56 protein-coding genes and 1 riboswitch (1 of these 57 only partly in view) are annotated in these 55572 nt (G+C 74.0%); of the genes, 37 read left to right on the forward strand and 19 right to left on the reverse strand.

All coding sequences use genetic code 11. The features are described from left to right. Positions 1-188 precede the first annotated feature (188 nt). The 10 genes from ACWGSR_RS27810 to ACWGSR_RS27855 all read left to right on the forward strand — a co-directional run bounded on the left by ACWGSR_RS27810 (position 189) and on the right by ACWGSR_RS27855 (position 10675). Positions 189-797, forward strand: coding sequence for a CDP-alcohol phosphatidyltransferase family protein (locus tag ACWGSR_RS27810; RefSeq protein WP_125667251.1), 609 nt, complete (start codon positions 189-191; stop codon positions 795-797). A gap of 116 nt (positions 798-913) precedes the next feature. After that, positions 914-3409: a sugar phosphate nucleotidyltransferase gene (locus tag ACWGSR_RS27815; RefSeq protein ID WP_376235592.1), complete on the forward strand. Its 2496-nt coding sequence runs from the start codon at positions 914-916 to the stop codon at positions 3407-3409. A gap of 102 nt (positions 3410-3511) precedes the next feature. Beyond that, the gene (locus ACWGSR_RS27820; RefSeq protein ID WP_376235594.1) at positions 3512-4438 is read left to right on the forward strand and encodes a DUF881 domain-containing protein; all 927 of its coding nucleotides are present in this window, start codon (positions 3512-3514) and stop codon (positions 4436-4438) included. Beyond that, positions 4435-4767, forward strand: coding sequence for a small basic family protein (locus ACWGSR_RS27825; protein ID WP_015032176.1), 333 nt, complete (start codon positions 4435-4437; stop codon positions 4765-4767). The genes ACWGSR_RS27820 and ACWGSR_RS27825 overlap by 4 nt, the downstream gene beginning before the upstream one ends. A 428-nt stretch (positions 4768-5195) precedes the next feature. Continuing rightward, positions 5196-6014 (forward strand): DUF881 domain-containing protein, encoded by an 819-nt coding sequence (locus ACWGSR_RS27830; protein ID WP_453570212.1) that lies wholly within the window; start codon positions 5196-5198, stop codon positions 6012-6014. An 82-nt stretch (positions 6015-6096) separates the two neighbouring features. After that, the gene (locus tag ACWGSR_RS27835; protein WP_376235792.1) at positions 6097-7038 is read left to right on the forward strand and encodes an FHA domain-containing protein; all 942 of its coding nucleotides are present in this window, start codon (positions 6097-6099) and stop codon (positions 7036-7038) included. A 31-nt stretch (positions 7039-7069) separates the two neighbouring features. Next, positions 7070-7810: a transcriptional regulator FtsR gene (gene ftsR / locus ACWGSR_RS27840; protein ID WP_453570068.1), complete on the forward strand. Its 741-nt coding sequence runs from the start codon at positions 7070-7072 to the stop codon at positions 7808-7810. A gap of 65 nt (positions 7811-7875) precedes the next feature. After that, positions 7876-8349, forward strand: coding sequence for a bifunctional nuclease family protein (locus ACWGSR_RS27845; RefSeq protein ID WP_017238433.1), 474 nt, complete (start codon positions 7876-7878; stop codon positions 8347-8349). 192 nt (positions 8350-8541) lie between these two features. Continuing rightward, positions 8542-9159 carry a MerR family transcriptional regulator gene (locus ACWGSR_RS27850; RefSeq protein ID WP_376235602.1) on the forward strand — a complete coding sequence of 206 codons (618 nt, stop codon included), beginning with the start codon at positions 8542-8544 and terminating at the stop codon, positions 9157-9159. A gap of 55 nt (positions 9160-9214) precedes the next feature. Further along, positions 9215-10675 carry a DNA polymerase IV gene (locus ACWGSR_RS27855; protein WP_453570070.1) on the forward strand — a complete coding sequence of 487 codons (1461 nt, stop codon included), beginning with the start codon at positions 9215-9217 and terminating at the stop codon, positions 10673-10675. A gap of 109 nt (positions 10676-10784) precedes the next feature. Here the strand turns inward: ACWGSR_RS27855 and ACWGSR_RS27860 are convergent, their stop codons facing one another. Continuing rightward, positions 10785-11159 (reverse strand): PRC-barrel domain-containing protein, encoded by a 375-nt coding sequence (locus ACWGSR_RS27860; RefSeq protein WP_376235606.1) that lies wholly within the window; start codon positions 11157-11159, stop codon positions 10785-10787. 112 nt (positions 11160-11271) lie between these two features. Next, positions 11272-11371: riboswitch (glycine riboswitch) on the forward strand. Between the two features lie 178 nt (positions 11372-11549). Here ACWGSR_RS27860 and gcvP point away from each other — a divergent pair. Then, entirely contained in the window at positions 11550-14435 is a 2886-nt protein-coding gene (gcvP, locus tag ACWGSR_RS27865; protein WP_453570072.1) for an aminomethyl-transferring glycine dehydrogenase, read from the forward strand. 89 nt (positions 14436-14524) lie between these two features. Here gcvP and ACWGSR_RS27870 read toward each other — a convergent pair whose 3' ends face one another. Together ACWGSR_RS27870 and ACWGSR_RS27875 are read right to left on the reverse strand one after the other, a co-directional pair. Further along, positions 14525-14731 carry a DUF5999 family protein gene (locus ACWGSR_RS27870; RefSeq protein WP_053648929.1) on the reverse strand — a complete coding sequence of 69 codons (207 nt, stop codon included), beginning with the start codon at positions 14729-14731 and terminating at the stop codon, positions 14525-14527. Between the two features lie 332 nt (positions 14732-15063). Then, on the reverse strand, positions 15064-15654 hold the full coding sequence (locus ACWGSR_RS27875; RefSeq protein ID WP_366372371.1) for a polysaccharide deacetylase family protein: 591 nt from the start codon (positions 15652-15654) through the stop codon (positions 15064-15066). A 480-nt stretch (positions 15655-16134) separates the two neighbouring features. Here ACWGSR_RS27875 and ACWGSR_RS27880 point away from each other — a divergent pair, with 480 nt between their 5' ends. Continuing rightward, positions 16135-17634, forward strand: coding sequence for a glutamate--cysteine ligase (locus tag ACWGSR_RS27880; RefSeq protein ID WP_376235612.1), 1500 nt, complete (start codon positions 16135-16137; stop codon positions 17632-17634). A 70-nt stretch (positions 17635-17704) separates the two neighbouring features. Further along, the gene (locus tag ACWGSR_RS27885; protein WP_453570076.1) at positions 17705-18571 is read left to right on the forward strand and encodes a CPBP family intramembrane glutamic endopeptidase; all 867 of its coding nucleotides are present in this window, start codon (positions 17705-17707) and stop codon (positions 18569-18571) included. Between the two features lie 72 nt (positions 18572-18643). Here the strand turns inward: ACWGSR_RS27885 and ACWGSR_RS27890 are convergent, their stop codons facing one another. Then, complete coding sequence (locus tag ACWGSR_RS27890) at positions 18644-19453, reverse strand: PhzF family phenazine biosynthesis protein (RefSeq protein ID WP_376235615.1); 810 nt, start codon at positions 19451-19453, stop codon at positions 18644-18646. Positions 19454-19599: 146 nt separating this feature from the next. On the opposite strand from ACWGSR_RS27890, the gene ACWGSR_RS27895 reads away from it, so the two are divergent. After that, on the forward strand, positions 19600-19947 hold the full coding sequence (locus tag ACWGSR_RS27895; protein ID WP_453570079.1) for a hypothetical protein: 348 nt from the start codon (positions 19600-19602) through the stop codon (positions 19945-19947). A 42-nt stretch (positions 19948-19989) separates the two neighbouring features. Here the strand turns inward: ACWGSR_RS27895 and ACWGSR_RS27900 are convergent, their stop codons facing one another. From ACWGSR_RS27900 to ACWGSR_RS27910, 3 genes are all read right to left on the reverse strand, one after another. Further along, the gene (locus ACWGSR_RS27900) at positions 19990-20517 is read right to left on the reverse strand and encodes an SMI1/KNR4 family protein (RefSeq protein WP_376235620.1); all 528 of its coding nucleotides are present in this window, start codon (positions 20515-20517) and stop codon (positions 19990-19992) included. Positions 20518-20607: 90 nt separating this feature from the next. Next, a complete protein-coding gene (locus tag ACWGSR_RS27905) occupies positions 20608-21630 on the reverse strand; it encodes a MerR family transcriptional regulator (RefSeq protein WP_453570082.1) in 1023 nt (340 codons plus the stop codon). 5 nt (positions 21631-21635) lie between these two features. Then, on the reverse strand, positions 21636-22328 hold the full coding sequence (locus ACWGSR_RS27910; RefSeq protein ID WP_376235625.1) for a HEAT repeat domain-containing protein: 693 nt from the start codon (positions 22326-22328) through the stop codon (positions 21636-21638). Positions 22329-22422: 94 nt separating this feature from the next. On the opposite strand from ACWGSR_RS27910, the gene ACWGSR_RS27915 reads away from it, so the two are divergent. Both ACWGSR_RS27915 and ACWGSR_RS27920 read left to right on the forward strand, forming a co-directional pair. Further along, positions 22423-22857 (forward strand): VOC family protein, encoded by a 435-nt coding sequence (locus ACWGSR_RS27915; RefSeq protein ID WP_376235628.1) that lies wholly within the window; start codon positions 22423-22425, stop codon positions 22855-22857. A 194-nt stretch (positions 22858-23051) separates the two neighbouring features. Continuing rightward, entirely contained in the window at positions 23052-23675 is a 624-nt protein-coding gene (locus ACWGSR_RS27920) for a PadR family transcriptional regulator (RefSeq protein ID WP_376235631.1), read from the forward strand. Between the two features lie 88 nt (positions 23676-23763). Here ACWGSR_RS27920 and ACWGSR_RS27925 read toward each other — a convergent pair whose 3' ends face one another. Next, on the reverse strand, positions 23764-23988 hold the full coding sequence (locus ACWGSR_RS27925) for a hypothetical protein (protein WP_376235633.1): 225 nt from the start codon (positions 23986-23988) through the stop codon (positions 23764-23766). A gap of 197 nt (positions 23989-24185) precedes the next feature. On the opposite strand from ACWGSR_RS27925, the gene ACWGSR_RS27930 reads away from it, so the two are divergent. The 3 genes from ACWGSR_RS27930 to ACWGSR_RS27940 all read left to right on the forward strand — a co-directional run bounded on the left by ACWGSR_RS27930 (position 24186) and on the right by ACWGSR_RS27940 (position 27124). Beyond that, positions 24186-24827 carry a Clp protease N-terminal domain-containing protein gene (locus ACWGSR_RS27930; RefSeq protein WP_453570088.1) on the forward strand — a complete coding sequence of 214 codons (642 nt, stop codon included), beginning with the start codon at positions 24186-24188 and terminating at the stop codon, positions 24825-24827. Positions 24828-24868: 41 nt separating this feature from the next. Beyond that, on the forward strand, positions 24869-25987 hold the full coding sequence (locus ACWGSR_RS27935; protein ID WP_453570091.1) for an EamA family transporter: 1119 nt from the start codon (positions 24869-24871) through the stop codon (positions 25985-25987). 174 nt (positions 25988-26161) lie between these two features. Next, positions 26162-27124: a DMT family transporter gene (locus ACWGSR_RS27940; protein WP_453570094.1), complete on the forward strand. Its 963-nt coding sequence runs from the start codon at positions 26162-26164 to the stop codon at positions 27122-27124. 27 nt (positions 27125-27151) lie between these two features. Here the strand turns inward: ACWGSR_RS27940 and ACWGSR_RS27945 are convergent, their stop codons facing one another. Together ACWGSR_RS27945 and ACWGSR_RS27950 are read right to left on the reverse strand one after the other, a co-directional pair. Beyond that, the gene (locus ACWGSR_RS27945) at positions 27152-27796 is read right to left on the reverse strand and encodes an FMN-binding negative transcriptional regulator (protein ID WP_453570097.1); all 645 of its coding nucleotides are present in this window, start codon (positions 27794-27796) and stop codon (positions 27152-27154) included. 25 nt (positions 27797-27821) lie between these two features. Continuing rightward, positions 27822-28541, reverse strand: a complete 720-nt coding sequence (locus ACWGSR_RS27950) for a pyridoxamine 5'-phosphate oxidase family protein (RefSeq protein WP_453570100.1) — start codon at positions 28539-28541, stop codon at positions 27822-27824. 37 nt (positions 28542-28578) lie between these two features. Here ACWGSR_RS27950 and ACWGSR_RS27955 point away from each other — a divergent pair, with 37 nt between their 5' ends. Continuing rightward, positions 28579-29913, forward strand: a complete 1335-nt coding sequence (locus ACWGSR_RS27955; RefSeq protein WP_453570103.1) for an aminotransferase class I/II-fold pyridoxal phosphate-dependent enzyme — start codon at positions 28579-28581, stop codon at positions 29911-29913. Positions 29914-29959: 46 nt separating this feature from the next. Here ACWGSR_RS27955 and ACWGSR_RS27960 read toward each other — a convergent pair whose 3' ends face one another. Then, positions 29960-31099 (reverse strand): DMT family transporter, encoded by a 1140-nt coding sequence (locus ACWGSR_RS27960; RefSeq protein ID WP_453570106.1) that lies wholly within the window; start codon positions 31097-31099, stop codon positions 29960-29962. Positions 31100-31174: 75 nt separating this feature from the next. Here ACWGSR_RS27960 and ACWGSR_RS27965 point away from each other — a divergent pair, with 75 nt between their 5' ends. From ACWGSR_RS27965 to lepB, 3 genes are all read left to right on the forward strand, one after another. After that, positions 31175-32077 (forward strand): LysR family transcriptional regulator, encoded by a 903-nt coding sequence (locus tag ACWGSR_RS27965; RefSeq protein WP_366372387.1) that lies wholly within the window; start codon positions 31175-31177, stop codon positions 32075-32077. 207 nt (positions 32078-32284) lie between these two features. Next, complete coding sequence (locus ACWGSR_RS27970) at positions 32285-33367, forward strand: AraC family transcriptional regulator (protein ID WP_453570108.1); 1083 nt, start codon at positions 32285-32287, stop codon at positions 33365-33367. A 195-nt stretch (positions 33368-33562) separates the two neighbouring features. Beyond that, complete coding sequence (lepB, locus tag ACWGSR_RS27975; RefSeq protein ID WP_376235659.1) at positions 33563-34171, forward strand: signal peptidase I; 609 nt, start codon at positions 33563-33565, stop codon at positions 34169-34171. Between the two features lie 7 nt (positions 34172-34178). Here the strand turns inward: lepB and ACWGSR_RS27980 are convergent, their stop codons facing one another. Next, positions 34179-34790: a TetR/AcrR family transcriptional regulator gene (locus ACWGSR_RS27980; protein ID WP_376235662.1), complete on the reverse strand. Its 612-nt coding sequence runs from the start codon at positions 34788-34790 to the stop codon at positions 34179-34181. A gap of 188 nt (positions 34791-34978) precedes the next feature. Here ACWGSR_RS27980 and ACWGSR_RS27985 point away from each other — a divergent pair, with 188 nt between their 5' ends. From ACWGSR_RS27985 to ACWGSR_RS28010, 6 genes are all read left to right on the forward strand, one after another. After that, entirely contained in the window at positions 34979-35659 is a 681-nt protein-coding gene (locus ACWGSR_RS27985; RefSeq protein ID WP_366372391.1) for a cholesterol esterase, read from the forward strand. Positions 35660-35831: 172 nt separating this feature from the next. Then, positions 35832-36353 carry a DUF6114 domain-containing protein gene (locus ACWGSR_RS27990; protein ID WP_453570112.1) on the forward strand — a complete coding sequence of 174 codons (522 nt, stop codon included), beginning with the start codon at positions 35832-35834 and terminating at the stop codon, positions 36351-36353. Continuing rightward, a complete protein-coding gene (locus ACWGSR_RS27995) occupies positions 36350-37135 on the forward strand; it encodes a DUF6230 family protein (RefSeq protein WP_453570115.1) in 786 nt (261 codons plus the stop codon). Before ACWGSR_RS27990 ends, ACWGSR_RS27995 begins: the two co-directional genes overlap by 4 nt. Continuing rightward, entirely contained in the window at positions 37129-37515 is a 387-nt protein-coding gene (locus ACWGSR_RS28000; RefSeq protein ID WP_376235670.1) for a DUF6114 domain-containing protein, read from the forward strand. The genes ACWGSR_RS27995 and ACWGSR_RS28000 overlap by 7 nt, the downstream gene beginning before the upstream one ends. A gap of 47 nt (positions 37516-37562) precedes the next feature. After that, positions 37563-38144 (forward strand): hypothetical protein, encoded by a 582-nt coding sequence (locus ACWGSR_RS28005; protein ID WP_376235672.1) that lies wholly within the window; start codon positions 37563-37565, stop codon positions 38142-38144. Continuing rightward, complete coding sequence (locus ACWGSR_RS28010) at positions 38141-38881, forward strand: DUF6230 family protein (protein ID WP_376235675.1); 741 nt, start codon at positions 38141-38143, stop codon at positions 38879-38881. The genes ACWGSR_RS28005 and ACWGSR_RS28010 overlap by 4 nt, the downstream gene beginning before the upstream one ends. Positions 38882-38930: 49 nt before the next feature. On the opposite strand, the gene ACWGSR_RS28015 is transcribed toward ACWGSR_RS28010, so the two are convergent. The 4 genes from ACWGSR_RS28015 to ACWGSR_RS28030 all read right to left on the reverse strand — a co-directional run bounded on the left by ACWGSR_RS28015 (position 38931) and on the right by ACWGSR_RS28030 (position 43317). Next, positions 38931-39689, reverse strand: coding sequence for an anti-sigma factor (locus ACWGSR_RS28015; protein ID WP_453570120.1), 759 nt, complete (start codon positions 39687-39689; stop codon positions 38931-38933). Then, positions 39689-40279, reverse strand: coding sequence for a sigma-70 family RNA polymerase sigma factor (locus ACWGSR_RS28020; protein WP_366372398.1), 591 nt, complete (start codon positions 40277-40279; stop codon positions 39689-39691). The genes ACWGSR_RS28015 and ACWGSR_RS28020 overlap by 1 nt, the downstream gene beginning before the upstream one ends. 75 nt (positions 40280-40354) lie before the next feature. Next, positions 40355-42493 (reverse strand): MMPL family transporter, encoded by a 2139-nt coding sequence (locus ACWGSR_RS28025; RefSeq protein ID WP_453570123.1) that lies wholly within the window; start codon positions 42491-42493, stop codon positions 40355-40357. A gap of 332 nt (positions 42494-42825) precedes the next feature. Further along, positions 42826-43317: a MarR family winged helix-turn-helix transcriptional regulator gene (locus ACWGSR_RS28030; RefSeq protein WP_376235685.1), complete on the reverse strand. Its 492-nt coding sequence runs from the start codon at positions 43315-43317 to the stop codon at positions 42826-42828. A 139-nt stretch (positions 43318-43456) separates the two neighbouring features. Between ACWGSR_RS28030 and ACWGSR_RS28035 the strand changes: the two genes are divergently transcribed. From ACWGSR_RS28035 to ACWGSR_RS28050, 4 genes are all read left to right on the forward strand, one after another. Continuing rightward, positions 43457-45097 carry an SDR family oxidoreductase gene (locus ACWGSR_RS28035; protein WP_453570126.1) on the forward strand — a complete coding sequence of 547 codons (1641 nt, stop codon included), beginning with the start codon at positions 43457-43459 and terminating at the stop codon, positions 45095-45097. A gap of 260 nt (positions 45098-45357) precedes the next feature. Next, positions 45358-46731, forward strand: coding sequence for a cryptochrome/photolyase family protein (locus ACWGSR_RS28040; protein WP_376235691.1), 1374 nt, complete (start codon positions 45358-45360; stop codon positions 46729-46731). Between the two features lie 182 nt (positions 46732-46913). Then, on the forward strand, positions 46914-47606 hold the full coding sequence (locus ACWGSR_RS28045; protein ID WP_453570129.1) for a sigma-70 family RNA polymerase sigma factor: 693 nt from the start codon (positions 46914-46916) through the stop codon (positions 47604-47606). Between the two features lie 377 nt (positions 47607-47983). Then, complete coding sequence (locus ACWGSR_RS28050; RefSeq protein WP_453570132.1) at positions 47984-48640, forward strand: alpha/beta fold hydrolase; 657 nt, start codon at positions 47984-47986, stop codon at positions 48638-48640. A gap of 27 nt (positions 48641-48667) precedes the next feature. Here ACWGSR_RS28050 and ACWGSR_RS28055 read toward each other — a convergent pair whose 3' ends face one another. Beyond that, a complete protein-coding gene (locus ACWGSR_RS28055) occupies positions 48668-49729 on the reverse strand; it encodes a MerR family transcriptional regulator (RefSeq protein ID WP_453570135.1) in 1062 nt (353 codons plus the stop codon). 38 nt (positions 49730-49767) lie between these two features. Continuing rightward, entirely contained in the window at positions 49768-50481 is a 714-nt protein-coding gene (locus tag ACWGSR_RS28060) for an adenosylcobinamide amidohydrolase (RefSeq protein WP_453570138.1), read from the reverse strand. 225 nt (positions 50482-50706) lie between these two features. Here ACWGSR_RS28060 and ACWGSR_RS28065 point away from each other — a divergent pair, with 225 nt between their 5' ends. Both ACWGSR_RS28065 and ACWGSR_RS28070 read left to right on the forward strand, forming a co-directional pair. Then, on the forward strand, positions 50707-51360 hold the full coding sequence (locus tag ACWGSR_RS28065) for a fasciclin domain-containing protein (protein WP_453570140.1): 654 nt from the start codon (positions 50707-50709) through the stop codon (positions 51358-51360). Between the two features lie 345 nt (positions 51361-51705). After that, entirely contained in the window at positions 51706-53808 is a 2103-nt protein-coding gene (locus ACWGSR_RS28070; protein WP_453570143.1) for a hypothetical protein, read from the forward strand. Positions 53809-53828: 20 nt separating this feature from the next. On the opposite strand, the gene ACWGSR_RS28075 is transcribed toward ACWGSR_RS28070, so the two are convergent. After that, positions 53829-54425, reverse strand: coding sequence for a helix-turn-helix domain-containing protein (locus ACWGSR_RS28075; protein WP_453570146.1), 597 nt, complete (start codon positions 54423-54425; stop codon positions 53829-53831). Positions 54426-54638: 213 nt separating this feature from the next. On the opposite strand from ACWGSR_RS28075, the gene ACWGSR_RS28080 reads away from it, so the two are divergent. Beyond that, entirely contained in the window at positions 54639-55229 is a 591-nt protein-coding gene (locus ACWGSR_RS28080) for a hypothetical protein (RefSeq protein ID WP_453570149.1), read from the forward strand. Then, positions 55124-55572, forward strand: the 5' portion of a protein-coding gene (locus ACWGSR_RS28085; RefSeq protein WP_453570215.1) for an aryl-sulfate sulfotransferase. 190 nt of this gene lie beyond the right edge of the window; the window shows 449 of its 639 coding nt (coding positions 1-449); its start codon is at positions 55124-55126; its stop codon lies off the right edge, out of view. Before ACWGSR_RS28080 ends, ACWGSR_RS28085 begins: the two co-directional genes overlap by 106 nt.

The raw sequence follows: 55572 nt of genomic DNA on the forward strand, positions 1-55572 counted from the left end.
GTACTGCAGGGGGGACCCTGTGGGAGAGTAGGACACCGCCGAACAATCATTGTGGGAAAGCCCCGCACCATCTGGTGCGGGGCTTTTCTGCGTTCCAGGGGGCCGGCGCGACCCCGTGCGCGGTGGTCCATCGGCTGACGGTAGGGTCAGGGGGCAACGTCGGCACCATCCCAGCAGGAGGCCCCCGGGTGGAGGTCCAGGAGACTCGCGTTCAGACCGACCGGGTCCTCACCATCCCCAACATTCTCAGCATGGCGCGCCTCGTCGGCGTACCGCTGTTTCTGTGGCTGATTCTCCGCCCCGAGTTCGGCGGCCCCAAGAGTGACGGATGGGCGCTTCTCGTCCTGGCGCTCAGTGGCGTCAGCGACTATCTCGACGGGAAACTCGCCCGACGCTGGAACCAGATCAGCAGCCTCGGCCGGCTGCTCGATCCCGCCGCCGACCGCCTGTACATCCTGTCCACCCTCGTCGGCCTCACCTGGCGGGAGATCCTTCCGCTGTGGCTGACCGCCGCCCTCCTGGCGCGCGAGGCCATGCTCCTCGTCATGGTGGGAATCCTCCGCCGGCACGGCTACCCGCCACCGCAGGTCAACTTCCTCGGGAAAGCTGCGACTTTCAACCTCATGTACGCGTTCCCGTTGCTGCTTCTCAGTGACGGAACGGGCTGGCTTTCGTCACTCGCTGAAGTTTTCGGGTGGGCCTTCGCCGGATGGGGTACAACTCTGTATTGGTGGGCAGGGATCCTCTACGTGGTCCAGGTCCGTCGACTCGTGAAGACGGATACCGAGGCCGATTGAGCCCGTTCCTTCTGTGTCGAGCAGCGTCGCCGGCAACAACGAGGACGTCCGCGGGCTACTGAGCGGACAGGCGAAGTCGGCAGGACCGTCATCTCTTGAAGGAGGACGCTTCCGACATGAAGGCCGTCGTGATGGCCGGTGGCGAGGGAACCCGTCTTCGCCCCATGACCTCGAGCATGCCCAAGCCTCTTCTGCCGGTGGTGAACCGGCCGATCATGGAGCACGTCCTGCGACTGCTCAAGAGGCACGGTCTCAACGAGACCGTCGTCACCGTGCAGTTTCTCGCCTCTCTGGTCCGAAATTACTTCGGTGACGGCGAAGAGCTCGGGATGGAGCTCACCTATGCCAACGAGGAGAAGCCGCTCGGTACAGCGGGAAGCGTGAAGAACGCCGAGGAAGCGCTGAAGGACGACGCCTTCCTCGTCATCTCGGGGGACGCGCTCACCGATTTCGATCTCACCGATCTCATCGCCTTCCACAAGGAGAAGGGCGCACTCGTCACGGTCTGCCTCACGCGGGTGCCGAACCCGCTGGAGTTCGGCATCACGATCGTCGACGAGGAGGGCAAGGTCGAACGCTTCCTGGAGAAGCCGACCTGGGGCCAGGTCTTCTCGGACACCGTGAACACGGGCATCTACGTGATGGAGCCCGAGGTGTTCGACTACGTCGAGGCCGACACCTCGGTCGACTGGTCGGGGGACGTCTTCCCGCAGCTCATGAAGGAGGGCAAGCCGATCTACGGCTATGTCGCCGAGGGCTACTGGGAGGACGTCGGCACGCACGAGAGCTATGTGAAGGCCCAGGCGGACGTCCTGGAGGGCAAGGTCCAGGTCGACATCGACGGCTTCGAGATCTCGCCCGGAGTCTGGGTCTCGGAAGGTGCCGAGGTGCATCCCGACGCCGTGCTGCGGGGCCCGCTCTACATCGGCGACTACGCCAAGGTGGAGGCCGGTGCCGAGATCCGCGAGCACACCGTCGTCGGCTCGAACGTCGTCGTCAAGAGCGGTGCCTTCCTGCACAAGGCCGTCGTCCACGACAACGTCTACATCGGCCAGCAGAGCAATCTGCGCGGCTGTGTGATCGGCAAGAACACCGACGTCATGCGGGCCGCCCGGATCGAGGACGGAGCCGTCATCGGGGACGAGTGCCTGGTCGGTGAGGAATCGATCGTGCAGGGCAACGTCCGGGTGTACCCGTTCAAGACGATCGAGGCCGGCGCGTTCGTCAACACCTCGGTCATCTGGGAGTCCCGGGGACAGGCCCACCTCTTCGGAGCGCGCGGGGTCTCCGGCATCCTCAACGTGGAGATCACCCCCGAGCTGGCCGTCCGCCTCGCGGGCGCGTACGCCACGACCCTGAAGAAGGGCTCGACCGTCACCACGGCCCGTGACCACTCCCGGGGCGCTCGCGCGCTGAAACGGGCGGTGATCTCGGCGCTCCAGGCCAGCGCCATCGACGTGCGGGACCTGGAGAACGTGCCCCTGCCGGTGGCGAGACAGCAGACCGCGCGCGGAAGCGCCGGCGGCATCATGATCCGGACCTCGCCCGGCGTGCCCGACTCCGTCGACATCATGTTCTTCGACGAGCGCGGCGCCGACCTCTCGCAGGGCGGCCAGCGCAAGCTCGACCGGGTGTTCGCGCGCCAGGAGTACCGGAGGGCCTTCCCCGGTGAGATCGGGGACCTCTCCTTCCCGGCGAGCGTCTTCGACTCGTACACCGGGTCGCTGCTGCGGAACGTCGACACCTCCGGGATCGCGGAGGCCGGGCTGAAGGTCGTCGTGGACGCCTCGAACGGCAGCGCCGGGCTCGTACTGCCCAGTCTGCTCGGGCGGCTCCAGGTCGACTCGCTGACGATCAACCCCGGTCTCGACGAGTCCAGGCCCACGGAGTCGGCCGAGAGCCGGCGGGCCGGGCTCGTACGGCTCGGGGAGATCGTGGCCTCGGCGCGGGCCGCGTTCGGCGTGCGGTTCGACCCCGTCGGCGAGCGGCTGTCGCTCGTGGACGAGCGGGGCCGGATCATCGAGGACGACCGGGCGCTCCTGGTCATGCTGGACCTGGTGGCGGCCGAGCGGCGCTCCGGACGGGTCGCGCTGCCGGTGACCACCACGCGGATCGCCGAGCAGGTCGCCGCGTACCACGGCACCCAGGTCGAGTGGACGACCACCTCGCCCGACGACCTCACCCGGGTCGGCCGGGAGGAGTCGACGATCTTCGGCGGCGACGGGCGCGGCGGGTTCATCGTGCCCGAGTTCAGCAGCGTCTTCGACGGGACTGCCGCCTTCGTGCGGCTGCTCGGTCTCGTGGCGCGGACGCAGCTCACGCTGAGCCAGATCGACGCCCGCATCCCGCGGGCCCACGTCCTCAAGCGGGACATCGCGACCCCGTGGGCCGTGAAGGGGCTCGTGATGCGCAAGGTGGTCGAGGCGGCGGGCAACCGCTCCGTCGACACCACCGACGGCGTCCGGGTGGTCGAGGCCGACGGGCGCTGGGTGATGGTGCTGCCCGACCCCGCCGAGGCCGTCACCCATCTGTGGGCGGAGGGCCCCGACGACACCTCCGCGCAGGCCCTGCTCGACGAGTGGGCCGCGGTGGTCGACAGCGCAGGTCGCTGACGTAGTCGCCCCGTCCGGTGGGGAGGTGCCCTCTGGGGTGCCTCCCCACCGGAGGGAGGGGCCATTCGGCGGTACGCCGTACGACGTGCGACGATGTGCGGCATGTCGCAGCAGCCCCCCGTTCGGAGCACCGGTTCACCACCGCCGCGACCGGACGCGTCCATGTCGCTGCTGAACAACGTGATCGACCACGCCCTCGACGACGGGTACGCCGAGGCGACCGCCCGGCGGGCCGCCGAGGGCGGTGGACTGCCCCGCAGCCTGCGGGCGAAGCTCGGCGTCGCCGCCGGCCTCCTGCTCGCGGCCGCCGTGGTCACCGTCGGCGCGGCCGAGGCGCGGGTCTCCGCGCCGGTCGTCGCCAAGGAGCGGCAGGAGCTGATCGACCGGATCGAGACGGAGTCCTCGGAGGCCGACGGCCTGGAGCAGGACGTCGAGCGGATCCGGGCCGAGGTCGGGGAGCGCCAGAGGCAGGCGCTCCAGGAGCACGGGGGCGACCAGGCCGAGCTGGTGGCGCTGCTCTCGGGGGCGACGCCGGTGCACGGCCCCGGGGTGAAGCTGGTCGTCGACGACGCCAAGGACACCGACACCGGTGGTGGCGGACCGAGGGAGAGCAGCGGTTTCTCCGACACGGGCCGGGTCCGCGACCGGGACATGCAGCGCGTGGTCAACGGGTTGTGGGAGTCGGGTGCCGAAGCGGTCGCGATCAACGGGCAGCGGCTGACGTCGCTGTCCGCGATCCGGGCCGCCGGCGACGCCATACTGGTCGACAACAAGCCGCTGGTGCCGCCGTACACCGTCCTCGCGATCGGGAACGGGCAGAAGCTGAGCACCGCGTTCCAGGACAGCGCCGACGGGCAGTACCTGCACGCGCTGGTGGAGAACTTCGGGATCAGGAGCAGCATCTCCGCCGAGGGCGACGTGCGCCTGCCGGCCGCGCCGAGCCTGACCGTACGTACCGCAGAGCCGAGGGGGGCCGGGGCGACGCCCTCCGGTCGGGCCACGGCCGACACAGGGAAGGGCACATCGTGATCGCCGTACTGGGCCTGATCGTCGGAGTGGTGGTCGGACTGTTGGTCCGCCCCGAGGTTCCGGCGGTGGTCGAGCCCTATCTTCCGATCGCCGTGGTCGCCGCCCTCGACGCGGTCTTCGGCGGGCTGCGGGCCATGCTCGACGGGATCTTCGTCGACAAGGTCTTCGTGGTCTCCTTCCTGTCCAACGTGGTCGTGGCCGCGCTGATCGTCTTCCTCGGCGACAAGCTGGGCGTGGGCGCGCAGCTGTCGACCGGTGTGGTCGTCGTCCTCGGCATCCGGATCTTCTCCAACGCGGCCGCCATCCGGCGCCACGTCTTCCGGGCGTGAGGCCGATGAGCGAGAACCCGCAGGACCCGCGGAGCCCCCAGGACCCCCAGAGCCCGCAGAAGCCTCGGAGCCCTCGGGCTCCGCAGAGCCCGCAGGGCCCCCGGAGGCCCCGGGGGCCGGAGGAGCGGCGGCTTCCCGGGGACCCCGACGTGCCCGAGGGGGCCCGGGCTCCGGAAGGACCCGCGGCGCCCCGGGGGCCCGGTGTGCCCGACGTGCCCGAGGACGTGGACACCCAGGTCTTCCGGAAGGTGGAGAAGCATCCGCCCGCCGCCCACCCCCACCAGCACCGGAAGCCCACGGGCGGGGGCGCGCCCGGCGCGGTTCCCGACCTGCCCGCGGCGTCCGGGAGGCCTGACGTCCCCGGGAGGCCCGTCGCGCCCGGAAACCCCGCCGCGTCCGGAAGCGCGGACCGGGGCGTACGGAAGCCCGTGACGCCTCCTCCCGCGGCCGAGGCGCCTCCGGTGGCCGGAACGCCCGCCGAGGCACCTCCCGTCGCCGAGCCGCCGGCCCCGTCCGCCCGGGACGAGCGGGGCGGGCGGCGCAGGCTGGTCTCCGCGCTGTGGCCGCCCCGGGTGACCCGGGCCCAACTCGTCGTCGCACTGCTCCTGTTCGGCCTCGGGCTCGGCCTGGCCATCCAGGTCTCCTCGACCAGTGACAACAGCGCCCTCCGGGGCGCGCGCCAGGAGGACCTGGTGCGGATCCTCGACGAGCTCGACGACCGCACACAGCGCCTGGAGGACGAGAAGGCCCGTCTGGAGAAGCAGCGTTCCGAGCTGGAGTCCAGCTCGGACCAGGCCGAGGAGGCGCGCAAGCAGACCCAGGAGAAGGAGCGGCAGCTCGGCATCCTGGCCGGCACGGTCGCCGCCGAGGGCCCCGGCATCACGCTGTCCGTCGGCGACCCCACCGGCGCCGTCGAGTCGGACATGCTGCTCGACGCCATCCAGGAGCTGCGGGCGGCGGGCGCCGAGGCGATCCAGGTCAACGGTGTCCGGGTGGTGGCGGACAGCTACTTCACCGGCAGCGGTGACGACATGCGGATCGATGGAACGCAGGTGGCCGCTCCGTACGTCTTCAAGGTCATCGGCAAGCCGGAGGATCTCGAGCCCGCGCTCAACATCCCCGGCGGTGTCGTGCAGACCCTCGAGAAGGAGCAGGCCACGGTCACGGTGGAACGGTCGCCGAAGATCGTCGTCGACGCCTTGCGACCTGCGAAGCGGCCTGACTACGCTCAGTCGTCCTCGCAGTGAGGAGGCGTACGAGGGGGGTCCCGCGACAAGGGCAGGGCCTTGCGGGGGGTCGGCGCATCACAACGGTGGTGCGTGGTGGAAACTGTCCGGAGGATACGGACGTTGTGAAGGTGTCCGGGTCGGCAGGTGTGATGGATCTCGGTTCGTCCTGCCCCACGGGCGGGTCTGTTTCGGTCAAGGGGAATCGCCCGTGAAGTTGTTTGCGAAGTTGTTCGGCAAGAGCGCACGCGAGGACGGCGGCAACGCCAGGCACCGCGCGCCGCGCCACGCCCAGAGTGAGGAGCAGGGCGGCGAGCGCCCGCTCTTCCGTGACGAGGTCGGGGGACAGGGCGGTGACATTCCGGGCACACCGGGCGCGTCTTCTGTTGACCCCGCCGGGGCCGCCCGCATAGGTTTCGGAGAACCATCGACCTCGAGTACGGGTGGAGGGTTTTCCCCCGACCCGTATGCGACACAGACCTCGGCGGGGCAGCCGCGGCAGGAGGATGCGTCCATGCCGGTGTGTACGAGGTGCGGCCACCGCAACGCGGCCGACAGCCGTTTCTGCTCCCACTGCGGCACGCCGCTGCGCGGCGGGATCGCTCCCGAGCGCGCGTCGGAGACGACGTCCACGATCTCCATCTCGGGCCTGGAGGCCTACGATGCCGAGGTCACCGGCCAGACCGCGCTGCCCTCGCTCTCTCCGGAGGCGCTGGCGGCCGTGGAGGCGCTGCCGCCGGGCTCCGCGCTGCTCGTGGTGCGCCGGGGTCCGAACTCCGGCAGCCGGTTCCTCCTCGACGGGGAGCTGACGACGGCCGGCCGTCACCCGCAGAGCGACATCTTCCTGGACGACGTCACGGTCTCCCGGCGGCACGTCGAGTTCCGGCGGGGTCAGGACGGCAGTTTCACCGTCTCGGACGTCGGCAGCCTCAACGGCACGTACGTCAACCGCGAGCCGATCGACTCGGTCGTCCTGTCCAACGGTGACGAGGTGCAGATCGGCAAGTACCGGCTGGTCTTCCATTCGAGCCAGCGGGGCGTGTGACGCCTCGGGGAACCCCCTTCAGGGAAGGTCCATGCTGCGAACACCGACGGGCGGTGCCGGATCCGGCACCGCCATCGCGGGCGACACGGTCAGCATCGGCACGGTGCTGAACCTGCTTCGCGACGAGTTTCCCGAAGTGACCATCTCCAAGATCCGGTTCCTGGAGGCCGAGGGGCTCGTCGAGCCCCGGCGGACGGCCTCCGGATACCGGAAGTTCGGCCCGCAGGACGTGGAGCGGCTCGCCCGGATCCTGCGGATGCAGCGGGACCACTACCTTCCGCTGAAGGTCATCCGCGAGCACCTCGACGCCCTCGCCCGGGGCGAGGAGATCAGCCTCCCGGCCCCGGGGCGCCGGCGGGACCTCCTGGAGGGCCCCTGGGAGCAGGAGGCGGAGCCGCCGGCCGCCGCGCGGCTCGGACGGGCCGAGCTGCTCGCCGCCGCCGAGGTCACCGAGACCGAGCTCGCCGAGTGGGAGTCGTACGGTCTGATCGCCGAGACGGAGGGCGGGGGCTACGACCCCGAGGCCGTCACCGTCGCCCGGCTCGTGGCGGATCTGGGGAGATTCGGCCTGGAGCCCCGCCACCTGCGGGCCGTGAAGGCGGCCGCCGAACGGGAGGCCGGGCTGATCGAACAGGTGGTCGCGCCGCTGCGCCGGCACCGCAATCCGCAGACCAGGGCCCATGCGGAGGCCACCGCCAAGGAGCTGGCCGCGCAGTCGGTGCGGCTGCACGCGGCCCTGATGCAGATCGCCCTGGGCATCCGCTCGCAGTGACCTCGTGAGCGGCCTCGGAGGGGCCCGACTATCCAAACCGGTCGGGCACGTCCTAGGGTTGCTGTGTGAACGAGCTCGACGTTGTGGGTGTCCGAGTGGAAATGCCCTCCAATCAGCCGATCGTGCTCCTACGTGAAGTGGGAGGCGATCGTTACCTCCCCATCTGGATCGGACCGGGGGAGGCGACCGCGATCGCCTTCGCGCAGCAGGGGATGGCCCCTCCGCGACCGCTGACGCACGACCTGTTCAAGGACGTGCTGGAGGCCGTGGGGCAGGAGCTCACCGAAGTCCGCATCACGGATCTGCGTGACGGGGTCTTCTACGCCGAACTGGTCTTCGCCAGCGGCGTCGAGGTGAGCGCCCGGCCGTCCGACGCGATAGCGCTGGCCCTCCGGACCGGGACGCCGATCTTCGGCAGCGACGGTGTCCTGGACGACGCCGGCATCGCGATTCCGGACGAGCAGGAGGACGAGGTGGAGAAGTTCCGCGAATTCCTCGACCAGATCTCACCGGAGGATTTCGGGACCAACAGTCAGTGAGAACGAGCGGTGCGGCCATGGGCCGTTCGCGGGGTGCTGTCAGAGCATTCGAGTAGCCTTTCCCCGAAGAGAGACACGGGAAACCACTCTCAGGGTGATTATCACTCGGCGTGCCGAGTGTGGCGATCGTTGACGCACCCCGAGTGACTGCCTACCTTCGTGTGGGCAGGTCAAGGACGGAGGGTCGGCGTGATGAGCAGCGCGGACGGTACGGCGGGCAGCTCCCTCGGACGCACGTCCGGGGAGAACGGTCCGTATCCGCTTCACGGCAGAGTGGGCGACTTCGGTACGGAGGCCGGTACGGGCGCGGCGGACGAGGTGATCGGTTACCGCGGCCCCACGGCGTGCGCGGCCGCCGGGATCACCTATCGCCAGTTGGACTACTGGGCGCGCACCGGACTCGTGGAACCGAGCGTGCGGCCCGCGTACGGGTCGGGGACGCAGCGGCTCTACAGCTTCCGTGACGTCGTCGTCCTGAAGATCGTCAAGCGTTTTCTCGACACCGGGGTGGCCCTGCAGAACATCCGGGCCGCGGTGCAGCACCTGCGGGCCCGGGGCTTCCGGGACCTGGAGCGGATGACGCTCATGAGCGACGGGGCCACGGTCTACGAGTGTTCCTCGCCGGACGAGGTCGTCGACCTGCTCCAGGGCGGTCAGGGCGTCTTCGGCATCGCCGTCGGAGTGGTCTGGCGGGACGTGGAGGCGGCGCTCTCGCAGCTCCACGGGGAGCGGGTGGACACCGGCGAGACGCTGGTGGGGCACAACCCCGGTGACGAGCTGGCCCGGCGGCGCCGGGACCGGGCGGTCTGAGCCGGCCCGGGGCCGTCGCGGGGCGTTGTCAGTGGGATGAGGGAGCATCGGGGGCGTGAGAACCGCGCCGACGATCCTGCATCTCGACATGGATGCGTTCTTCGCCGCCGCCGAGCAGGCGGCGAAGCCCAGCCTGCGCGGAAAACCCGTGGTCGTGGGTGGGCTCGGGCCCCGGGGCGTGGTCGCCACCGCGTCGTACGAGGCGCGCCGCTTCGGGGTCCACTCGGCGATGCCGATGGGCCAGGCGCGGCGGCTCGCGCCGAACGCGGCCTATCTCGTGCCGCGCTTCGCCTTCTACCGGTCGATCAGCGAGCAGGTCATGCGGCTGCTCGGGCTGCTGTCCCCGCTCGTGGAGCCCCTCAGCCTCGACGAGGCCTTCGTGGACCTGGAGGCGGGGGGCGTCGCCCACGACACGGCGGGCGCGCGGGCGGCGGGGGAGCGGCTGCGGGCCGACATCCTCGCGACGACCGGGCTCACCGGCTCCGTGGGGCTCGCGGGATCGAAGATGCTCGCGAAGATCGCCTCCGAGCGGGCGAAGCCGGACGGACTCGCCCTCATAGAGCCGGGCACCGAGCGGGAGCTCCTCGGACCGGAGTCCGTGCGGATCCTGCCCGGGGTCGGACCGGCGACCGGGGAGCACCTGAGGCGGGCCGGTATGACGACCGTGTCCGACCTCGCGGAAGCGGGCGAGGACGAGCTCGTACGGCTCCTCGGGCGGGCGCACGGGGCCTCGCTGTACCGGATGGCCCAGGGGCACGACGACCGGCCCGTGGTGGCCGAGCGGGACGCCAAGTCCGTCTCCGTCGAGGACACCTTCGCCGTGGACCTGCACGACCGGGTGCGGATCCGGGGCGAGGTCGAGCGGCTCGCGGAGCGGTGCGTGGAGCGGCTGCGGGCGTCGGGGCACTCGGGGCGGACGATCGTCCTGAAGGTGCGGAGGTTCGACTTCTCGACGCTGACCCGCTCCGAGACGCTGCGGGGGCCGACGGACGCGCTCGGGGTCGTGCGGGAGGCGGCGGGACGGCTGCTCGACTCCGTGGACACCACCGGGGGCGTGCGGCTGCTCGGGGTGGGGGTGAGCGGGCTCGCGGACTACACGCAGGAGGACCTGTTCGCCCAGGCGGAGCCGGCGGGGGAGCGGGGCGAGGAGGGTGCCGCCCCTGCGGTGCCGGCGGCCGAGGCTGCCGAGCCGGCCGGACCCGTCGCGGCCGCCGAGCGGCACTGGGCGCCCGGGCACGACGTGCGGCACGCGGTCCACGGGGCCGGGTGGGTGCAGGGGAGCGGGCTCGGCCGGGTCACGGTGCGGTTCGAGGAGCCGGGATCGGCGCCGGGGCGGGTGCGGACGTTCGCCGTGGACGACCCGGAGCTGACGACGGGAGAGGCGTTGCCGCTGGTGCGGGAGCGGGGGCCGAGTGCGGGTTTGCCCGTGGAGGGTGCCGCAGTGCCGCCTGCCGCGGTCCGTGGGGGTGCGCCCGGCCCTGCGGCCGGGCCGGGTTCCCACCCGCACCACCCGTGACGGTGGGTGGGCCGGGGTGCGGGTCTTCCCGTGGGTGGTTCCGCACCGTCGGGGGCTGCGGACCGTGGCGCCGGGTGGGGCTTTCGTACGGTCGTGGGCCGGCTTTCGGTCAGGCGCCCTCCTGGCCCGCCAGGCGGCCGAAGTCCTTGTCCGGGGCGTCCGCCGGGGGCGGGGGGAGCGCGAGGCTGTAGTGGCGGTAGAGCTGGAGTTCCTGCTCCGGGGAGAGGTGGCGGCCCACGCCGAAGTCCGGGGCGTCCTTGATGAGGGCGCGTTCGAACGGGACGTGGAGGCCGTCGTCGAGCAGGTCGCTCGGCTCCAGGGGGACGAAGGCGTCCCGGCTGAACAGGCCGGTGCGGACCGCGGCCCACTCCGGGACGCCCGTCGCGTCGTCCAGGTACACCTCGTCGACGGTTCCGATCTTGTGTCCGTTCCGGTCGTACGCCTTGCGGCCGATCAGGCTGCGCGGATCGATGTCGGTCTGCACGGTCCCTCCAACTGGTCGCAACTCCTCTACCCCCTACCAAAGTGCACATCCGGGATGTCGGCCACTTGAGCGAAGGGAGTCTCAACCGCGCTGGTAGGCTGGGCGTGGCTGTCGACCCCGTGCGGGAGAGTCCCCCGGAGAAACCTTCCGGTGGGCGCCGAAGGAGCAAATCCTCCCCGGAATCTCTCAGGCCCCTGTACCGCGCGGACGAGGTCACTCTGGAAAGCAGAGCGGATGTCCGACGGCATGCGCTCTCACCGACGGTGAAAGCCGGCGTGCCGCGAGGCGTGCCGGTGAAACTCTCAGGTTGAGATGACAGAGGGGGAGGCCGTCCGGGTACCCGCGCCGTGGTGCCCCTCGCAGGTCGTGACGACCAGGAGGCCTCCGTACATGACCGCCAACCGCATTCCGCTCTCCGAGCTCGAGCAGGGCATCCCGTTCGAGCAGCGGCACATCGGGCCCGACGCCGAGGCCCGGGCCAAGATGCTCGCCCAGGTCGGTTACGGCTCGCTCGACGAGCTCACGGCCGCCGCGGTGCCGGACGTGATCAAGAACGCCGAGGCGCTGGGCCTGCCGGCCGCGCGCACCGAGGCCGAGGTGCTCGCCGAGCTGCGCGCGCTCGCCGACCGCAACCAGGTCCTCGCGCCGATGATCGGCCTTGGCTACTACGGCACCTTCACCCCGCCGGTGATCCTCCGGAACGTGATGGAGAACCCCGCCTGGTACACGGCCTACACGCCGTACCAGCCGGAGATCTCCCAGGGCCGTCTGGAGGCCCTGCTGAACTTCCAGACGATGGTCGCCGACCTGACCGGCCTGCCCACCTCCGGCGCCTCCCTGCTCGACGAGGGCACCGCCGCCGCCGAGGCCATGGCGCTGTCCCGCCGCGTCGGCAAGGTGAAGAAGGGCGTCTTCCTGATCGACGCCGACGCCCTGCCGCAGACGATCGCCGTCATCGAGACCCGCGCCGAGCCGACCGGCGTCGAGGTCGTCGTCGCCGACCTGAGCGAGGGCATCCCGGCCGAGATCGCCGAGCGCGGCGTCTTCGGCGTGCTGATCCAGTACCCCGGAGCCTCCGGTGCGGTCCGTGACATCAAGCCGCTGATCGACGCGGCCCACGAGCTCGGCGCGATCGTCACCGTCGCCGCCGACCTGCTCGCCCTCACCCTGCTCACCTCGCCCGGCGAGCTCGGCGCCGACATCGCCGTCGGCACCACCCAGCGCTTCGGCGTCCCGATGGGCTTCGGCGGCCCGCACGCCGGTTACATGGCCGTCCAGGACAAGCACGCCCGCTCCCTGCCCGGCCGCCTCGTGGGCGTCTCCGTCGACGCCGACGGCAACCGCGCCTACCGCCTGGCCCTCCAGACCCGCGAGCAGCACATCCGCCGCGAGAAGGCCACCAGCAACATCTGTACCGCGCAGGTGCTGCTCGCCGTCATGGCCGGCATGTACGCCGTCTACCACGGCCCCGAGGGCCTCAAGGGCATCGCGCTCCGCACCCACCGGTACGCCGCGATCCTCGCCGCCGGTCTGCGCGCCGGGGGCGTCGAGCTGACCGGGGACGTCTTCTTCGACACCCTCACCGCCCGCGTGCCCGGCAAGGCCGACGAGGTCGTCGCCGCCGCCCGCGAGGCCGGCGTCAACCTCCACCGCGCCGACGCCGACCACGTGTCGGTCTCCTGCGACGAGACCACCACGCGCGAGCAGCTCGCCGCCGTCTGGGCCGCCTTCGGCGTCACCGCCGACGTCGAGGCCCTGGACGCCGCCACCGAGGACGCGCTGCCCGCCGGTCTGCTGCGCTCCGACGCGTACCTGACCCACCCGGTCTTCCACGCGCACCGCTCCGAGACCTCGATGCTGCGCTACCTGCGCCGCCTCGCGGACCGCGACTACGCGCTCGACCGCGGCATGATCCCGCTCGGCTCCTGCACGATGAAGCTGAACGCGACCACCGAGATGGAGCCGGTGACCTGGCCCGAGTTCGGCCAGATCCACCCCTTCGCCCCGGTCGAGCAGGCCCAGGGCTACGTCACGCTCATCACCGAGCTGGAGGAGCGCCTCGCCGAGGTCACCGGCTACGACAAGGTGTCGATCCAGCCCAACGCCGGTTCGCAGGGTGAGCTGGCCGGCCTCCTCGCCGTCCGCGCCTACCACCGGGCCAACGGCGACGAGCAGCGCACCGTCTGCCTCATCCCGTCCTCCGCGCACGGCACCAACGCCGCCTCCGCCGTGATGGCCGGCATGAAGGTCGTCGTGGTGAAGACCGCCGACGACGGCGAGGTCGACGTCGAGGACCTGCGGGCCAAGATCGCCCAGTACCGCGACGAGCTGTCCGTCCTGATGATCACCTACCCGTCCACGCACGGCGTCTTCGAGGAGCACGTCGCGGACATCTGCGCCGAGGTCCACGAGGCCGGCGGCCAGGTGTACGTCGACGGCGCCAACCTCAACGCCCTGGTCGGCCTGGCCAAGCCCGGCCACTTCGGCGGCGACGTCTCGCACCTGAACCTGCACAAGACCTTCTGCATCCCGCACGGCGGCGGCGGCCCCGGCGTCGGCCCGGTCGGCGTCCGCGCCCACCTCGCCCCGTACCTGCCGAACCACCCGCTCCAGCCCACCGCGGGCCCGGAGACCGGCGTCGGCCCGATCTCGGCCGCCCCGTGGGGCTCCGCAGGCATCCTGCCGATCTCCTGGTCGTACGTGCGCCTGATGGGCGGCGAGGGCCTCAAGCGCGCCACCCAGGTCGCGGTGCTCGCGGCGAACTACATCGCCAAGCGCCTGGAGCCGCACTTCCCGGTGCTCTACACCGGTCCGGCCGGTCTGGTCGCCCACGAGTGCATCGTGGACCTGCGCCCGCTGTCCAAGGCGACCGGCGTCACCGTCGACGACATCGCCAAGCGCCTGATCGACTACGGCTTCCACGCGCCGACGATGTCCTTCCCGGTGGCCGGCACGCTGATGATCGAGCCGACCGAGTCCGAGGACCTGACCGAGCTCGACCGCTTCTGCGACACGATGATCGCGATCCGGGCCGAGATCGAGAAGGTCGCCGCGGGTGAGTGGCCGGCGGAGGACAACCCGCTGCGCAACGCCCCGCACACCGCGGCCGCGCTCGGCGGCGCGTGGGACCACGCGTACACCCGTGACGAGGCGGTCTTCCCGGCCGGCGTCTCGGCCGCCGACAAGTACTGGCCGCCGGTGCGCCGCATCGACGGCGCCTTCGGCGACCGGAACCTGGTCTGCTCCTGCCCGCCGCTGGACGAGTACGACCACTGAGGCCGGGGCCTTCACGGCGGGATTTCATGACCGGGGGCCGGTCCGGAGAGTTCTCCTCCGGGCCGGCCCCCGGGCTTCGCGCCGCCCCGTCAGGCGGCGGTCGTCACCCGGCCCGCCGTGAGCGGCCGGTGCGGAGCGATGATCTGCCCGTCCGGCAGGAGCTCACCGGTGTCCTCGAAGAGCAGGACGCCGTTGCACAGCAGGCTCCAGCCCTGCTCCGGGTGGTGTGCCGTCAGTCGGGCCGCCTCGCGGTCGGCGGAGTCGGCGGTGGGACAGGCGGGCTGGTGCTGGCACATGGGTGGGTTCTTTCGCTGCGTCGTGGTGGATGTCCTGCGGCTCTGCGCGTTCATGGCCGCCCCCGGCGGTCGGTTCGGTTCCGGTCCAAGTCTTGCCCCCGGGACGGACTTCCGCAGGGATTTCGCGGCAGCTCGTCCTCTCCGGGGAGGACGCGTCACCCGCAGGGGCGGTTCAGCTCAACCACCCCGTCCCTTCGGGTGGTTCGGGGTGGCCCGAGCGGGCTAGTCCGTAAGGGCGGGGTGTTCGGACGCCGCGTTCGGGCGGGCTTTTCGGACAGCAGTGCGCCCCGTGACCCGGCCGGGTCACGGGGCGCGGGCGCGCGTGCGGTGGATCAGGCGGGCGCCGCCGAGCCCAGGAGGGGCGGCGGCGCGAGGCGCGTGCTGAGGACGGGCAGGAGGTCGGCGACCGGGTACGGGCGGTGGGACGCGATCCCCGGCGGTGCGGGGGCCAGGGGCACCAGCAGGTCGGCGGCGTCCGGGACGACGGTGGTGCCGTCCGTCTCCGGGTCGGCGTGCAGCCAGAGCGTCAGCATGTAGAGCTCCGGTACGGAGAGCAGCCGCGGCTGGTACGCGACCGGCAGGCCCTCGGCCTGGTGCAGGGCCCGTTCCGTGGCGGAGACGTACGGCCCCTCGAAGAAGTGCGAGAAGGACCAGCCGTCCGGGGTGAGCATGGTGTCGGCGGCGGCGATCGTCCGCTCCCCGTTCCGGATCAGGAAGCGCCACCCGGCGAGCCGGGTGCGGGGAGGGTGTCCCGGGGCTCCGGTGATGCCCAACACGTGCACGGGCAGCGGGAGTTCGGGGCTCAGTGGTCCCTGCGCGGCCCGCAGGGCGGGTGTGCGCGCCTCACGGACGGCGGTCGGTGAGCCGAGCGCCGCGAGGACGCTGCGGAGGGCCGGCGCGGGGGCCGGAGAGGGTCGGAGCATGGTGGGTCGCCTCTCGCTCAGGAGACACGGTGACGCGTGGGCAGGTACGACGGCGCTGTCGGCGGCGGGGCCAGAGAGGGGCCATGGGGCCATGGCCGGGCGCCAACACTCTGCCTCGTCCGCGGAGTTTATACGACATGTGTTCACACAGTGTTTCCGCTAGACGTCGCCGATATTCCTGACAAGGCGTCATCAGGTCGTCGTCGGAGGGCGTCCGCGCGGAATCATGAGGACGATACCGCTCCCACCTGCCCGTACCGCGAGGAGCCGGTCGGCTGAATTGCGACCCCCATTCCCGGGACAATATGACATTGGTATATGTCGTCTGTTCCATGCCCGTGGAATGTGCCGTTGGAGTGCTGCATCCAGCCTATCCTCCGGCAGGTGCGTTCCGCAGGCGTTGTGGATCAAAGAGGTGGGCATCATGGTCCGTGACGCGCGGCCGCCGTGACGGCCGCCCACCCGGGGAAGGACGCTTCGATGGGCGAGAAGGTCGTGGCCGACGGGTTCGGCCCGTCCGACCGGCAGGAGTACCGGAGGAAACTCCAGCAATGTCTGGCGGGGCTCGCGAGGCTCCTGGCGGAGAAGAGGTTCGACCGGCCGCGCAATCTCATGGGCGTGGAGATCGAACTCAATCTCGCCGGCGCCGACGGACTGCCCCGCATGCTGAACGGGCCGGTTCTCGAAAAGATCGCGAGCCCCGATTTCCAGACGGAACTCGGAATGTTCAACCTCGAAGTGAACATCGCTCCCCACCAGCTGGAGGGGCGCGTATTCGACCGGCTCGCGGAGGAGATCGGAGCCGGAATCGGGTACGCCGACCGCAAGGCGGCGGAGCTCGACGCGGGCGTCGTCATGATCGGCGTGCTGCCCACCCTCGAACAGCACGACCTGGTCCCGGAGAACCTGTCGGACAACGACCGCTACGCCCTCCTCAACGACCAGATCCTCGCCGCACGGGGCGAGGACTTCATCCTCGACATCCACGGCGTCGAACACCTCCGCTGCACCTCGGAGTCGATCGTCCCCGAGGCCGCCTGCACCTCGGTCCAGCTCCACCTCCAGGTGACCCCGGCCCGGTTCGCCGCCGTCTGGAACGCGGCGCAGGCCGTCTCCGGCGTGCAGATCGCGCTCGGCGCCAACGCGCCCTTCGTCTTCGGCCGCGAACTGTGGCGGGAGTCCCGCCCGCCCCTCTTCCAGCAGGCCACCGACACCCGGCCGCCCGAGCTCCAGGCCCAGGGGGTGCGGCCGCGCACCTGGTTCGGGGAGCGGTGGATCGACTCGGCGTACGACCTCTTCGAGGAGAACCTCCGCTACTTCCCCGCCCTCCTGCCCCTCCACGACGAGGAGGACCCGCTGCTCGTCCTCGACCGGGGCGGGGTGCCGCGCCTCCAGGAACTCGTCCTGCACAACGGCACGGTCTACCGCTGGAACCGGCCGGTGTACGGCCTGGTCGACGGCGTCCCGCACCTGCGCGTCGAGAACCGGGTCCTGCCGGCCGGGCCGACCGTGACGGACGTGATCGCGAACGCCGCCTTCTACTACGGCCTGGTGCGCGCGCTCGCCGACGAGCCCCGGCCCGTGTGGAAGCGGATGGCCTTCGAGGACGCCGAGGCCAACTTCGACACGGCCTGCCGCCACGGCATCGAGGCGGAGCTGCGCTGGCCCCGGCCGGGGCGCGCGGGCGGCGTCGCCGCCCTGCCGGCCGTACGGCTCGTCCTCGACGAACTGCTGCCGCTCGCCGCGTCCGGGCTCGACGCCTGGCACATCGAACCCGCCGACCGGGACTTCTACCTCGGGGTGATCGAACAGCGCTGCCTGCGGCGGACGAACGGCGCCTCCTGGCAGGTCGACACCTTCCACCGGGCCCTGGAGTCGGGCCTGGACCGGAAGACGGCGCTCGCCGCGACGACGCGCCGGTACCGGACGCTCATGCGGGAGGGGGAGCCGGTGCACACCTGGCCGGTGGGCATCCACTGACGCGCCTCCCCGCCCCCGTCCCTTCCCCGGGCGGTTCATGGGCGATCATGTCCGGACGGTTCGGGTCGTCATGGTCCGGGCCGTCCGGGAAGCGTCGCCCGGGACGTGTCGTCGGGGAAGCGAAGTGGAGACAGGTGTGGTGTCGGAGCAACGAGTGAGGGACGACTCCCCGCCCCCCGGGGGCCTGCCGCGCACGGTGCTGCGCTCCGAGACGCTCATCGTGCTCGCCCTCTCGCTCGGGGCGAGCGCGGTCTCGGCCCTCATCAGCTTCATCGGCTCGCTGACCAGGCCGGGGGCGCTGAAGGAGCAGGCGGCGACGCTCAACGGCTCGTACGCCCCCGGACGGCCCTGGCTCGACCTGTCCTGGCAGCTCTTCGGCATCGCCACGGCGCTCGTGCCGGTCGTCCTCGTCGCCCACCTCCTGCTGCGGGAGGGCACCGGGCTGCGGGCCATCGGCTTCGACCGCACCCGCCCGTGGCCCGACCTCGGGCGCGGGGCGCTGGTCGCGGCGGGGATCGGGAGCGCCGGACTCGCCTTCTACCTGGCGGCGCGGGCGACCGGGTTCAACCTGACGGTGGTGCCCGAGTCGCTGCCGGACGTGTGGTGGAAGTACCCCGTCCTCATCCTGTCGGCGATCCAGAACTCCGTCGTGGAGGAGGTCGTCGTCGTCGGCTACCTGCTGCGCAGACTGGGGCAGTTGGGGTGGACGCCGATGGCCGCCCTGGTGGCCAGCTCGGTGCTGCGCGGCTCGTACCACCTCTACCAGGGCGTCGGCGGCTTCATCGGCAACGTGGTGATGGGCGTGGTCTTCGTCCTGCTGTACCGCCGCTGGGGCCGGGTCGGGCCGCTCGTCGTGGCGCACGCGCTGCTCGACATCGTGGCCTTCGTCGGATACGGGCTGCTCGCCGGGAAGGTGGGGTGGCTGCCGACCGTGTGACGGGCGGTCGCTCGTGGCGAAGGGGCGTACGGGATCCTCCGTACGCCCCTTCGCCGTCCTCGCGGCCGGCCGTCAGGCGTGCAGGTCGCCCTCGACGACCGTGACGGCGTGGCCGTTGAGGAGGGTGCGGTCGCCGCGCAGGCGGGTGCGGACGAGGCCGGTGCGGGCGCCGCCCTGGAGGCCTGTGAGCTCGTCGCGGCCGAACCGGGCCGACCAGTAGGGGGCGAGCGCGGTGTGGGCGCTGCCGGTCACCGGGTCCTCGTCGATGCCGACGGCTGGGAAGAAGCCGCGCGAGACGAAGTCGTAGCCGCCGTCCGGCTCTTCGGCCGCGGCGGTCACGATGGTCCCGCGCGAGGACATGTGCTTCAGGGCGGCGAGGTCGGGGGCGAGGGAGCGGACGGCGGCCTCGTCGCGCAGCTCGACGACGAGGTCCCCGATGTGGACCCCGGTGTCGTGGACGGCGACGACCTCGGCGCCGAGCGCCTCCGCCAGGCCGTCGGGACCGGGGACGGGGACGAGGGGCGAGGTCGGGAAGTCCATGGTGATCGTCCCGTCGGCCTCGGCGGTGGTGCCGAGGAGGCCGCAGCGGGCCGCGAAGCGGACGGTGCCGGTCGCGGTGCCGGTGGTGTGCAGGACGTGGGCGGTGGCCAGGGTGGCGTGGCCGCACATGTCGACCTCGGTGGCCGGCGTGAACCAGCGCAGGGCCCAGTCCGCCTCGCCGCCGGCGGGCAGCGGGTGGGCGAAGGCGGTCTCGGAGAGGTTGACCTCGGCGGCGACCTTCTGGAGCCAGGAGTCCTCCGGGAAGGAGTCGAGGAGGAGCACTCCCGCGGGGTTGCCGGAGAAGGGCCGGTCGGTGAAGGCGTCGACGATTCGGATGCGCATGGCACCGACGCTACCGGCGGCGGATTTCCGGCGGCCAAGGCCAATCGCGGAGAACTGGACCGGTGGTTCCGCGCGTCGTCGTGGACGGGAGGACGGCGGGACGGGACACGGGGGGTGTCCGCCGCGAGCGGCCTCGGGGGGCTTCGATGATGTTCGGGTACTCGGACGACTGGTGGGTCCTGTTCCTCTACCCGGTGCTGCTGTGGGTGCCGTTCGGGCCCTTCCTGATGGGGGCCGCGGGGGCGTGGTGCGCGGCCCGGCCCGGTCTGGGACCGCGGCTGTGGTCGGTGCTGCTCCCGCTGGTGCCGGTGGGGGTCTCCGCGGCCGTGATGATCCTGCCCCTGGACCAGGAGAAGCGCACCGAGGACCTCGTCGGCTACGCCGCCGTCTACATCGGCGGCATCACGGTGCTGCCCTGGCTCCTCGGGTACGGGACCACCCGTCTGGTCCGGGCCGTGCGGGCGCGCCGGGGCGGGGGCGCTGCCGCGGGGTGAGCGCGAAGCGGTCGTGCGGGCTCAGCGGCAGGGCTTCACGATTCAGCGGCAGAGCTTCACGATGATGTCGTCGAAGTCGGGGAACTCCCGGACGGCCTGTTCGATCAGGACGGTCGCCGGGGCCCGGAGGCCCGGCGCGTACCGCTCGGCGACGGCGGTCAGCTCGGGATGGGGGTACGAGGCGGGGACGGGCCCGTACGGGTTGGTCGCCTCCAGGGGGCCGACGCCGTCGGCCAGCAGCCACAGGAAGGAGCCCAGGTCGCGCGCGACGACGCCGGTCTCGCCCTCGGAGCCGAGGAAGACGACGGGCTGTCCGTCCGGTCCCCGGTCCGGGCGGACCAGCCAGAACGCGGCGTACCCGCCGGTGCCGTCCTGCCCGAACACGCGGAAGTGGTCGCCGGTCAGTTCTTCGTCGCCGGTCCACGCCCGGATCCACTCGGTCGTCTCGTCGGCGGACAGGAAGGCCGGGAAGGGCTCGAAGTCGACCCCGTCGCCACCTATGTGGTCGGACCGGACCGCCAGGGCGGCGGCGAGCGCGGGAGGGAACCGGAGGTCTTCGTCGGACGTCACGCGAGCAGGTTATCGACTCGCGGCGGGAGGGGTGAAGGGCCTGGGGCCCACCCGGCCCTGATCCGCCGGACGGGCCCTGGGAGAGGCGCGTCAGCGTCCGTCGCGCAGTGCGAGGACGTACGTCGCCGTGAGGGCGACGGCGCGGTCCGCGTCGTGGGACAGGTGGGTGAGGGCGCGCGCCGCCGTGGCGCCCGGGACGTCCGCGAGGGCCTGGGTCAGCCGCCGGCGCGCCGGCAGTCCGGTGGTGGCGCGGGCGAGGCGGTCGACGAGGGCGCCGGCGATCCGGTCCGCCAGCGCGGGGTCGCCCGCGAGGGCGCTCAGCGCGTCGGCCGCGTCGACGTCGTTCGTCTCCTCCGTCTCCTCCGTCTCCCCGACGACCATGTCGACGAGCGCCGGGATCGCGTCGGCCACTCCCCGCGCCCCGAGCGCCGGAGCCGCGCACCGGCGGACCGTGGCGTCGGGGTGCGCGAGGGCGTCCCGCAGGAGCGCGGTCGCCCCGTCGCCCGGCATCTCGGCGAGGGACCGGACGGCGCGTTCCCGCACCTCGGCGGCGGGGGAGTCGAGGGCCTCCGCGAGCAGCGCCGGGCCGTCCCCGCCCGCGCGCGCCAGGGCCCAGCGGAGGGCCCCGGCGACGTTCGGGTCCGACTCGTCCAGTACGGCCTCGACCAGCGCCTCCACCGGCAGGGGGGCTTCCTCGGACGCGGACAGGGCCGTGCGCTGGCGCGTGTCCGCGTCCTTCGACCCCAGCGCCTGGAGGAGTGCGACGGTCCGGAGGACGTCCTCCCAGCCCGCTGGTTCCACGGCGTCGATCCGGCGGAGCCGCGTGAGCAGCTCCGTCTCCGCCGCGATGCGTTCCCGCGTCCGGCGCACGAGGTCGTCGACGAGCTCCGCGGGCGCGAAGCCGGGGTCGTCGAGCGCCCGCCCGACCTCGCGCAGCGAGAGGCCCAGCGACCGCAGGCTCTCGATGTGGAAGATCCGCCGGACGTCCTCGCCGGAGTACTCCCGGTAGCCGGAGCCGGTGCGGCCCGTCGGGCGCACCAGGCCGAGCGACTCGTAGTGCCGGAGCATGCGGGCGCTGACCCCGGACCGCCGGGCCACGTCACCGATCAACACGCCTGTCACTCCTCCCGGCCGGCCCCGCCGAGGGCCACGACGCGCTTCGCCTCCTCGACCGCGAACTCGAAGCCGGCGTCCGGGTCGCGCCACAGCCGTTCTGTGGCGACGGCGTGCGTGCGCACCTCGGGGTCGGGGTCCGTCCGCGCGGCGGCGAGCACCGGCACCGCCGCCTCCCCGAGCGCGATCAGCGCCCGGCTCAGGCTCAGTCGCGTCTCGCGTCCACCGCGCCCGAGCTGTGTCGCCAACCCTACGGCCAGCCCGCGTTCCTCACCCTCGGGCACGAGGACGACCGCCGCCCGCCAGGCGCTCCGGGCCACCTCGTCGTCGGCGTCGGACAGCAGTGCCGGGGTGATCACCGGCCAGGCCCGCCGGTCCCCGATCTTGGACAGGGTGTGCAGGGCCTGGCTCCGGGCCCGCGCGCGCTCCGAGCGCACCTCGGGGAGGAGCCTGGGGACCGTCGTCGACGGCGGGTGGCGGGTGAGCGCCCACGTCAGCATCTCGCGCACGGAGAAGTCGGGTTCGACCGCGCACCGTTCGACGAGCTTGTCCACGGCTCCCCGGTCCGGGGCCGTGCCGACCGCCAGGGCCGCCCGCAGCCGGACCGACGGGCTGTCGCTCTCCAGCGCCCGGAGGGCACGCGCCGTCTCCGGGTCCGCCCCCGTCTTCTCTTCGTCCTTCTCGTTCGTCATGGTCATCGGGACCACCTCCTCGGCGCCAGTGAAGGGCTTGTCACGGTGTCAAGGTCAAATGCGGGTGCCGGTGGTCGGTGCGCGCCACTAGGGTGACCCGATGCCAACGATCAAGAAGCTCCAGGTCACCTTCGACTGCGCGGATCCCGAACGCCTCGCCCGCTTCTGGTGCGAGGTGCTGGGGTACGTCGTGCCGCCGGCGCCGGAGGGTTTCGCCACGTGGGACGACTACCACCGCTCGCTGCCGGACGGGCACGAGGTGAAGTGGTTCTCCTGCGCCGATCCCTCGGGCGAGGGCCCGCGACTGTTCTTCCAGCGCGTCCCCGAGGGCAAGGTCGCCAAGAACCGGGTGCACCTCGACGTGCGGGCCGGCACCGGTCTCGTGGGCGAGGAGCGCCTCACCACGCTCCAGGCGGAGTGCGCGCGGCTGGTCGAGCTCGGCGCGGTCCACCTGTACACGCTGTTCGCCGACGAGGAGAACGAGTCCTGCATCACGATGCAGGACATAGAAGGAAACGAGTTCTGTCTGGACTGAGGTCCTGTCAGGACCCAGGACCGCGTAGGTGCCCTCCCCGGCCGGGGAGGGCACCTTTTCTTTCCCCCTCCCGTCGAACTGGCATTCGATGCATGCTCATGGCTTCTCGGGCTCTTGCTCACCGAACAGTTCCGATATATCGTTGAGGCATCGCGATGGTTCGTAGAAGAAATCCCGATGGAAGGAGCGTTGCGATGCGTTCACATGGACACGAGTGCGGAAACGGACACGGAGCCGGTCGTGGAGGCCGGGGCCCCGGAGCCCGGGGAGACTTCGAGGGGCGGCGCGCCGCGTTCGGGCCCTTCGGGCCCGGGTTCGGCGGCGGACCGTTCGGAGGAGGCCCCTTCGGGGGCCGGGGTCGCGGAGGCGGCCGGGGACGGGCGCGGCGCGGTGACGTGCGGGCCTCGATCCTGGCCCTCCTGAAGGACCGCCCGATGCACGGCTACGAGATGATCCGCGAGATCGGCGAGCGCAGCGACGGGGCCTGGAAGCCCAGTCCCGGCTCCGTCTACCCCACCCTCCAGCTCCTGGAGGACGAGGGGCTGATCACCAGCGCGAGCGAGGGCGGCAAGAAGCTGTTCACGCTCACCGACTCCGGGCGCGCCGAGGCCGAGAACGGGCCCGAGGCTCCCTGGGAGGAGGCCGGGCGCGGGGTCGACTGGGACGCCGTGAACGAGATCCGGCAGGCCGGCTTCGGTCTGATGGAGGCGTTCGGGCAGGTCTGGAAGACCGGCAGCCCCGAGCAGCGCGAGAAGGCGGTCGCCGTGATCAACGAGGCGCGCAAGAAGCTGTACCTGATCCTGGCCGACGAGCACTGAGGCGCGGAGGTACGGGGGAGGGGATGAGAAAGGGGGCCTGCGGCGGTTGCCGCAGGCCCCCTTTCCGTTCGTTCCCGTTCCCGGGTGTTCAGGAGTGGTGGACCGTCAGCTCCGCCGTGGTCGGGCCCGCCCCGTCGCCGATCCACCAGATCTCCGCCGCGTCGAAGCTGTCGGAGGCGCGCGGCGCCCCGTCCTCCTCGTGGCAGTGGAACGCGGTCCAGAACAGATCGGCGGGCAGCGCCTCCCGGGGTGCGTACACCCGGTACACGTACTGCCGCCCGTCGAGCGCGAGCAGACCCACCATCCAGAACACGTCCGGAAGACGAGCGGAGAGGGGGCCGTGGTTGCACGAGGGGCGTGAGGCAAGGCGGCGCGCGCCTTTTCGGGGGTGTCGCGCGCGATCTCATTCGCAAGGAGGAGGAACCGCGCGCCCGTACCCGCCTCCGGTGGGACGCGCACATGCTCCTCTCCGGTGATGTTCCGGCCGTCCCGACCTGATGAGGTGGGAGCGTGCACAGTCCCGTCCCGCGCTCCCCGTCGCTCCGGCAGCCCGCCGCCCTGCGCGCGGAGCTCGTCCCCTTCCTGACGCCGTCGCTCGCGGCGGCCGTCTCGGGCGCGCGCCGCAGGGCCCTCCGGGACGGGGACCGCCAGATCGACACCGCGCACCTGCTGCACTCGCTCGTCGAGTCCGACCCCGAGGCCGCCGCCGTGTTCGAGGGCCGCGAGCAGCTCGCCCGCGTCCTCGGCTACCTCGTCCAGCGGTCCATCGGCTACGGCCTGCGCTGGCAGCGCTCCGTCGAGGACTCGGCGGACCGGCGCCTGCTGCCCGCCGCGCGCGGGACCGAATCCCGGGACGTCCGGCCCTCCGGCTGGTCGCCCGCCGCGGCCGCCGCCCTGGAGGGCGCCCTCCGGCGAGCCGCCGGGCGCGGCGAACCGCAGGCCCGGGGCGTCGACCTGCTCGCCGTCGTCGCCGCCGACCCCGAGAGCCGGGCCGTCGAGGTGCTGCGCCGCGCCGGGGTCGATCCGGCCGCCCTGGCCGCCCGCGCCGACCTCGCCGCCACCCCGTGCGAGGCCCTCGACCGGGCCGGTGACCCCGCCCTCGACCGGGCCTCCGGCGCAGCCTGTCACGAGGGGCCGTCTCAACAGGTGTAACGGGGGTTACACCCCTGACGCCGTCCTGTCATGATGACCCCATGCACGCGTCTCAGGGGAGAAGCGCCGGCCTGGGACTCGCCCTGGCCTCGGCCTTCGCATTCGGTGGTTCGGGAGTGGCGGCCAAGCCGCTCATCGAAGCGGGACTCGACCCGCTCCACGTCGTCTGGCTCCGGGTCGCCGGCGCCGCGCTCCTCATGCTCCCGGTGGCCTGGCGCCACCGGGACCTCCTGCGCCGCGAACCGGCCCTCCTCGTGGGCTTCGGACTGCTCGCCGTCGCCGGTGTCCAGGCCTTCTACTTCGCCTCGATCTCCCGCATCCCCGTCGGCGTCGCCCTCCTCATCGAGTACCTCGCCCCGGCCCTCGTCCTCGGCTGGGTCCGCTTCGTCCAGCGCCGGCCCGTCACCCGCGCCGCCGCCTTCGGCGTCGTCCTCGCGGTCGGCGGCCTCGCGTGCGTCGTCCAGGTCTGGTCCGGGCTGGGCTTCGACCTGCTCGGACTCCTCCTGGCGCTCGCCGCCGCCTGCTGCCAGGTCGGCTACTTCGTCCTCTCCGACCGGGGCGCCGACGGGGACGGAGGGGCCGAGCGGCCCGACCCGGTCGGCGTCATCGCCTACGGACTGCTCATCGGCGCGCTCGTCCTCACCGTCGTGGCCCGGCCGTGGGGCATGGACTGGGCGGTCCTCGGCGGCCGCGCCGCCATGGACGACACCAGCGTGCCCGCCTGGCTGCTGCTCGGCTGGATCGTGCTGATCGCCACCGTCTTCGCCTACGTCACCGGCGTCATCTCGGTGCGCCGGCTCTCCCCGCAGGTCGCGGGCGTCGTGGCCTGCCTGGAGGCCGTCATCGCGACCGTCCTGGCCTGGGTCCTGCTCGGCGAGCACCTGGGCGCGCCGCAGATCGCCGGCGGCGCGCTGGTCCTCGTCGGCGCCTTCATCGCCCAGTCCTCGACGCCGAAGGCGCCGCCGTCCGGACCCGTGGCCGGAGGGACGGGGGAGGTGAGCGGGGCCGGAGCCGTGCCCGGGAGCGGTACGGGGGCCGGTGCCGGGTCCCTGTCCCAGGACGGCTCCGGGTCCCCGTCCCAGGAAGGCTCCGGGCCCCGGTCCGAGGACGGCGACGCCGGCCGGGGAACCGGGTTGCCCGCCGGACGGACCGCCCCCTAGGGTGCCGATCATGCATGCGACCGTGCTTCCGCCTCCCGCCGTCTAGCGCGCGCGGAGACCTTCCCGACGAAGACCGGGCCCGGGCGGCGATCCCTCGCCGCCGGGCGGTTCGTCGCTGCCCGCGCGCGGAGTCCAGCGACCACCCTTCCCTTCCGTCTTCCACGGAGAAGTCACGTGTCGAACTCCTCGGGATCCGCCCTGTCCGTCGGGCGCAGCCTCTTCTATCTGATCGTCGCCGGAATCGCCTGGGGCACGGCCGGTGCCGCCGCCTCGCTGATCTTCCGCGTCAGCGACATGGGTCCCCTCGCCCTCTCCTTCTGGCGCTGCGCAGGCGGCCTGGTGCTGCTGCTCGGCGCCCTCGCCCTGCGTGCCCGCCGCGCGGTCGTCCCCGCCCCGGCCGAACCGCGCCGCCGGAGGGCGGTCCGCATCCTCGGCACCGGCGTCGGGCTCACCGTCTTCCAGAGCGCGTACTTCGCCGCCGTCGAGGCCACGGGCCTGGCCGTCGGCACCGTCGTCACCCTGGGCGCGGGCCCCGTCCTCATCGCGCTCGGCGCCCGCCTCGCCCTGGGCGAGCGCCTGGGCCGGGGCGGGTCCTTCGCCGTCGTCGGGGCGCTCGCCGGGCTCGTCGTCCTCGTCCTGGGCGGCGGTGACGCCGAGGTGCGGCCGGTGGGCGTCGCCCTCGCGGTCGTCTCGGCGGCCGGATACGCGGCGATCACCCTGCTCACCCGCCGGCTCGGCCGCGACGGCGGCGGCGCGGACGCCCTGACGACGACCGCCTGGGCCTTCGCGATCGGGACGGCCGGGCTGCTGCCCGCGGCGCTCGCGGAGGGGCTCGTCCCGCACACCGGCACGCCGGTGGGGGTGCTGCTCCTCCTCGTGTACGTGGCGGCGGTGCCGACCGCGCTCGCGTACGCCCTGTACTTCGCCGGAGCGGCGGTCGTCCGGGCCGCCACCGTCTCCGTGATCATGCTCCTGGAGCCGGTGAGCGCCGCCCTGATCGCGGTCTCGCTCCTCGGCGAGCGGCTCACCGCCGCGATCGTGCTCGGCACGCTGCTGCTCCTCGCCGCCGTCGCCGGCCTCGCCCTCGCGGAGACGCGGACGGCGGTGGAGCGCCGGCGGGAGGCGGTGACGGTGTAGCGGCGGCACGGCGCGGGCCCCGGGGCGTCAGCCGTTCGCGAGGCGGCGGAGCTGGTGGGTCCGGGCCTCCCGGTCGCCGGGGCCGTCCCGGTCGGAGAGGTGGCGGGCGACGCGCTCGCGGACCTCCCGGGGCTTGTTGCCCGCGTACTTGAACTTGGCCCGTACACCGGTCACTTCGAGGTCGAGGACGCGGATGCCCGACAGGAGGCGGCCGAACGGCGCCTCGCCGGGAGCGGCGGGCGCGGTGCCGCCCTCCGGCTGGAAGTGGGCGACCTGGCGGTTGAGGAGCGCGGCCTTCTCCGCCGGGTCGTCGACCACGCGCGCGGTGCAGCGCAGCTGGACGGCGGCGTAGTACGAGGTCGGGGTGCCGTGCTCGGACGGCGCGCCCTCGGGAGCCGTCCAGTGGCCCGGTACGAAGACGTAGTCGTCGGCCACGCTCAGGAGCACCGCCGGGCTCGCCTCCAGGGCCCGCCAGAGCGGGTTGGGCCGGGCCAGATGGAGCAGGACGCGACCGTGGGGGCCGGGCTCGGGCTCGTACAGGAAGTGCGTCGGCTGCACCCACGGCGGTTCGCCCGGCGGGCCGTTGACGGCGAGCTGGCCGAAGTCGTGCCGGGAGAGCCACGCGCGCCACTCGCCCTCGTCGTGCGCGGCGTCCCAGGGGTGTATCAGCATGGTTCGTGCCTCCCTCCGCCCGTCGTCAGAGCGCGGCGAGGTAGTCGGGCAGGGCGACGGACGGGTCGAGGTCGTCCGCCGGGACCGGGGTGCCGTAGCCGCCGCGCAGCGGGACCACGCCGGTCCAGTGGGGGAGGGCGAGGTCCTCGGGGTCGTCGTTGGGGCCACCGGTGCGGACCTTCGCGGAGACCTCGTCGAGATCGAGGCGGATCACGGCGGTGGCGGCGAGCTCCTTGGCGTTCGCGGGGCGCGAGTCGGCGGAGCGGCCGGGGACGACGTGGTCCACGAGGGCGTCGAGGGCGGCCCGCAGCTCCTCGGGGTCGGTGACCCGGTGGGCGGTGCCGTGGACGACGACCGAGCGGTAGTTGAGGGAGTGGTGGAAGGCGGAGCGGGCGAGCACGAGACCGTCGACGTGGGTCACGGTCAGGCAGACCGGCAGGCCGGGGGCCTTCGTGCCGTCGCCGGTCGCGCGCAGCGGCCGCGAGCCGGTGGAGCCGTGGACGTAGAGGCGCTCGCCGACCCGGCCGAAGAGGGTGGGGAGCACGACCGGCACGCCGTCGCGGACGAAGCCGAGGTGGCAGACGTAGGCCTCGTCGAGGATCGAGTGGACCAGTTCCCTGTCGTACGAGGCGCGCTCCCGGGAACGGGTGGGCACGGTCCGGGCGGTCGGCGTGTAGGCGGCGGGTCGCACCGGCACCGGTGAGACGGTGTCGGTGGGTGAGGGTCCTTCGACGGTGGCGCTCATGTTGCCCACTCCATTGCACTAGTGCATACTTGTGTTTGTGCTAGGAGAGTATCGGATCGAAGGCCGCCGCGCATCGGAGATCGCCGCCAGCGTCGAGCGGGGGGTCGGCACGGGTGCTCTGGCGCCCGGACAACTCCTTCCCCCCATGCGCGAGTTGGCGACCACCCTGGGCGTGAACCCCAACACCGTCGCCGCCGCCTACCGCACCCTGCGCGAGCGCGGGGTCATCGAGACGGACGGGCGGCGCGGCAGCCGGGTGCGGCCCCGCCCCGCCACGACCGCGCGCGGCTCGATCCGGGTCGAGGCGCCCGCCGGGGTGCGGGACGTCAGCAACGGCAGCCCCGACCGCGCCCTGCTCCCGCCCCTCGGCGACGCCCTCGCGGAGGTCGCGCGGCGGTACGCCGAACAGCCCGGCATGTACGGCGAGGCCCCGGTCGACGAGGAGTTCGGGCGGCTCGCCCGTGCCGCCTTCGACGCGGACGGCGTGCCGGCCGGGCCCGTCGGCGCGGCCTCGGGCTCCCTCGACGCCATCGAGCGCGTGCTCGCGGTCCACCTCAGGCCCGGCGACGCCGTCGCCGTCGAGGATCCCGGCTGGGGCAGCCTCCTCGACCTGGTGCCCGCGCTTGGGCTGCGGCCGGTGCCGGTCGCCGTCGACGACGAGGGGCCGCTCCCCGGGGAGGTCGAGCGCGCGATCCGGCGGGACGGGGCGCGGGCGGTGATCGTCACCGACCGGGCGCAGAACCCGACCGGCGCCTGCGTCGGCGCGGAACGGGCCCGGGAGCTGCGGCGGGTCCTCGCCGCGCACCCCGGCGTCCTGCTCGTCGAGGACGACCACGGGCACGGCATCGTCGCGCAGCCGCTGCACCCCCTGGCCGGGGGCACCGACCACTGGGTCCTCGTCCGCTCGGTCGCCAAGGCGTACGGCCCCGACCTGCGGATCGCCGCCTTCACCGGGGACGCGGAGACCGTCGACCGGGTGCTGGGGCGGCAGCGGCTCGGCCCCGGCTGGGTCAGCCGGCTGCTCCAGCGGACCGTCGCCCACCTCTGGGCCTCGGAGGCGGTGGACCCGGCCGTCGTCGCGCGCTCGTACGGCGAGCGGCGCGACGGACTCGTCCGCGCCCTCGCCCGGCGCGGCGTCGGGGCCTACGGGTGCTCCGGCATGAACGTGTGGGTGCCGGTCGCCGACGAGACGGGCGCGGTCGCGCGGCTCCTCGCGGCGGGCTGGGCGGTGGCGCCGGGCGCGCGGTTCCGGATGGAGACCGGGCCGGCCGTCCGGCTCACCGTCTCCGGCCTGGCCGTCGCGGACGTCGAGCCGCTGGCCGACGCGGTCGCCGGGGCGGCGGGGCCCGCGCCGGCGCGCAGTTACGGGTAGGGGGCCGTCCGCACGCGGTCCGTGCCCCGCCCCGGGATGCGGAGGCTCAGGCGCAGGTCGCGGAATCCCGGGGCGCGGGGGCCGGTGCCAGTGCTTCGGGGGCCGTCGTTCCGGCGGGCGGGGCCGTCGCTCCGGGCTGAGTCGTCGTTCCGGGCGGAGTCGTCGTTCCGGGCGGAGTCGTAGCTCCGGGCTGAGTCGTCGTTCCGGGCGGGGGAGCCGTGCGGCGGGAGGCGCGGGTCTGGGTGAGGGCCGCGCCCGCCAGGACGACGACGGCGCCGACCGGGGTGTTCCAGCCGAGCCGCTCGCCCAGGAGCGTGACGCCCGCCGCCGTGGCGATGACCGGGATGAAGTACGTGACCATGGAGGCCGTCGTCGGGCCGACCTCCGCGACGATGCCGTACTGGAGCAGCATCGCGTACCCCGTGCCGAGCGCGCCGAGCGCGATCACGGCGAGCAGCGGCAGGAGCTCCACCGACTCCGGCAGCGACGTGAACAGCGGCGTGACCACTGCCAGTTGCAGCGTCGCCAGACCCACCTGGGAACCGGCGAGCGAGAGGTTCGAGGCGCCGGTGCCGGCCAGCGTCCGGCGGACGTAGATCCAGCCGACCGCGTAGCTGAACGAGGCGAGCAGGGCGAGCGTGGTACCGGTCACGTCGAGGCCCGAGAAGCCCTGCCAGGCGCCGAGCACGGTCAGCACGCCGACGAAGCCGATGCCCAGACCGGCGGCCCGGACCCGGGTCGGGCGGTCCTCGGAGAGCGCGACGAGGGAGAGCAGCATGCCCCACAGCGGGGTCGTCGCGTTGCAGATGCCGGCCAGGGTCGACGGGATCGTCAGCTCCGCGTACGCGAAGAGGGAGAACGGCAGCGCGTTGAGGAGGAAGGCAGCGACCGTCAGATGGCCCCAGACCCGGGCGCCGCGCGGCAGCCGGTCCCGCTTCACGACCAGGGCGACGGCGAGCACCGCCGTACCGAACAGGAGCCGTCCGAAGGTGACCTGGAAGGGCGCGAAGCCCTCCGTGCCGACCTTGATGAAGAGGAAGCTGAAGCCCCAGATGAGGGCCAGCGCGCCGAACCGGACGCGCCAGTCGAGCGGTGGGCGGGAAGCGGGCCGGGGCGACCCGGCGGAAGGAGCGGGACGGGCGGAGGGAGGGACCGGGGGGACGGGCTGCGGGGCTGCGGGGCTCATGACACTCAGGGTGACCGGAGACGACCGCTTAGGACAAGTGAGACTTCCTCGACCCCTTCCCTTAGGATCGCTTACATGTTGAACCTGGAGCGCCTCCGCACCCTCGACGCCGTCGCCCGGCACGGCTCCGTCAGCGGCGCGGCCGACGGGCTGCACGTCACGACCTCCGCCGTCTCCCAGCAGCTGTCCAAGCTGGAGCGCGAGGTCGGGCAGCGGCTGCTCGCCAAGAACGGGCGGGGCGTGCGCCTCACCGATGCCGGGATGCTGCTCGCCGAGCACGCCGCCCGGATCCTCTCCCAGGTCCAGATGGCCCAGGCCGACATCGAGGCCCAGCGGGGCCGGGTCGTGGGCGAGGTGCGGCTCGCCGGCTTCCCCACGGCGGCCCGCGGCCTCTTCCCCGGCGCGCTCGCCGCCCTGCGCGCCGGTCACCCCGAACTCCGGGTCCGCACGACGGAGCTGGAGCCGGAGCCGGGGGTGCGCGCGGTGCTGCGCGGCGACGCCGACCTCGCGATCGTCCTGGACTGGAGCAACAAGCGGGCGCCCGTGCCCGGTGGCCTGGAGCGCGCCCACCTCTTCGACGACACCGCCGACGTGGCCCTGCCCGCCTCGCACCCGCTGGCCGGGTGCGAGGCGGTGGACCTGGTCGACTTCGCCGACGAGGAGTGGGTGTCCTGGCCGGAGGGCGAGTTCTGCCACGACTGGCTGATGTTCACCCTGCGCTCGCAGGGCATCGAGCCGCGCATCGGCCACCTCGCGGGCGAGCACCACACCCAGCTCGCGCTCGTCGCGGCCGGCCTCGGCGTCTGCGTGACCCCCCGGCTCGGCCGCCCGGTGCCGGAGGGCGTCGCCTTCGTGCCCGTGCGCCAGAAGATGCGGCGGCACATCTACGCCACCTGGCGCGCCGACGCGGGCCGCCGCCCCTCCGTGCGGGCGGTCGTCGGGGCGCTGCGGGCGGTGGCCGAGCCGCTGGGGTGCTGAGCCGCTGAGCTTTTGATGTGCCGAGCCGCTGAGCCTTTGACGTGCTGAGCCGCCGGGGCGTGGCCCGCTCGCCGTCTCACCCGTCCGGGAAGGACCCGAGGAGCCTTACAGTTCTCAGTAGAGTGTCCGAACCTGGACATCTCTCGGGGAAAGTGTCTAGCTTCGGGGAGCCCGGGGCGTGACGCGGCCGGAACGGAGGCGACGCGCATGCCGACACGATCGGTCAGTTCCCATCACGTGCGGGCCGCGCTGCTCGGTGCCGAGCGGCGCGGAGTGGCCGCCGGGCCGCTCCTCGCCCGGGCCGGACTGCCCACCGCGCTCCTGGAGGAGGAGCCCCAGGCCCGGGTCCCCGCCGAGCAGTTCGGCCGGCTCGTCAGGACGCTGTGGGCCGCGCTCGACGACGAGCTGATCGGCTTCGGCGGCGCGCCCAGCAAGGTCGGCACCTTCGCGATGATGGCCCACGTCGTGGTCCACGGCAGCCGGGACCTGCGCGAGGCCCTCCGGCGCGCCCAGACCTTCTACTCCCTCTTCCCCGCCGGACCGCGCTTCCGGCTCGTGGAACCGGCCCCGGACGAGGGGGCCTTCGGCGCGGAAGGGGCCGACGGGGCCGAAGGGGCCGACGGATCCGACGGATCCGACGAGGCCCGGCTGGAGTTCGACGTCTCCGGGTACGACGACCCGCTCCACTTCGGCGCCGAGTCCACCGTCCTCGTCGCCCACCGCTTCGCCGGCTGGCTGATCCGGCGCAGGATCGGCTTGCGCCGCGTCGAGTTCGTCCACCCCGAACCCCGGCACGCCCACGAGTACGCCCTCCTGTTCGGCGCCCCCTGCGTCTTCGGCGCCGGGCGGACGGCCGCCGTCTTCGACCGGGCGGACCTCGACGAACCCGTCCTCCGCGACGGCGCCGCGCTCAAGGTCTTCCTGCGCCGCGCCCCCGTCGACGTGCTCGTCTCCGCCGACTACGGCAGTACGGTCACCGGCCGGGTGCGGCACCTGATCGGGCGCGCCCTGCCCGCCGGTCCCGTGCCGACGCCCGAGCAGCTCGCCGTCCGGCTCTCCGTCAGCCCGCAGACCCTGCGCCGCCGGCTGGCCGCCGAGGGGACGACGTACCAGCGCCTCCGCGACCAGGTGCGGCGCGACCACGCCATCGCCGAACTGGCCGGCGGCCGCGTCTCCATCGAGCGGCTCTCCCGGCAGCTCGGGTTCTCCGAACCCAGCGCGTTCCACCGGGCGTTCCGGCGCTGGACGGGCGAGACGCCCCGCGCGTACCAGGGGAGGGGACGGGGGTAGCGCCGTGCGGTTCGGTTCCTCCGGGCCCGCCCGGTCCGTTCGGCCTCTCCGGCCTCTCCGGCCTCTCCGGCCCCTCCGGTCAACAACCCTGAGCGGTACGGTCACAGCCGCCGTCCGCCGCCCGGCCTACCGTCCCGCCATGACCGAAATCGACCGGTCCGGTGGCGTGCGGCTCCCGGACCCCACCCGACGCCCGTGAACGCGCGCCGGGCGGCCGGCGCCGTCCTCGGGACCGGAGTCCTGCTCTGCCTCCTCGCCGGAGTGGCCGTCACCGCCCTCGGCATCCGGGTCGACGGCACCAGCATGGCCCCCACCCTCCACCAGGGCGACCGCGTCCTCGCCGCCCCCGGCTCCGCGGGGGAGGCGCGCCGGTTCGACGTGGTGCTGCTGCGGGCCACCGGCAAGGACGCCCTCCTGGTCAAGCGGGTGATCGGACTCCCCGGCGACCGGGTCGCGATCGTCTCCACGCCGGACGAGCCCTTCCGCGTCCTGCTCCAGGAGGGCGGCAAGGGACCCCTGTACCGGGTGGCGGCGCCCCAGTGGGCCGCGCAGGCCCACCGCACGGGCGCCTGCTGCACCCCGGAGGGCTCCCGCTCGGCGCGGGCCGAACTGCGGACCGTGCCCGAGGGCGCGTTCTTCTACCTGGGCGACAACCCCGACCTGTCGGACGACTCGCGGGCGTACGGCTGGGGCGAGATCGACCGGATCGAGGGGAGGGTCGGCGTGCGCGCCTTCCCCGTCTCCTCGTCCCCGGACATCGGCAACCGGCCCGTCCTGGAGGAGTACCGGGGGCCGAGCCCCTAGCGGGGCCCTAGGGGGCGTGCGGCGGGAGCTTCTCGCGGCCGGTGCTCAGGGCGACCCTGACCACCGTGTCCGCGACGCGTCGGGCCGACTCCTCCGGGGACGCCGTGGCCTGCACGATGTGGCTCGCGGTCAGCCGCACCGCCGCGTCCACGGCCAGCTCGCGCGCCACCGGATCGACGGTGGGCCACGCCTCCGTGACGTACGCGTCGGCCATGGCCGTGGCCGTGGCGAACGCGGCCGCGGACCGGGTCGTCAGATAGGGGAGCAGTCCGTCCTCGCCGGTGCTCGTCAGCATGGCCCTGATCAGCGGGTTCCGGCCGGCCAGCGTGAGCGTGAAGCCGACGGCGGCCTCGACGGCCGCGCGCAGGTCGTCCCGGTGCGCGTCCAGGCCCGCCTGGATGCCGACGAGGCAGCGCTCCAGCTCGCGCCGGAAGAGGGCCTCGCCGACCGCCTCCTTGGAGGGGAACTCCGAGTACAGCGTCTGCCGGCTGACGCCGACCGCGCCGGCCAGGTGGGCCATGCGCAGCTTGTCGAAGCCGCGCTCCGCGACCGCCTCGTACGCCGCGTCGAGCAGGCGTTCGCGCAGCAGTGTCCGGACCGTCTCCCTGAACCGTGGCATCGGGCAAGCCTAGTCCAGAGGAATTCTTCCGAGGATTGTCCGAAGTGTTGACACTCCACAAGAGAGTGTCCAATTCTCGAACAAGCAGCCGCAAAGTGTCACCCGTCTCCGACCATCCGGCCGAGGACGCACGGCTGTGTTCACATCCCCACCCGCACGCCGCGTGCGGGACGACGGTTGGAGAGCACATGCAGGAAGAGACCAGAGGGGTCACCCGCTGGCGCAGATCGGCGGTCCTGGCCCTGCCGGCCACCGTGGCGATCGGCGCCATGGCCACGGCGATGGTGCAGGGCGCCCTCGCCGCGAACCTCTCGCTGACGAGCGTCCCCTTCACCCTCAGCTCCAAGACGGTGGCCGCGCCGCAGGGCATCGGCGCGGTCATGCACACCGTCGACGCGGGCGGGCCGAAGGGCGCTGCCGAGGTCGGCCTCGCCAAGGCGGGCCTGGACGGCATCTGCGTCCACGCCGTCCAGTCGGTCAACCTCCCGGTGATCGGCAGCCTCGGCACCTGGTCGCTCAACATCTCCTCACCGGCCGCCGCGACCCCGCTCACCAGCGAGCAGCTCGTGGCCGGTGCCGGGCTCCAGGCGAACAAGCTGGTCCTCGACGCCCAGGCGCTCAAGGCGTCGACGGCCACCCTGCACGCCGCCGACGGGAGCCCGAACGTCATCGGTGCCGCCGCCGACAGCGCCGGGATCAAGAGCACCGGCATCACCGACGGCACCCCGGGCCAGTTCGGCCTGGACGCCACCGGCGGCCGGACGGACATCAAGAACCTCAACGCCGACGCCAACGCCGCCACGATCTCCGGCGCGATCACCCTGCCCGACCTGGCGATCGGCATCGCCCACGGCGACAAGGGCTGCTGAGCCGCACGGCCCCGGCGCACCGCCGCCACCGGCCGGGGCCCCGCGCCTTCCGGAACCTTCCGGAACCTTCCGGGCCTTCCGGGCCTTCCGGGTCCTTCCGGAGACGCGGGGCCCCCCGCCCTCGCCCCCGCCCCCTTCCCGTCCCTCCCCGAACCGCCGCTGCGAGGCCTCCATGAGCACCGATCCGCCGACCGACCCGCCCGAGCCGACCCGGCCGGCCGAGGAGCCCGCCTCCGTCGAGGGGACCGCGCGCCCGCGCGGCGCCCGCGGGGCGTTCCGCCAATGGCGCCGCACCCGGCCCTTCTGGGCGGCCGTCTGGACCGGGATCGGCGGCTTCGTCATCTTCTTCCTGCCGATGGCCCCCCTCGGCAAGATCCTCCAGGTCGGCGTCGGCGGGATCGCGGGCATGGCGGGCGGGGTCGTCCTCATGGCGATGGCCCTGCTCATCCTCCTGCTGCCGAGCCAGCGCCACACCGCCGGCGTGCTCGCGGTCATCGCGGGCGTCGCCTCCTTCCCGCTGTCGAACCTCGGCGGCCTCTTCGTCGGCATGGTCCTCTCGGTCCTCGGCGGCTCCATGGCCTTCGCCTGGCTCCCCGAGAAGCCCGCCGGGCGGACCGGCGGTCTCCTCCGCCGCCACCGGAAGGCCGCCGAAACCCCCGTACCCCCCGTGCCCGTTGGGAGCGGATCCGCATGAACCACCTCTTCTCCGGAGCCCGCGGGCTCGGCAAGTCCTTCACCCGGATGCGCACGGCCGGGGCCCGCGCCGCCGCCGACTGGAACACCCGGATGCTGGCCGAGGCCGCCGACGACACCCGCCGCGGCACCCGCTGGGGACGCGGCGCCCTCGCCTTCGTCCCCTCGGCCCTGGCCATAGGGGCCCTCGGCACGGCGCTCGCCCAGGGGGCGCTGGCCGCCAACTTCAGCGTCACCGGCGAGCCCTTCACCCTGACCTCCAACGGCGTCCAGGGCAGCGGCTTCGGCGCCATCGTCAACACCCCCGCCGTCGGACGCCCGGACGGCACCACGACCACCAACACCGCCATGGCGCGCGTCGGTTTCGCGAGCGCCGGGCTCGCCGGACTGTGCGGGATCGTCCACCAGAAGATCGCCGGCGTCCCGTACTCGCTGCTCCTGACCGGCGGTCAGAAGGTGACGGCCACCCCGCCCGGGACCTTCACCACCGACATCGACGCCTCGAACCTCTACATCCAGGCCACCGAACTCCAGGCGTACGGGCCCACCACCCTCCAGAACGCGGTGCTCGGTCAGTCCGCCGACCAGGTCACCGTCGCCGGCAAGCCCCTCACGGGCGCGCAGCCCGGCGGCTTCGGACTCGGCTCGGCGGGCGGCGAGGGCGGCAGCTCCATCAAGCTGCACGGCCTCAACGCCACCTCGTACGACGCCGAGATGGCGGGCGCGCTCGTCCTGCCCGACCTGAAGATCAAGGTCGTTCCCGGAACGGCCACGACGTGCTGAGCCGGGCGAAGGCCGCGTGGGCGTGGTTCGGGGCCTTCCGCCGCACCCGCCCCTTCTGGGGCGGGGTGTGGCTGGTCGCCGGCGGCTGGACCGTCCTCAAGTTCTCCCTCAGCTCGCTCCAGCTGATCGTGAGCACGGGCTTCGGGGGGATCGCCGGCTACCTCGTCGGCGGCGGGATGATCCTGTGCGGCCTCATCCCGATGGCGCTGCCCGCCCAGCGGTACACCTTCGGGCTCATCGGCGCGGTCCTCGCCGTCGTCTCGCTCGTCGTCTCCAACCTGGGCGGCTTCCTGCTCGGCATGGCGCTCGGCGTCCTCGGCGGCTCCATGCTGGTGGGCTGGGGAGCCAAGCGCCCGCGCCGCAGGGCGGTGGAAGGGTGACGGCCGGGCCGCGCGGAAGGGGCGGGGCGCGGCGGAAGTCGCTGGCCGTGAGCACCTCCCTGGTGCTCGCCGTCGCCACCGCCGTCTGGTCGGGGCAGCCGGGCAGCGCCTCGGGGGCGCCCGCCGCGGTCCAGCCGCTCGGCGTCCCCTTCCTGCCCGCCCCGGACCCGCTGCGCGTCACCATCGACAGCATGGTCGCCGTCTCGCTGACCGTCGACAAGAACGTCACCATCCGGCTCTCCGACGGCACGACCCGGACCACCAACCAGTACACCTTCACCAAGCTCAAGATCCGCTCGCACATGAACGTGGTCCAGAAGGCGAACGGCCACACCGTCACCATCGACGTGCCGAACGAGGGCTCGCTCGGCGGTTACGACAGCGCGGGCAAGCCCGAGACGACGACGATGTGGGGGAACATCACCAACGTCTGCCTCCGCGTCCTCGTCAAGATCTGCGGGGTGCAGGGCCTCCTCGACTTCTTCGGCTCCCTCATCCCGCTCACCGCCGGGGCCGAGGACTTCGCCGGGGACATCTACGCCATCCGGACCGTCGACGACCACGCGGCCCTCAACTCCACCGACAACCCCGTCCACCTCCCCGGAACCATCACGGTGACCTCGCCATGAGCCCCGAACGCCACAGCCCGGAAGGACACGTCACCGGCCCGGGGGAAGCCGCTCCGGAGGAGGGCCGCACCCACTGGCGCCGGTCCCTCGCCGTCGCCGTGCCCGCGCTCCTCGCCGCCGGCGGCCTCGGGACCGCCATGGCGAGCGGCGCCCTCGCCGTCGGCCTCAAGATCCAGGACCGGCCCGTCGACTTCACCACCAGCAGCCTGTACGGGACGCAGTACGGCGCCGCCGTCGTCGACCAGGCCGTCGTGCGGCCCGACGGCTCGGCCGGGACCGTGCGGGTGCTCCGCATGGGCTTCGCGGACGGCATGATCAACGGCCTCTGCCTGAGCCAGAAGCAGCAGATCGGCGGAGCCACGTACACCCTGATGCTGACCCTCGGCGACGACAACCCCGGCTCCTGGGAGATCAGGACCAAGAACACCGTCCTCGACCTCAAGAACGCCACCGGCGTCCTCGACATGGACGGCATCGTCGACCTCAACACCAACGGCGCCGACGTGAAGACCGTCAAGGACTCCTCCGGGGCGTACGTCGACAACCCGCTGAACAGCCCCCAGCACCGCTTCGGCATCCAGGCGCGCTACGCCAAGTTCGACCGGATCACGGGCACCGCCCAGGACTTCCAGCTCCCGGGCCTCCTCACCACCCCGAAGCTCAAGCTGTCCGTGAAGCCGGGCTCGGTGGCCTGCCCGGCCCCGCCGGCGCCCACCGGGACGCCGGGGACGCCGTGAGCGGGGCGCGGCGGCCGCCCCCGGGCCGTGGCCGCCGCACCCCGCCGCCTCAGGCCGTCGGCATCGCCATCGTCGCCACCGGGTCCGAGGTCGGACGGGGCGAGCCGCCCTCCGGCTCCACGGTGATGCCGATGCCGGCCGAGCGGTTCGCCGGCCCCTCCAGGAGGACCGTCGAGGTCTCCGCGTCCGGCGTCATCAGACCGGCGGACCGCATCGTCCCGGAGTCGTCGTACCAGAGCTGGTAGACCTTCCCGGGCGGCGGCGCCGGCATCCCCGCCGCGGCGAACACCGCCCGGTCCAGGGACGGGGAGTGGACGAGGGTGCCCACCGCGCCGTCCGCGAGCCGGGCCGTGGAGACCCGGGCGTCGGGCGCGGCGAGGACGACCGCGACGGCCTCCGCGCGCTCCTCCGCGACGGCCGCGCGCCGGTCGGCCTCCTCCGCGCGCTCGTACTGCCAGCCCGCGACGCCGCCGAGCGCCACCAGACCGGCGACCGAGGCGGCGAGCGCCCAGCGGGGCAGCCGCCGCAGGCCTCCGAGGCCGCCCGCGGACCGGCCCACGGACCGGGTCGGGGGCGGGAGCTGGCGGACGTCCGGGATCCGGCGCAGGACCTCGGCGCGCAGGGCCGGGTCGACCGGCGCGGCGACGGCGAGGCCGAGGCGCGCGGTCGTCTCGGAGAGCTCGCGGACCTCGTGCGCGCACGGGTCGCACTGGGCGAGGTGCCGTTCGACGGCCTCCCGCTCCTCGTCCGTCTCCAGGGCGTCGAGGACGTAGGCACCGGTCAGCGTGTGCAGCTCGTCGGTGGTCATCACGCGGTCACCCCCAGGCAGTCGCGGAGCCGGATGAGCCCGTCGCGCATCCGGGTCTTCACGGTCCCCAGGGGGAGCGAGAGCAGCTCCGCGACCTCACGGTAGGTCAGACCGCGGTAGTAGGCCAGGGTGACGGACTGCCGCTGGCGTTCGGTGAGGCCCTGCAGACAGCGCCGTACCCGCTCGCGGTCCAGACGGCTCTCCACCTCCTCGGTCACCTCGTCGTACGCGGGACTGTGGTCGAGCAGCGCGACCCGCCGGGCGCGGTCCGAGGCGGCCTGCTCGGAGCGCACCCGGTCCACGGCCCGGCGGTGGGCGAGGGTCAGCGCCCAGTTCAGGACGGAGCCCCGGTCCGGCCGGTAGCGGGCGGCGGAGCGCCAGAGGTCGACCATCACCTCCTGCGTCACCTCCTCGGACTGCGCGGGATCGCGCAGCACCGAGCGGACCACGCCCAGGACGGGGCCGGAGACCCGGTCGAAGACGCCGGCGAAGGCGTCCTGGTCCCCCCGGGCCACCCGGACCATCAGCTCGGGCAGTCCGTCGCCCCGGTCCGGGACCGGACCGCCTCCGACGCGTGCGTGCTCTCTCATCCGCCTGTGCCCTCCTGCGTGGCCTCGGGTGCGCTGCTCCTGGGGGTGTTCGGAGCGGCGGCCCCGGGGGATTGGTCAGGTCCGCGAGTGGTCCGGTGCGGTCCCTCCCTCCTTCGGGAGGCGGCTCAGCGCGCCCGGCCACCAGGCCTTCGGGCCGAGGTCCCGGACGAGCGCCGGGACCAGGAGCGACCGGACCACCAGGGTGTCGAGCAGCACGCCGAAGGCCACGATGAACGCGATCTGCACGAGGAACGCCAGCGGGATCACGCCGAGCGCCGCGAAGGTCGCCGCGAGCACCACGCCCGCCGAGGTGATCACGCCGCCGGTCGCGGTCAGGCCGATGCGGACGCCCTCGCGGACCCCGTGGCGCAGCGACTCCTCGCGGACCCGGGACATCAGGAAGATGTTGTAGTCGACCCCGAGCGCCACCAGGAAGACGAAGCCGTACAGCGGGACGGAGGAGTCCGTGCCGGTGAAGCCGAAGACGTGCTCGAAGACGAGGGCGGAGACGCCCAGGGTGGCGGCGAAGTTGAGTGCCACGGTGACGACCAGGATCAGCGGCAGCACGAGGGAGCGCAGCAGCGCCACCAGGATCACCAGGATGATCGCCAGGACCACCGGGACGATGAGCGCGCGGTCCCGGGCGGCGGTGCGCTGGGTGTCGTACTGCTGCGCCGTCGAGCCGCCCACCAGGGCGTCCGACCCGGGGACCGCGTGCACGGCGGTACGGAGCCGGGCGAGCGTCTCGCGCGCCGCGTCGCTGTCGGCCGCGTCGGCGAGGGTGGCGTCGATCCGGACCCGGCCGTCGACCACGAGCGGCTTCCCGGGGGCCGGGCGGCCCGTCGCGTCCACCGGGAACGCCGAGTCGACGCCCTCGACCTCCCGCGCGGCGGCGGCCACGCGGGTCGCCGCCCCGGCGTCGGCGATGATCACGGCGGGGTTGCCCGCGCCGCCGGGGAAGTGGCGGCCGAGGGTCTCCTGCGCGGCGACGGACGGCGCGTCGTTCACGAAGATCTCGTCGAAGGGGACGCCCCGGGAGTTCAGCACGGGCGCGAAGGCGGCGCAGGCCAGGAGGCCGGCCAGGGTGATCGCCCACACCTTGCGGGGCGCGCGGTCGACCACGCCGGCGATGCGGTGCCAGAGGGCCTGGCCGCCCCGGGGGGCCTCGGGGTCCGCGCCCTCGGGGAGCGTCTTCGGGCGGGCCGGCCAGTAGGCGGCGCGGCCGGTGAGGACCAGGGCCGCCGGGAGGAAGGTGAGCGCGCTGACCACGGCGCAGACGATGCCGATGGCGCCGACCGGGCCGAGCGCCCGGTTGTTGGACAGGTCGCTGGCGAGCAGGGCGATCAGCGCGAGGGCGACGGTGGCGGCGCTGGCGACGATCGGCTCGACGGAGCGGCGCAGGGCCTTGCGCATGGCGGCGAAGCGGTCGGCGCCCGGAGCGGTGAGCTCCTCCCGGTAGCGGGCGGCGAGCAGCAGCGCGTAGTCGGTCGCGGCGCCGATCACCAGGATGGACAGGATGCCCTGCACCTGGCCGTCGACCCTGACCAGGTCGGCGTCGGCGAGCACGTACACGATCGCGCAGGCCAGGCCGAGGGCGAAGACCGCGCCCACGATGATCATCAGGGGCAGCAGGACGCTGCGGTAGACGACGAGCAGGATCAGCAGCACCGCGATCAAAGCGACGCCGAGGAGCAGCCCGTCGATGCCGGAGAAGGCGCCGGAGAGGTCGGCCTGGGTGGCGGCGGGGCCCGCGAGCCACACGGTCGTCCCCGGCACCGGGGCCGCGGCCTCCCGCACCGAGTCGAGGGTGTCCGGCAGGGCGTCGCCGAGGTCGGGCCGGAGCGGCACGACGGCCCGCAGCGCCTTCCCGTCCTCGGACGCCAGGGCGGGGGAGGGCGGTCCGGCGATCCCCGGGCGGCCGGAGAGCGCGGCGAGGGCCCGCGTCGCACCGGCGGCCGAGCCGGGGTCCAGGGCCCCGCCGTCCTTCGCGGTCCACACCACGATCGCGGGCACGGACTCCGAGGTGCGGAAGGCCTTCTGGGCCTCGATGACCTTGGTGGACTCGGCGCTGCGCGGCAGGAAGGCCGCCTGGTCGTTGGTGGAGACCTCGCCGAGCCGGCCAGCGAAGGGGCCGAGGCCGCCGCCGACGGCGAGCCAGACGAGGAGCAGGACCAGGGGGACGAGGAAGCGGGTCCGGCGGGGGGCGCGGGGCATCGGGTCTCCGAACTATGACTTGACCATTAACAATCTCAATGATTGAGAGAAGTGTGTACCACCCCGGGAAGGGCCGGACGACCGGGTACCCGGAAGCCGGACGACCGGATACCCGGAACGCGCGATCGGATGCCACGGAACACCACGTAAGCGTGCTCTCGTCGGACCTTCCGCCGTGACGGGCCCCGCGGATGCACCCGTTCGGAGTACCCGCTCGTTTCGCGATGCGCTCGTTTCGCGCCGCGTTCCTGCGACCGGCCCGTCTCGGCGACGGGCCCGCCCCGGCGACGCGCTCGCCCCGGTGACGGGCCCGCCCCGGCGACCCGCCCGTCTCAGCGGCGCGGTACGCGCAGGGCGCCCAGTTCGTCGTTCAGGACGTTCAGGAAGCGCAGGGCCACCGCGAGTTCGTCGTCGTCGAACCGGTCCCGCGCCCGGGCCGTCGCCTCCGCGAGCGGCAGGAAGTAGCGCCGGGCCGCCGCCCTCGCCCCGTCCTCGTAGTGCACGTGCACCACGCGCCGGTCGGCGCTCTCCCGGGACCTGCGGATGTGACCGGCCCTCTCCAGCCGGTCCAGACAGGCCGTCACCGCGCCGGAGGTCAGCCCCAGGTGCTCCCGGAGCCGCCCCGGCGTCAGCGGCTCGGGGCTGTCCAGGACGACGGCGAGGGCCTGCACGTCCGTGGGGTGCAGCCCCTGCGCCTGGGCGAAACCGTGCACCAGGCGGTTGATCTCGCCCTGCGTCCGGCGCAGCGCGACGGCGAAACTGTGCAGGTCACCGACCGCGCCCGGAGGGGCGGCGGGAACGTCTCGGTCTTCTTCGCGGGCCACGCGTTCAGCCTATAGACCCCGTCCTCGCGCATCCGTCCGGGCCGCGGCGGAGGAAGACAGGGAGAAGAATCGACGTGGGACCCGTTCCGCGCGGGTCCCGGCACGCATGCCCCCGGGACGGAACGGAGCACCCCCTGCCATGGCGACGCACCCCAGGGCCACGCCCGACCCGACGCCGGACGGTCCGCCCGACGCGGCACCCGAAGGCCCGTCCGGCTCCGATTCCGGCCCCGGCCCCGGTCTCTGCCTCGTGACCGGTGCCGGCGGCTACATCGGCGGCCGGCTCGTCCCCGAGCTGCTCGACGCCGGTCACCGCGTGCGCTGCCTGGCCCGTACCCCCGCCAACCTCCGCGACTACCCCTGGGCGGACCGGGCCGAGGTCGTCAAGGGCGACGTCACCGACGCGGCCACCCTGAAGCCCGCGTTCGAGGGCGTGGACGTGGCCTACTACCTGGTGCACTCCCTCGGATCCGGCCAGGACTTCGAGGAGACGGACCGGCGCGCGGCCCGGACCTTCGCCGAGGAGGCCCGCGCCGCCGGGGTCCGCCGGATCGTCTACCTGGGCGGCCTCACCCCGGCGGGCGTACCGGAGGGCGAACTCTCCCCGCACCTGCGCTCACGGGCCGAGGTCGGCCGGATCCTGCTCGACTCCGGCGTCCCCACGACCGTGCTGCGCGCCGCCGTCGTCATCGGCTCCGGCTCCGCCTCCTTCGAGATGCTCCGCTACCTCACCGAGCGGCTCCCCGTCATGCTGACGCCCAGCTGGGTCAGGACGCACGTCCAGCCCATCGCCGTGCGCGACGTGCTGCGCTACCTCGTCGGCAGCGCGGACATGCCCGCGGACGTCAACCGGACCTTCGACGTCGGCGGCCCGGACGTCCTCACCTACCGCGACATGATGATCAAGTACGCGAAGGTCGCCGGGCTGCCCAAGCGCCTCATCATGTCCGTGCCGATGCTCACCCCCGGCCTGTCCAGCCACTGGATCGGACTCGTCACGCCCGTCCCCGCCGGCCTGGCCCGGCCGCTCGCGGAGTCGCTGCGGTACGAGGTGGTCTGCGCCGAGCACGACATCGCGGAGTACGTCCCCGACCCGCCCGGCGCCCCGCTCTCCTTCGACTGCGCCCTCGAACTCGCCCTCCGGCGGATCCAGGAGGCCAAGGTCACCACCCGCTGGTCCTCCGCCTCGCTGCCCGGAGCGCCCAGCGACCCGCTGCCCACCGACCCCGACTGGGCCGGCGGCAGCCTCTACACCGACGAACGCGAACGGACCGTCGACGCCCCGCCGGAGACCCTCTGGAAGGTCGTCGAGGGGATCGGCGGCGAGAACGGCTGGTACTCCTTCCCGCTGGCCTGGGCCGTGCGCGGCTGGCTCGACCGGCTCTCCGGCGGCGTGGGCCTGCGCCGGGGCCGCCGCGACGCCCAGCGGCTCCGGGTCGGCGATGCGCTCGACTTCTGGCGGGTCGAGGAGATCGAGCGGGGGAGCCTGCTCCGGCTGCGCGCCGAGATGCGGCTCCCCGGACTCGCCTGGCTGGAGATGCGCTCCGAACGGGACGAGGAGGGACGGACCCGCTACCGCCAGCGCGCCCTGTTCCACCCGCGCGGACTCGCCGGGCAGCTCTACTGGTGGAGCGTGGCGCCGTTCCACGCCGTCGTCTTCGGCGGCATGGCGAGGAACATCGCCCGCACGGCGGAGCGCGCGGCGGCCGGTGAACCCGCGCCGGCCGTCCGCACCCGGGACGTGCCGGTCCACGCGGGGGAAGCGCCGCCCCGCGGCTGAACGGCGGCCGCGTGCCCGCCCGCGAACGGCGCGCCCCCTCCGCATCCGTACGCGGGGCGCAGGAAGAAGAAGAGCGGCACAGCAGTACCGCAGGCGCGGCCGTCCCCGCGGCACCGCACCGCCGTACCGCCGTACCGCGGACACGGGCGCACCGCAGGCACCGCCGTGTCGCGGGCGCGACCGCGCCCCAGCCCCAGCCCACCGGGTGGCGTCCGCCCCCCGGCGCGCCACCCGGTGGCCGAACCCCAGGAACAGGCGTCATGACCGTCTCCGTCGTCCTCTTCACCTCCGACCTGCGGGTGCACGACCATCCGCCCCTGCGCGCCGCCGTGGGCGCGGCGGACGAGGTCGTCCCGCTGTTCGTCCGGGACCCCGCCGTCGACCGGGCCGGGTTCGCCGCGCCGAACCGGCTCGCCTTCCTCGCCGACTGCCTGGCCGACCTCGACGCCGGACTGCGGCGGCGCGGCGGGCGGCTCGTCGTGCGCGGAGGCGACACCGTGGCCGAAGTGTGCGGCGTGGTGCGGCAGTCCGACGCCGACGAGGTCCACATGGCCGCCGACCACTCGTCCTTCGCCCGCGCCCGCGAGGAACGGCTGCGGGACGCCCTGGAGTCCGACGGGCGCCGGCTCTACGTGCACGACGCCGTGACCACCGCCGTGCCGCCCGGCGACGTCACCCCTCAGGGCTCCGACCACTTCGCGGTCTTCACCCCGTACTTCCGGCGCTGGTCGGGCGAACAGCTCCGGTCGCCCCTGGCGGCCCCCCGGACGGTACGGGTGCCGGACGGCCTGCGCTCCGACGAACCGCCGTCGCGCGCCTCCGTGGCGGACGTGTCCGAGGGCCTGGCCAAGGGCGGCGAGAGCACGGGCCGGCGCAAGCTCGGCGCCTGGCTGTCCCGGCACGCCGACGCCTACGAGACGGGCCACGACGACCTCGCCGGCGACACCACCTCGCGCCTCTCCCCGTACCTCCACTTCGGCGCGCTCTCGGCCACCGAGGCCGTCCACCGGGCCCGCGCCCGGGGCGGTCCGGGCACCGAGGCCTTCGTGCGGCAGCTGTGCTGGCGGGACTTCCACCGCCAGATGCTCTCCGCGCGGCCCGGGGCCGCCACCGAGGACTACCGGCCCCGGCACGACCGCTGGCGGCGGGGCGCGGCCGCCGAGGCGGACCTGCGGGCCTGGAAGGAGGGCCGCACCGGCTACCCCGTGGTGGACGCCGCCCTGCGCCAACTCGCCCACGAGGGCTGGATGCACAACAGGGGCCGGCTGCTCACCGCCTCCTTCCTCACCAAGACGCTCTACCTCGACTGGCGGGAGGGCGCCCGGCACTTCCTGAGCCTCCTCGTGGACGGCGACCTCGCCAACAACCAGCTCAACTGGCAGTGGGTGGCCGGGACGGGGGCCGACAGCCGCCCGAACAAGGTCCTCAACCCCGTCGCCCAGGGCAGGCGTTACGACCCCGACGGCGCCTACGTCCGCCGCTGGGTCCCCGAACTCGCCGCCCTCCCCGGCGCCTCGGTCCACGAGCCCTGGAAGCTGAAGGACCGGGACCGGGCCGCGTACGACTACCCCGAACCGCTCGTCGCACTCGCCGACGGCACCGCCCGCTTCCGGCACGGCAGGGGCCTGGAGTAGGGCGGGAGAGGCGAGGGGCGGGAGGCGAGGGGCGGGAGGCGAGGGGCGGGAGGGCGGATCGGGAAGCGATGCGCCGGAAGAGGAAAGACGACGCACAAACGATGCGAGTTGTTCCACCTCGCTCTCCGGCCGGAGTCTGAGGGAGCCGGGGGCACGGAGCCCCAGCGAGGAGGAGCTTCGCCATGAACGCAGCCCGTACGGCCGTCCGCGGCCCCGCCCCCGCCGAAGAGCCGACCGCCCCCGCCCGCCACGCGGACCTCCGACGGGACGGGGCGACGGCCCTCTCCACCGGCCTCTCCGACGGGGAGGCGGCCCTTCCCGTCGGCCTCTCCGACGCGGAGGTCGGCCTGGGGCTCGTCCGGGGCGACGAGCGCTGCCTCGTCCTCGCCCACCACCGCTGGGCGCGCCTCGTGCACACCCTGGCCGCCCGTGCCCTGGGCGACCCGCGCGAGGCCGAGGACGTCACGCAGCAGGTCTTCCTCGCCGCCTGGCGCGGCCGTGCCGGCTACCGTCCCGAGCGCGGCTCCGTGCCCGCCTGGCTCGTCGGCATCACCCGGCGGAAGATCGCCGACGCCCTCACCGCCCGCACCCGCCGGCTCGACCTCGTCGCCGCCGCCGGAGCGGCCCTGCCCCCGTCCGACGGCACCGGGGAGGGCCCCGAGCACGTCCTCGACCGGATCGTGGTCACCCGCGAACTCGCCCGCCTGCCGCGCGTCCAGCGCGACGTCCTGGCCCTCGCGTTCTTCGGGGACCTGACGCAGACGCAGATCGCCCACCGGACCGGCATGCCCCTGGGCACCGTCAAGAGCCACGCGCGCCGGGGCCTCCAGCGGATGCGCCGCAGCCTCGCCGTCGCCGAGGCGGCCACCGCCTGAGACCGGACGCGCACCCCGCTCCGCATCCGGTTCCGAAGACCTGACGTTCTATGACCCGCGCGAGGTCCGTCCTCCGCCGGGTCCGCCGGTCCGGCCCGCCCCGCTCCCTGTCCGGGCGGCCGGGCGCCCGGCACCCGGACCGCCCCGGGACCTCCCCGTCCGGCAGGGTCCGTACCCGGCGGCCCGTGAGACCTGGCAGACTGCGGCCCTCACGGTCGTCTCCCCCCTCGCCACGAGCGGACCGCTCATCCTGGGAAGCGGCAAGCGACTTCTGGAGGCCCCATGACGCAGCGGCCCGGACACACGGCCCACGAGGCCCGCGCGAGCGGGTTCTCCCCCCGGCCGGCACACCGGCGCGCGGGCGGGACGGCCGCGCGGTGAACGTCTGCCGTACCCGGCGCGCCGACAACGGCGCCCTCCTCGTCCGCAGCACCCCCGCGGCCCCCGCCACGCCCACCGCGGCCGTCCTGCTGCTCCACGGCGGCCGTGCCGACGGGCCCGAGCCGCCGCCCGCCCTCAACCTCCCCGCGCTGCGCATGCGCCCCTTCGCCGCCGCCGTGACCCGTGCCGTCCGGGGCCGGAGCGTCCTCGTCGCCGAGGTCCGCTACCGCCACCGCGGCTGGAACGGCGAGCGCGCGGACGCCGCCCGGGACGCCGAGACCGCCCTGAGCGACCTCAGGGAGCGGATCGGGTCCGTGCCCGTCGTGCTCCTCGGCCACTCCATGGGCGGCCGCGCCGCGCTCCGCGCCGCCGGCGACCCGGCCGTGCGCGGGGTCGTCGCCCTCGCGCCCTGGTGCCCGTCCGGCGAGCCCGTCGAGCACCTCGGCGGGCGGCGCCTCTACCTGCTCCACGACGAGACCGACCGGGTCACCTCCGCCCGCGAGTCCTGGGACTTCGTCCGCAGGGCCAGGGCGGCGGGGGCCGACGCGGTGGGCATCCCGATGCGGATCGGCGGCCACGCCATGCTCCGGGGCGCGGACCTCTGGCACCGCCGTGCGGCCGAACTCACGGCGGCGCTGCTGTCGCACGGCTGAGACCGCCGAGTCCCGCCCCGCGCCCGGTCACACCGGGGGAGCGGCCCGTACCCCCGCGTGGTGGGAGAGCGCGTCGAGCGCCTCCCGCAGACCGCCCGGGCGCAGCGTCCCCGGCTCCAGGGTCCGGCCCGCCCAGCCGGGACCGGCCAGGAGCATCAGCGGACGCGTCCGCGCCCCCTTCACGCCGAACGAGCTCCCGGCGACGTGCCGGGCGAGGGCGTGGTTCGCGGTGGAGCGCGCCTGGGACCAGAGCACGACCGCGGCCGGGCCCATGCGCCGCACGGCGGCGTCGAGCGCCTCGGCGGGGACGGCCGCGCCGAACATCCGGGTCGGCAGACCGCGCTCGGAGAGCCCCGCCGCCAGCGCTTCGAGCGGCAGGGTGTGCTGTTCGCCGGGCACACAGGCCAGGAGCACCGGCGGTACGGAGGCCACGGAGCCGTGTCCGGCGGGCGCGACCTGCCGGAGCGCGGTCGACACGTGCCAGGACAGCAGGTGCTCCACCTCGACGTAGCGGTCACCGGACGACTCCCACTTGCGCCCCACCGCGTGCAGGGTGGGGGCCATCACCTCCTCCCAGGCGGTGACGAGCCCGTGGTCCGCGACGGCGTCCCGGAGCAGCGCGTCCAGGGCGGGGCCGTCGAGCCGCACGGCGGCCCGCGCGAGCCCCCGGCACTCCCGCCGCACGTCGCCGAGCGGCAGCCCGTTTCCCGACCCGGGCTGCCGGGTCGGCCCCGGCCCTCCGGGACCCGCTTCCCGCTCGTCCACCGGTTCCGGGTCCGGTTCACGGGCCGGGGCCGTGGACCGGACCCGCGTCCCCGGCGTCGTGCCGGGGGCCGCGTCCGGGACCTCCGTCCTGCCCGTCCGCGCGATCCGCGCCGCCTCGGCCGGCGGGGCCCCCGAGGCCGTCAGCCGGCACATCTCCTCCAGCATCGCGACGTCGTCCGGGGCCCAGCGCCGGTGCCGCCCGTCCTCGCGGGCGGCGGGGCCGATCCCGTACCGCCGGTCCCAGGAGCGCAGGGTGGTCGGTGACACCCCGAGGCGCCGCGCCACCGTTCCGGTGGTGAGGCCGTACGTCGCCGAATCGGTCATACGATCAGGTTACGACGCACAAGCGATGCGAGTACGCCTCAGGCGGCCGGTCCGGTGCGCTCGGCGGCCAGCAGCCCCGCGCAGGCCTCCCGTGTCGCCCGGTGCACGGCACGGGCGAGCCGCGCGCCCCAGAGCGAGCGCGGTCCGGCGAAAGGCTCCGCGAACGGTCCGGCTCCGTTCCCGTCGGCGGAGGGCGCGGCCACGCAGACGGCGTCCGTCGGCGTGCCGGAGGCGTCCGCGCCCAGTTCGACCAGGGCCTGCGTCTTCGCCTCCGTGGCGGTGGCCACCGCGTTCACGAGGGCCGCGTCCGTCAGGGGCACGGGCAGCGACACGATGATGTTGATCGTCCCGGGGCGCGGGACCGCGATCCCGCCGGCGCCCGGAGCGGCGGCCCAGCCCCGTACCCCGATCCCGGCCGTGACCACGGCGTGCGCGCCGCCGTCCACCGCGTGGCGCCGGTCCGCGACCGAGGCCGCCGTCATGAGGCCCACGCCCGGGCCGGAGAGCCCGGCGTCCGAGGCGAGTTCGCTGAGGTGGGCGACGGGGTCGAGCCGGTCGTAACCGGGCGGCACCTGGGCGTTGACCACCCACTCCCGCTCGCCGATGCCCCCGCCGAGCACCGCGCTCGACACCATCCGCACACCCGGCCCCGGGACCCAGACGAGGAGCGGCCACTCCCGCCCCCGTTCCGTGTGGCCGAGCAGGACGGCGTCGGCGAGGGACGGGCGGGCGGGGAGGGTCCGGGAAAGCACCCCACACCCTAACGCGCGGCCTTTTTCTCACTCGAACGAGTGAAAGCCCCTTTCGGACCCATCCGGTCGGCGCCCGGTTCCGAATCACCCGTGACAGCAGGGCCGGAAGCGAACGATTCGCCGCCGACGGCCCGGACGCGCCACCGCCCCCCGCCGGGGAGGCAGTGCCGCCTCTCCCCATAGGTGCGCAGTCCTCTACGCATCCGGACCAAAGAGGTTCCTCCCATGACCACTTCCCGCATCCGCCGCGCCGCCGTCGCCGTGGCCGCCGCGGCCGTACTGCCCTTCGCCCTGGCCGCCTGCTCGGACTCGGGCAAGAACGAGGCGTCCGGGTCCGGCGCCCAGGCCTCCAGCGCCCCCGCGCAGGAGAACACCTCGGCCCCCGCCGACTCGGGCATGACCTCCGACGGCCCGTTCGGCCCGGCCTGTGCCGGTGTGCCGAAGGAGGGCGCCGGCTCCTTCGACGGCATGGCGAAGGACCCCGTCGCCACGGCCGCCTCGAACAACCCGGCCCTGTCCACCCTGGTGACCGCCGTCAAGCAGGCCGGTCTGGTCGACACCCTCAACAACGCCCAGAACATCACCGTGTTCGCGCCGACCAACGACGCCTTCGCGAAGATCCCGAAGGCCGACCTGGACAAGGTCCTGGCCGACAAGGCCATGCTGACCAAGATCCTCACGTACCACGTGGTGGGGCAGAAGCTGACCCCGAAGCAGCTGGAGAACGGCACCTTCGAGACCCTTGAGAAGAGCACGCTGACCACGAAGGGCTCGGGCGAGGAGTACACGGTCAACGACTCCTCGAAGGTCGTCTGCGGCAACGTCCCCACGGCCAACGCGACCGTCTACATCGTCGACACCGTCCTGATGCCCAAGTAGGCGCCGCAGAAAAGGCGCCACGCGCGCGGAGCCCGCGGCGGGAGCGACCGCGGGCCGGACCGAACGGGATCGGGCCCCACGCGCGCGTGAATACGTCCGAAGGGCACTCACAGGCGGGACCACCGGAACTTGGGGCCGGTGGTCCCGTTGCCGTGCCGGGTGCCGTGCCCGGTGTCCGGTGGTCCTTCTGCGGTGCCGGTGGTCCCGCTGCCGTGCGTGGTGCCCGCTGCCCGGTGCCGGTGGTCCCGCCGCCGTGCCCGGTGCCGTTTTCCGTCGCCGTGCCCGAGGCGTGGACCCGCCACCGGCGCGGAGTGACGCCCGGCCCGCCGGACTCGTTTGCCGGGCATGCCGTCCCGTCACGCCGTCCCCGGCGCCGCGATACCAGCCCACCGCCCCGCCCGCGAGGCCGCCGAGGCCGCGCTCGTCGAGCACTACCCCGCGCTCGTACGGCTCGCCCACCTCGTCCTGCCGCCCGCGCTCGGCCGCCACCGCCGCGTCCTCGCCGCCCACGCCCTCGTCCAGAACTCCCTGGTGGGGACGGCCGGCCGGCCGAAGGGCGGGACGCCCCCGACCGGGCCGCCGACCGCCGGGGCCTCCCTGCCCGGGCAGCGCTCCGGCGAGCGCCCCGCGCACGCGTGGCTGCGGGCGACCGTCGTCCGCGCCGCGCTCCGCCCGCCGCGCCGCTTCCCGCCCCCGTTCCCCTTCCCGCTGCCCCTCGTCCTCGGCCTGCGGCTCTTCCCCCGGGCCGGGGGAACCGACGAACTCGCCCTCGACCGGGCCCTGGCCGAGGCCGCCCCCGCCACCCGGGCCGCGCTCGCCCTGCGGACGCTCGAAGGCCTCCCCGCCGACGCGGCCGCCCGGCTCCTCGCCTCGGCGGGCGTCGCGGATCCCGCCGCCGCCCTCCGCGCCGCCGAACGGATCGACGCGGCGTCCGGCACCGACGTCGAGACGCTCCTCCGCAGCGCCGAGTTCGACCCCTGCACCGTCCACACCCGGCCCACCGACCTCCTGCGCCGCCGCCGGCACACCCGGCTCGCCGCCCTCGCCGGTGCGCTGCTGCTCGCCACGGCGGGCGTCGCCGTCGCCGCCGGGGTCCGGGCCGGGACGGAGGCGGAGCCCGCCGCCTCCCGGGCCGCCCCGGCCCTGACGGCGGACCCCGCCGCGCTCCTCCGCACGCCCGCCGACCGCTGGGCCGACACCTCGCGCGTCGACCTCACCGCCTGGCCCGCCCGCGGTGCGGGGACACGGGACACGGCCCTGCTCCGGCGGGCCCTGGAGGCGTGGGCCCGGGGCGCCGGGGACGGCGTCCGGCCGACCGCCGCGCCGGACACGTCCGTCTCCCCGCCCGCCGAACCGCCCCGGCTCCTCTTCGCGGGCCCGGTCGACGGCGCGGACGTGGTGCTCCTGCACGACGGGCGCAGGCTCGCCCGGTACGCCGAACCCCGCGACGGACGCGGGCCCGTCGCCCTCGACCTCGCGCGGGCCGACGACGCCGACGTCACCACCGGCGCCGCCGTGGCCCTCACCCGCACCGCCGGGCGGGCCCGGTACCTCCTCGCGCCCTGGATCGCCGAGGCGGCGGTACGGGACCTCGGCGCGCCCGGCACCGCCGCCCGCCCGCTGGACGTCACCCCGGACGGAGTGACCGGCCCCGTCCCGTACGGCGTCCCGTCCCGCGCGGGGCGTGCGCCCGGCGCGTGCGCGGGCGCGACCGCGCTCCAGCTTCGCTCCTCGACCCGGATCGTCGAGGACCACGCCTTCCTCCTCGCCGACCTCGGGGAACTCGTCCCCGCGCACCTCACGTGGACGCCCCCGCCGGGCACGGGCGCCCCGGCGCGCGCGCCCCGCGAGGCGACCGGCGCACGCGGGCTCGCGGCCTGGGCGCGTTCGGCCTGCTCCCTGGCGGCGCTGCACGGCACCGGGGTCCGGTCGGTCAACCGCTGGGAGTACGCCGAACAGCCCCTGCCCGAGCGGGCGGGCCGGGCCCTGTGGGTCTGCTCCCGCGCCGAGACCTGGGAGGGGAGCGGCCGGGCGGCCGTCTCCTTCGAGGCGCCGGGCGGCCCCGCGCCCCGGCCCGTGACGGAGCTCCGGGACACGGCGGCGTGCGGCCGCTTCGGCCAGCACGTCCTGGCGGGCACGTACTGGACGGCCCCGTCGGGCAGGCGGTACCTGCTCGCGGCGGGCAGCCGCCGGCTGACCGGCGTCACCGCCGGGAGAGCCGTCGCCGCCACCGCGCGCGGCCCGTTCCTGGCGGCCCGGGCCACCGCGGAGGGACCGGTGCGCCTCACGGGCCGGCTCCCCGACGGCTCCGCCCTCCCGGGGTTCGACGTGCTCCCGGAGCCCACCGCCCATCAGAGATTCGCCACCCATCAGGGACCCACCGGCCACGAGGGATCCACCGGCCGACGGGGGCCCACCGCCCTCCTCGGCCCCGCCGTCCTCCCGTAAGGCCCCGGCCGCCGGCCGCGTCAGGGTTCTAGGACCTCCACGTGGTCGGCGACCGCCACCACCAGGACGCGGGCGCCGGGGCCGACGGTGCGCCAGCGGTGGCGCACCCCGCCGGACATCAGCAGCGTGTCCCCGCGCCCGAGGCGGTGGACCCGGCCCTCCGCCTCCACCTCCACCGTCCCGTCCGCGACGTACAGCAACTCGTCGTTCCGGTGCAGGAACTCGCGGTCCGCGTCGTGCTCGCCGGTGAACTCCAGGGCGTGCACCTGGTGGCGGCCCCGGGTTACCGGCCGCACCCGCGCGCCGTCCCGCAGACCGCTGTCGTCCCCGGCGCGGACCACGTCCACCGTGCGGGTCTCGTCGGACGCGGCGAGCAGCTGGACGGCGGTCGTGTCGAGCGCGTCGGCGATCCGCTGGAGCGACCGCATGCTGGGGCGGGCCCGGTCGTTCTCGATCTGGCTGAGGAAGGGCGAGGAGAGCCCGCTGCGCTCCGCCACGTCGGCCAGGGTGAGGTCGAGGGACCGCCGGCGACGGCGCACGGCCGCCCCCACCCGGGGCGCGCGCCCATCATCGCCGCCCTGCTTCCCTCCGTCGCCGCGCGGCGTCCTCGCCTCCATCGTCGTCCCCGTCCCTCTCCGCCCGGCGGTGCCTGCCGCGATCCTCGCTGCTCCCGGCACCCTACGCGGCGGCCGTGACGGGATCCGGGCACGGTTTCGCACTCCTGACACACGCCCGTCACATGACGCCTCTAGTTTCAAAGCCAGTTGCTCCAGTCAAAGAAAGTTTGACGACGGAGCCCCGCAGCCGACCCGGAACGCAGGAGCCCCGCCATGCCCGCGATCGACCAGAACTCCCGCCGCCGACGACCGACCGGCCTCCTCGCCCTGGACGAGACCGCCGCCCACCCCGGCCACACCCTCTACGCCCCGCTCACCGGCACCGGCGAGGTGTACCTCGTCGACCTGCGCGGCGAGACCGTCCACCAGTGGAACCTGCCGTACCGCCCCGGCCGCCACGCACGCCTGCTCGCCGACGGCACCCTCGCCTACAACGGCGTCCTGCCCGGCGAGGACGCCCCGTTCCCGATGTGGCACAAGTACCGGGGCGGCGTCATGCTCCACGCCGCCCCCGACGGCACGGTGCTCCGCGAGCACCGCGACCCCCTCCAGCACCACGACGCCCACCACCTCGACGACGGCCGGATCCTCTACACCGCCCTCGAACCCCTCCGGGCGCCGACGCCGAAGCCGTACGCGGCGGAGTGCCCGGCTCCGAGGCCGACGGCGGCACCGTCTGGGCCGACACCATCCGCGAGATCGGACCCGACGGCGAACTCCTCTGGTCCTGGAACGCCTCCGAACACCTCGACCGCGACGCGTACCCGCTGCACGAGGCGTACGCCCGCGAGCACTGGCCCCTGATCAACAGCGTCACTCCGCTCCGCGACGGCAACGTCCTCGCCAGCCTCCGCAGCGTCTCGGCCGTCGTCGTCATCAGCCGGGAGACCGGCGAGATCCTGTGGCGCAGCGCCCCCGGCACCACCAGCCAGCAGCACGCCCCGACCGAGCTCGACGACGGCCGGTTCCTCGTCTTCGACAACGGCGTCTTCCGGCCGCACCACGACGTCCCGTACTCCCGCGTCGTCGAGATCGACCGGGAGAGCGGCGCGATCGCGTGGGAGTACCACGACCCGGCCCGCGAGTTCTTCTTCGCCCCGTTCATGGGCTCCGCGCAGCGCCTCCCCAACGGCAACACCCTCGTCAC

It is taken from the genome of Streptomyces sp. NPDC055632, from assembly GCF_053618675.1.

Excerpts from the sequence above, each read along its gene's own strand:
- ACWGSR_RS27815 (WP_376235592.1), top strand. The coding sequence starts at position 914 with ATGAAGGCCGTCGTGATGGCCGGTGGCGAGGGAACCCGTCTTCGCCCC.
- ACWGSR_RS27820 (WP_376235594.1), top strand. The coding sequence starts at position 3,512 with ATGTCGCAGCAGCCCCCCGTTCGGAGCACCGGTTCACCACCGCCGCGA.
- ftsR (WP_453570068.1), top strand. The coding sequence starts at position 7,070 with ATGCTGCGAACACCGACGGGCGGTGCCGGATCCGGCACCGCCATCGCG.
- ACWGSR_RS27850 (WP_376235602.1), top strand. The coding sequence starts at position 8,542 with ATGAGCAGCGCGGACGGTACGGCGGGCAGCTCCCTCGGACGCACGTCC.
- gcvP (WP_453570072.1), top strand. The coding sequence starts at position 11,550 with ATGACCGCCAACCGCATTCCGCTCTCCGAGCTCGAGCAGGGCATCCCG.
- ACWGSR_RS27870 (WP_053648929.1), bottom strand. The coding sequence starts at position 14,731 with ATGTGCCAGCACCAGCCCGCCTGTCCCACCGCCGACTCCGCCGACCGC.
- ACWGSR_RS27875 (WP_366372371.1), bottom strand. The coding sequence starts at position 15,654 with ATGCTCCGACCCTCTCCGGCCCCCGCGCCGGCCCTCCGCAGCGTCCTC.
- ACWGSR_RS27880 (WP_376235612.1), top strand. The coding sequence starts at position 16,135 with ATGGGCGAGAAGGTCGTGGCCGACGGGTTCGGCCCGTCCGACCGGCAG.
- ACWGSR_RS27885 (WP_453570076.1), top strand. The coding sequence starts at position 17,705 with ATGGTCCGGGCCGTCCGGGAAGCGTCGCCCGGGACGTGTCGTCGGGGA.
- ACWGSR_RS27890 (WP_376235615.1), bottom strand. The coding sequence starts at position 19,453 with ATGCGCATCCGAATCGTCGACGCCTTCACCGACCGGCCCTTCTCCGGC.
- ACWGSR_RS27895 (WP_453570079.1), top strand. The coding sequence starts at position 19,600 with ATGATGTTCGGGTACTCGGACGACTGGTGGGTCCTGTTCCTCTACCCG.
- ACWGSR_RS27910 (WP_376235625.1), bottom strand. The coding sequence starts at position 22,328 with ATGACCATGACGAACGAGAAGGACGAAGAGAAGACGGGGGCGGACCCG.
- ACWGSR_RS27915 (WP_376235628.1), top strand. The coding sequence starts at position 22,423 with ATGCCAACGATCAAGAAGCTCCAGGTCACCTTCGACTGCGCGGATCCC.
- ACWGSR_RS27920 (WP_376235631.1), top strand. The coding sequence starts at position 23,052 with ATGCGTTCACATGGACACGAGTGCGGAAACGGACACGGAGCCGGTCGT.
- ACWGSR_RS27935 (WP_453570091.1), top strand. The coding sequence starts at position 24,869 with ATGCACGCGTCTCAGGGGAGAAGCGCCGGCCTGGGACTCGCCCTGGCC.
- ACWGSR_RS27945 (WP_453570097.1), bottom strand. The coding sequence starts at position 27,796 with ATGCTGATACACCCCTGGGACGCCGCGCACGACGAGGGCGAGTGGCGC.
- ACWGSR_RS27950 (WP_453570100.1), bottom strand. The coding sequence starts at position 28,541 with ATGAGCGCCACCGTCGAAGGACCCTCACCCACCGACACCGTCTCACCG.
- ACWGSR_RS27960 (WP_453570106.1), bottom strand. The coding sequence starts at position 31,099 with ATGAGCCCCGCAGCCCCGCAGCCCGTCCCCCCGGTCCCTCCCTCCGCC.
- ACWGSR_RS27965 (WP_366372387.1), top strand. The coding sequence starts at position 31,175 with ATGTTGAACCTGGAGCGCCTCCGCACCCTCGACGCCGTCGCCCGGCAC.
- ACWGSR_RS27970 (WP_453570108.1), top strand. The coding sequence starts at position 32,285 with ATGCCGACACGATCGGTCAGTTCCCATCACGTGCGGGCCGCGCTGCTC.
- ACWGSR_RS27980 (WP_376235662.1), bottom strand. The coding sequence starts at position 34,790 with ATGCCACGGTTCAGGGAGACGGTCCGGACACTGCTGCGCGAACGCCTG.
- ACWGSR_RS27985 (WP_366372391.1), top strand. The coding sequence starts at position 34,979 with ATGCAGGAAGAGACCAGAGGGGTCACCCGCTGGCGCAGATCGGCGGTC.
- ACWGSR_RS27990 (WP_453570112.1), top strand. The coding sequence starts at position 35,832 with ATGAGCACCGATCCGCCGACCGACCCGCCCGAGCCGACCCGGCCGGCC.
- ACWGSR_RS27995 (WP_453570115.1), top strand. The coding sequence starts at position 36,350 with ATGAACCACCTCTTCTCCGGAGCCCGCGGGCTCGGCAAGTCCTTCACC.
- ACWGSR_RS28010 (WP_376235675.1), top strand. The coding sequence starts at position 38,141 with ATGAGCCCCGAACGCCACAGCCCGGAAGGACACGTCACCGGCCCGGGG.
- ACWGSR_RS28015 (WP_453570120.1), bottom strand. The coding sequence starts at position 39,689 with ATGACCACCGACGAGCTGCACACGCTGACCGGTGCCTACGTCCTCGAC.
- ACWGSR_RS28020 (WP_366372398.1), bottom strand. The coding sequence starts at position 40,279 with ATGAGAGAGCACGCACGCGTCGGAGGCGGTCCGGTCCCGGACCGGGGC.
- ACWGSR_RS28025 (WP_453570123.1), bottom strand. The coding sequence starts at position 42,493 with ATGCCCCGCGCCCCCCGCCGGACCCGCTTCCTCGTCCCCCTGGTCCTG.
- ACWGSR_RS28035 (WP_453570126.1), top strand. The coding sequence starts at position 43,457 with ATGGCGACGCACCCCAGGGCCACGCCCGACCCGACGCCGGACGGTCCG.
- ACWGSR_RS28040 (WP_376235691.1), top strand. The coding sequence starts at position 45,358 with ATGACCGTCTCCGTCGTCCTCTTCACCTCCGACCTGCGGGTGCACGAC.
- ACWGSR_RS28045 (WP_453570129.1), top strand. The coding sequence starts at position 46,914 with ATGAACGCAGCCCGTACGGCCGTCCGCGGCCCCGCCCCCGCCGAAGAG.
- ACWGSR_RS28055 (WP_453570135.1), bottom strand. The coding sequence starts at position 49,729 with ATGACCGATTCGGCGACGTACGGCCTCACCACCGGAACGGTGGCGCGG.
- ACWGSR_RS28065 (WP_453570140.1), top strand. The coding sequence starts at position 50,707 with ATGACCACTTCCCGCATCCGCCGCGCCGCCGTCGCCGTGGCCGCCGCG.
- ACWGSR_RS28070 (WP_453570143.1), top strand. The coding sequence starts at position 51,706 with ATGCCGTCCCGTCACGCCGTCCCCGGCGCCGCGATACCAGCCCACCGC.
- ACWGSR_RS28075 (WP_453570146.1), bottom strand. The coding sequence starts at position 54,425 with ATGGAGGCGAGGACGCCGCGCGGCGACGGAGGGAAGCAGGGCGGCGAT.
- ACWGSR_RS28080 (WP_453570149.1), top strand. The coding sequence starts at position 54,639 with ATGCCCGCGATCGACCAGAACTCCCGCCGCCGACGACCGACCGGCCTC.